Consider the following 57671-nt stretch of genomic DNA (forward strand, 5'->3'; position numbering starts at 1 on the left):
GCATCTGGGGGACCGACTTGGTCGTCGTGGCCAGGGTGCGGGCGGCGGCCCGTCCGAGGCTCAGCGGGGCCTGGTCGGAGTCCACCGGGTCGGTGACAGTCACAGCGAGAACCACCCAATCATTCGTGAGCCGGGAATGCCCGAGGCTGGCAACGAAGAATCAACATAGCAACGGCGCCCGCGCGCACAATGACACGATCGAGTCGACGAGCAGATCACCTGGTTGGTTTCCGGCCATTCCGGGCACCATCTCCCGTCGTGTGCCGGCCGGTCATCACCCACTGTTCCCGGGCATCACCCGGTCGGGAAAATCGCGGCCCGTAAGGGGAATTCGTCGTCGCGGTGGGGCACGGCGCAGGCCACCCCGGCGGCGGTGAACTGCGCCGAACCGGCTATGGTCGCGGCCTGGGTGAGGCCACTCGGATGAATCGAACAATTCCCGGTTGTCGGCCTGGAAATGGGTGGCTAACTTGAGCGATCCGGCGGTGAATCCGCTCGGTGGGAAAGGACGTGGATGAACATCTTCGTGGCCGGCGGTCTCTGGGTGGCCGGCGCGGCCCTCGTCGGGGGCGTGATCGCGTACCTGGTCCGCCGCTTCGGCTGGGACGAGGGGCGACCGGACAACAACGACGCGGCGGGCCAGGTGTTCACCATCGTCGGCGGGCTGCACGCGGTGCTCGTCGCGTTCGTGCTCATCTCGCTGTTCGACGCGGTCGGCGGCGCGAGCCAGGACGCGCAGACCGAGGCCGACAGCCTGGTCGCGGCGACCTGGGCGGCCGACGCGTTGCCCGCCGAGACGAAGGATCGCGTGCACCAGCTCGCCGTCGCGTACGCGCAGACCGTCGAACAGCAGGAGTGGCCGAAGCTGAGCGGCGGCGGCGAAATCCCCACCACGGGCTGGACGCAGCTGGACCAGATGCGCCAGGCCGTCGCGGCGGCCGACGTCGACGGTGACTGGCAGATCGACCGCAAGACCGAGGCGAGCAACCAGCTTTGGGCGGTCTACCAGGCCCGCACGCAGCGGCTGAACAACGCGGGCGGCGGCGGGGTCGGGGCGGTCGTCTGGTTCGCGCTGATCCTCGGCAGCCTGATCACCGCGATCCTGCTGCCCAACCTCTTCGGCGGCACGCGGCTGGCCGCGCACATCATCATCGTCTCCACCCTGGCCGGCACGATCACGTTGCTGCTGTTCGCGATCTACCAGCTGCAGAACCCGTTCAGCGGGGGTGCGAAGATCCCGGCGGAGGCGTTCACCGGCGCGCTGGAAAGGCTGGCTTGACCGGCAGGCGGGCCCGCTGGGCGGCGATGCTCGGCGTGGCCGCTGCGGTGTCGGCCCTGCTGGCGGCGACGGGCTGGCTCGCGCCCGCGTCGTCCCACCGCCCGGCGGCCCAGGACCCGGCGGCCTGCACGGTCCTGCAGGCGGAGAACGAACGCGACGGCGCGCCGACGACGTTGCGGCTGCTGTCCCTGCCCGGCGGCGCGACGAAACGCCTGACGCAGGCGGGGTACTGGATCAACGCGATGGGGTACTCGGCCGCGCAGGGCGTGGTCTACGGCGTCGCCGACGGAACGCGGGGCGGCCGGTACGACCACGGTTCGCACGCGGTGCGGATCGACGCGTCGGGGGCGGTAACGGACCTCGGCGTGGTCGGCCGGGCGGGGGCGCAGCGTCCGGTGTGGAGCCAGGTCACCGGGGCGACGGCGGGCGCGATCGCCGGGAACCGCTGGTACGTCCGGCAGGACAGCGATCTGTACACAGTGGACATCGACCCGGCGTCGGCGGACTACGTGCGCGTGGTGCACCGGACGGCGTTGCGGCCGGTGTCGCTCGCGGTGGGGGTCGACGACTTCGCGTACGACGCTGCTTCCGGCCTGCTGTACGGGATCTCGACGACTTCGCGCGGGGACGGCGCGGTGGTGACGGTGGACCCGTCGACGGGCAAGGTAGTGGCGGCGCCGGAGCTGCGCTTCCCGCCGGGGGGTGCGTACGGGTCGGTGGTGCTCGGGCCGGACGCGATCTACGCGACGGCGAACCGGGACGGGCGCCGGAGCGTGACGTACCGGTTGCCGAGGGACGGTTCGGGCCCGGCGGTGGAGGTGTCGACCGGGCCGGCGCTGGTGAGCGGGGACGCGGCCGGGTGTTTCGCCGAGACTCCGCCGCCTACCACGACCACCTCGGAGTCCCCTTCGGTGCCGCCGAATTCGCCCCCTTCGATCCCGCCGAATTCGCCACCGACGGTGCCGCCGAACTCCCCGTCAACGCCAACGCCACCACCTTCGCTTCCTGCGCCGCCACCGGCGCCTGAGCTGCCGCCACCATCGCAGCCGCCTCCGGTGGAGCAGGCGGTGGCCCCGACCCCGGCACCCACCCCGGCCCCGGCTCCGGCGGCCACCCCGGTCGAGCTGACCCCGGCCCCGGCCGCACCCCCGTCGAAGCGGTACGTGCAGCCGACGCAGAAGCCGGAGCCGGTGGTCGACGGAACGGCGGTGAAGACAAAGGAGAAACGCCGCTGGGGCCTGACGGCCCTGATCCTGGTCCTGGGCGGCGGAGCAGCAGTGGCCCACGTCCGCCGCCACCGCTGACGCCGAGCCCGGCGAGAGGTCACCGCGCACCGGGTGCACGGCTGGCCTGCTGGCGGCGCGCCCGGCGTGAAGCTGCCGTGCACCCGCCGCAGGGCTGGCCTGCCGGCGGTGCCCTGCGAGAAGCTGCTGCGCACCCGCCGCAGGGCTGGCCTGCTGGCGGCGCCCGGCGGAAGCTGCCACAGCCGGTGCGCGGCAGGCCCGCTGGCAGGTGCCCGGCGAGACGTCGCCGTGCACTCGGCGCACGGCCGTTTGCGGCAGGTCCGCTGGCGGCGCCCGGCGCGAAGCTGCCGCGCACCCGCCGCGCGGGTTGGCCTGCTGGCGGCGTGCCCGGCGGAAGCTGCCATGCACCCGCCGCAAGGCTGACCTGCTGGCGGCGCCCGGCGTGAAGTCGCCGCGCACGGCCGTGCGCCGAGGCGTCGGGCCTCCCTGCCGCAGCGCCGATCCGTCCCGGAGGAGGCGACCACCACACCCTCCGGCCCCACCGTTAACGCCCCGGCCTCCTCGAAGCCAACCGCCGTCCACTTCGGCCACGAAGACTCCTCCTCCGGCGCTAGTCCACGCGCCGGAGGAGGAGAAACGGGATGAAGCGGGTAACACTGGCCCTGGTCGCCGGGGTGCTGGCACTGCCGCTGGCCGCCGGGGCGGCGGAAGCGCACGACCACGGGCCGCGGGCGAAGGATGATCACCTCCGCACCCACGCCGGGCGGACTCTCACCGCCGAGCTGCTCGGCAACGACCGCGGCACCGCCGTCGTCCGGCACACCGCCGCCGCGCACGGGAGCGTCGACCTCGCCGCCGACGGCACCCTTCGGTACACCCCCGCGCCCGGCTTCACCGGCCGGGATTCCTTCACCTACACCGTTTCCGACGCCGTCAAGCTCTACCCGACCGCCCTGAAACCGCTCGCCACCATCGGCGGCGTCCAGATCAAGGGCGGCGCGTACGGCTCCGCGCTCACCCCCGTGCCCGGCGAGAAGAACGAGTTCTACGGCCTCACCGATCGCGGCCCGAACGTCGACGCGCCCGACGGCGGCAAGATCGAGCCGCTGCCGTCCTTCACCCCCGCCATCGGGAAGTTCCGCCTCCGCGACGGCAAGGCCGTGCTCGAGAAGACCATCCCGTTGCGCGCCCACGACGGCACCCCCTACAACGGCCAGGTCAGCCCGCTCGCCGACACCGGCGAGAAGATCGTCGACCTGAACGGGAACGTCCTGCCGCAGTCGGCGAACGGCTACGACTCCGAAGGCCTCGTCGCGCAGCGGGACGGCACCTTCTGGGTCTCCGACGAGTACGGCCCCTTCATCACCCACTTCGGCCGCGACGGCCGCGCGCTCGAGCGGCTCTCGCCCTTCGACGGCTCGCTGCCCGCCGAGATCGAGTACCGCGTGCCGAACAAGGGCATGGAAGGCCTCGCGCTGACCCCGGACGGCCGGACGCTCGTCGGCGTCATGCAGTCGGCGCTGCAGCAGCCGGACCTGACGAAGAAGCCGGGCAACGTCACCACGCTGCGGATCGTCACCGTCGACCTGCGCACCCGCGCCACGCACGAGTACCTCTACCTGCTCGACGACCCGGACACCACCGGCACCGCGGTCAGCGAGATCACCGCTCTCTCGGCGACGCGCTTCCTGGTGGACGAGCGCGACGGCAAGCCCGAGCCGGGCGCCTTCAAGAAGCTCTACGAGATCGACCTGACCGGCGCCACCGACGTCGGCCCGCGGGCCGCGGGGTACGACGCCGTCAAGGGCGGCCTGCTCGTCGGCGGGAAGAGCATCGACGCCTACGTCGGCAAGGACACCACGGCCCAGGCGACGAAGGACCTCGCCGCCGCCGGGATCACGCCGGTGAGCAAGAAGCTGTACCTCGACCTGGGTGCCCTCGTCACCGGCCTCGACCCGAGCGGCGGCTTCTTCGGGCACGACAAGGTCGAGGGCGTCGCGACCACCGACGGCGGCCGGACCGTCGTGATCAGCAACGACAACGACTTCGGCATCGACGGCGTGACGAACGCGGCCCCGCCGTACGCGCTGCACCCGAAGACGCTGCCGGACGGCCGCCAGGACGACGGCGAGTACCTCGCGGTCGACACGACGAAGCTCCCCGCGGTGACGAGCAACGCGACGGTCACGATCGACGTGCGGTAGCCGTCAGTACTTGAACTGGTCGACGTTGTCGGCGGTGATGAGCAGCGGATCGCCCAGCAGGACGGTCTTCGCCGCGACGTCGTACCTCACCGCCGGCAACTCCAGGTTCACCTTGTTGACCGGCAGCAGCGGTTTGCCGTCGGCGACCTGCTTCGCCGTCCACGCGGTCAGCCAGCCCAGCGACTCGACGTTCCACAGCACCGACTCGGAGCACGAGCCGTCGAGCAGGTACGGCTTGATCGACTGCGGCGTCCCGACGCCGACGGTGAACACCTGCCCGATCTTCTGCTGCTCGCGGACCGCCTTCGCGACCCCGGGCGCGGACGTCGTGCACTCGCCGACCAGGCCGGTGAGGTCCGGGTGGCGGGCCATCAGCTCCTTGGCCAGGTTCGTCGCGTTGTCCTGGTCTTCGCCCGCGTACACGGTCTCGACGACCTGAGCCTCCGGGTAGTGCTTGGCCGTGTACTCCTTCTGGACCGCGATCCACGTGTTGAGGTTCGCGGCGGCCGGGCCGCACGAGACGATCGCGTACTTGCCGGTGCCGCCGGTCCGCTTCATCAGCGCGTCGGTGAGCGCGGCGCCGATGCCTTCGGCGCTGGCCTGGTTGACGAACACCTCGCGCTGCGTGCCCGGCGCGTCGGTGTCCGAGGTGAGCACGTGGATGCCCTTCGCCCGGGCCTCGGCGATGGCCGGCGCGAGCGCGGCCGGGTCGTTCGGCGCGACGACGATGACGTCGAACTTCTGCGCGACGAGCCGGCGCACGATGGTGACCTGCTCGGCGGGGTCGACGGTCTTCGGGCCGACGGTGGACCACTGCACGCCCAGCTGCTTCGCCGCTTCGAGGCCGCCGGTGTTCATCGCCTGGAAGTACGGGATGTCGGCGACCTTGGGCACGAACGCGATCCGCGTCGGCGTCGGCGCGGGGGCGCTGCCCAGCTGGTCCGAGCAGCCCCCGAGCGCGAGCGCCGCACCCAGGAGCACCGTCGCGACCAGCCGGGACGTCTTCGTCGGCCCTCGCATCCCCACCCATTCCTCCGGACTTTCGAACGGTCTGCGCGCGGTGGAGACCAAGGGGGAAGGTAGGGCCCCGCGTAACGGTGGTCAACGGGGTGTGCGCAAAGGGTTACGGAAGCGAGTTCTCCTTCGTGGCCCGTGACGGAATTTCGCCTGGTCGGCGGTGTCGGCTACGCTGGGCGACGATGACTCGCCGTTCCGTACCCGCCCGCTGGCTGCTGCTGTGCGCGCTGGCGCTCGCCGTGGTGGCGATGCACCACGTGCCCGCGGACCACGGGCCGGTCGTTGCGGCTTCGGCCTCGATGTCGGGTGAGCTCCACGCCGGGCTGCCGATGCCGGGCCACGACGGCGGGCATTCCCCGCTCCACGACTGCCTCGCGGTGCTCACGGCGGCCGTCGCCCTCCTGCTCGCGGTGGTCCTGCTGTGCTGCCGGGCAACGGGTGCCGTGGTCGTCCGGCAGGTGCCGGGCAGGCGCCGGGGCGCGCGCCCGCCGCCGCCGCGGAGCGGTCGTCTCCTGCTCGCCGCCCACTGCGTTCTGCGGATCTGATCGGCGCGGTTCCGCCGTGCCCATCCGCAAGAACTCCAGTGAGGAAGAGAAATGTCCAGGAAGTTCCTGGCGGGCTTCGTGCTGTCCGCCGCGCTCGCGCTGACCGGGTGTGCCACCCCGGCCGACCACAACGACGCCGACGTCGCCTTCGCCCGGCAGATGGTCCCGCACCACCAGCAGGCCGTCGAGATGGCGACGCCGGTGCCGCAGCACACGAAGAACCCGCAGGTCGTCGCGCTGGCGAACGGGATCGCCCAGGCGCAGCAGCCGGAGATCGACCAGCTCACGGCGTGGCTGAAGCAGTGGGGCGCCCCGGCGATGACCGACCACGGCTCGATGCCGGGCATGGTCGACCCCGGTGACCTCGACACCCTGCGCGACGCCGCTTACGACCGGAAGTGGCTGACGCTGATGCTCGACCACCACCGCGGGGCGATCGACATGGCCCGCACCGAGGTGGCCCAGGGGAGCAACGCCGAGGCCAAGGCGATGGCCCAGCGGATCGCCGACACCCAGCAGGCCGAGGTCGACCGGATGACCGGGCTCCTCGCCGCCTGATCCCGGCGTGGTCCCCGGCAGTCCCGCCGGGGACCACGCTGTGGCGCGCGAGACACGCGCGTTGATACCCCTTGGGGGTATAGTCCCAGGCATGAGCGAACAGCACGGAGCTTCGTGGGCGACGGCGATCCAGGCGACTCTGCACTGCCTGACCGGCTGTGCGATCGGCGAGGTGCTCGGCATGGTCCTCGGCACGGCGTTCGGCCTGCACAACGCGGCGACCGTCGTCCTGTCGATCGTCCTCGCGTTCGTCTTCGGCTACGGCCTCACCATGCGGGGCGTGCTGAAGTCGGGGCTGCCCGCCGCGGCGGCGTTCAAGGTCGCGCTGGCCGCGGACACCGTGTCGATCGCCGTCATGGAGCTGATCGACAACACGGTCGTCGTGGCGATCCCCGGGGCGATGGACGCCGGCCTCGCCAGTTTCCTCTTCTGGCTGGCGCTGGTGCTTTCACTGGCCATCGCGTTCGTGGTCACGGTGCCGGTGAACAAGTGGATGATCGCGCGCGGGCTCGGCCACGCGAAGGTGCACGCCCACCACCAGCACTGACGGGGAGGTGGCGGCCTCCCCGGCGGGTCAGACGCTGGAGAGGTCGACGGCGCGGTCGACCTTCCGCCGGTCGAGCACCCGCAGGATGCCTTCCAGCAGGTAGTAGTCGGCGTAGGGGAGCGACACCTCGATGCCGTCCTCGGCCGGCCGGTTGCGGGTGCAGCGCGCGACGCTCGCCTCGGCCCGGGTGGACTTCGTCGTCAGGCACGTCTGCGAGACGGCCTCGAGGATCCGCAGTGCGCTGTCCCGGTACTGCGTGCGGTGCGTGATCTCGGCGAGGTCGAGCAGGCCGCAGGCCATGATCACGCCGGCGGAGGCGTCCTTGACGTCGTTCGGTGCCTGCGGCGCGAGGTAGTCCCACACCGGCACGTGGTCGGCTGTCAGATGCGACAGCGCGAAGTCGGCCAGTCGCCGCGCGGTGGTCAGGAACTCCTGGTCACCGGTGCGGCGGTGGATCGTCGTGAACCCGTAGACGCCCCACGCCTGCCCGCGCGACCAGCACGACGTCGGGCTGTAGCCCTGCACCGTGTTGGGCCCGATCGGCGCGCCGGTGACGGGGTCGAAGTCGAAGACGTGCGGGGTCGACCCGTCCGGGCGGACGAAGTTCTTCTGCGCGGTCTTCGCGTGCGCCACGGCGATTTCGAGGTACTGCGGGTCCCCGGTCTGCTTGCTCGCGAAGGCCAGCAGATCGAGGTTCATCATCGTGTCCATGATGACGCGGCCGGCGTCCTTCGGGTCGGACAGCGCACCCCAGGCGCGGATGAACTTCCCGGCCGGGTTGTACCGCTTGATCAGCGACGCCGCGGCCTGCACCGCGCCCGCCTTCCACCTGTCGTCCCCGGTGAGCCGCCACGCGGTCACCCACGACGGGTAGAAGAGGAAACCGAGGTCGTGCGTGCCGGTGTCGTTCTGGCGCGGCGCGAGTTTCTCCGCGGACGCCAGCGCGAGGGTCTTGAATTGTTCGTCGCCGCTGTGCAGGTACGCCAGCCACAACTGGCCGGGCCAGAATCCGCCGACCCAGTCGCCATTCTGCGAATAGGTCCACTTTTCGAACTTCGTGCCGACCGGAAACGCGGTGACGCCGGGCGCCACCGCGCGCAGCTTGGCTACCGCGTAGTCGGCCGCTTGGCGGAGCGTCCGGGTGGCGGATGCCTGGTCAAAAGTGGTCGAAGTGCTCGCGGCCGCGGCCGCGGAGGTGCTGGCGCTCACCGCCACCGCGGCACCGGCCGCGGTGGTCAGCAGGGTTCTCCGGGTAACGCTCACAGGTGCCCGCCATTCCGTGTGGGGAAATGTTCCAGGTGCTCGGGAGTTTTCCACAATCGTCACGACGTTGTACAGCGGGCGGGCATTCGTTCAGGAGTGTGAATGATGGACCGGTGAGCGGAATACCCCGGAAAAGGGCGAAGGCCCGGCGGGGGACACCGGGCCTTCGCTTTTCTCGCGGGGGTGAGGGCAGTCAACCACGCGAAACTCGGGGTTCGATCGAGCCGCCGTTCAGCACAGGGGAGCGACCGGTTCGTCGGAGCCCGTCTGCAGGTAGGTGTCCGACACGTAGTTGTTCGGGCCGATCCGGTCCCAGATCGTGCTGGTGCCGAACGTGCCGGTGACGCTGTCGCCCAGGACGTAGCACTCGATGTTGACCTTGGCGTAGTTCGCCGCGAGGCCCTTGACCGCCGCCGACGTGCTCGCGCTCGCCCGGACGTTCATCGGGTCGCCCGCGGTCTTCACGGTGCCGGTCGGGCCGGTGCCCGTCCACAGGTACGTGACGTTCAGGTTCCCGTTGTCCGACATGCCGAGCCCGTCGTAGAAGACGCCGTCGGCGAGGTCGATGCCGGCCGGGTTGCCGACCTTGTAGCCGAGGTCGTCCTTGCCGCCGTTGTAGCCGTTGTGGTAGGCGGCGTACGCCTCGGGCTGCCCCTGCGGGAGGTCCTTGTACTCGTACCGCACGGAAGCCGGGTTCCAGTAGTCGTCCTTGGTGTTCCACGGGCCCACATCCCACACCGGCGCGTACTCGCAGCGGCTGTTGTCCGTCTTGCAGACGCGGACGCTGTAGGAGCCGGAGGCCTTGGGCGAGAGCCCGCGCCCGGACGGCAGGGCGACGAAGTGGTCGCGGCTGGTGATCACGTGGCCGTTGGCGGTCGTGTGGCCCGTGAGGCCTTCGCGGGTGCCGAAGATCTTGTAGGTCAGCGCGGCCGTGGCGGCCAGCGCGTTCACCTGCGGGACGCGGTCCGCGCTGAACGCGACGCCGCGCACCGACGGGCGGACGCCGTCGGTGTCGCTGTGCAGGCTGATCCGCGCCTGCACGGCGCTGACGGCGGTCTTGAACGCGGTGCCGGCGGGCGTCCACTCGGTCCAGTCGTCCGCGCCGGTGCGGCCGCGGACCTCGACGTCGACCGCCGTGCCCTGGGGGGTGTCGGCGGACAGCTGCGCGCTGACGCGGTTCGCCGGCGAGCCCAGCGCGTGCTCGGCGGTGATGAGGCTGCCTTCACTGCCGGCGAAGACCTGCGCGGTTCTGTGCCAGGCGGCGTCGGCCAGGGTCAGGGATCCACCCGCCCCGGTCACGTTGACGTCGTCGTAGTCCACAGTGGACACGTCGGCGGTCCAGGTGGCGTTGGTGGCGGCCTCGGCGGGGGCTCCGGCCAGCGCCGTCACCGCCCCGGCGGCCAGAACCGCCGCGGTCACGCGGCCGGCTTTCTTGATCCGGATCATCCCCGGTTCTCCTCTCGCACTCGTTCACTCGAACGTGGCGAAAGACTGACGGGGTGGCGTACATGATCCGTACAAGCATCAGGCGGAAGCGATGTGCGGCGGCTCCGCCACCGAGGTCACGGGCTCCGGTGGCCGCGACGAGAGCTCCCGCCAGATCGCCAGCGCGCGCTCCGAATAGTCCCGGGACCGCTCCGGCTGCGACAACGCCCGGTGCAGCTCGCCGAGCAGCTGCGACACCTCGGCCTCCGACCGCCGGTCGCCGTTGCGGCGGTGCACCGAAAGCGAGTTCACCAGCAACAGCTGCGCGTGCGCGAAGTCCCCGCTGTGCAGGCACAGCTCGCCGAGGTTCTGGTTCGCGTACCCGACGCAGTGGTCGTCGCCGAGTTCGGTGAAGATCGCGATCGCCTGGTCGACGTGCTCGCGGGCCGCCGCCAGGTTGCCCTGGTGCTGGAAGAGCAACCCCAGCCGCTTGTACGCGTGCGCCTCGCGGTGGCGGTCGCCGATCGCCGCCGACAGCTCCAGCGCGTCGGTGAACCAGCGCTTCGCCGCCGCGTAGCAGCCGCGCGACATCCACACCGCGCCCGCGCCGAGGCGCGCCACCGCTTCGCCGTTCGGGTCGCCTTCCTCCGCGAACAGCTTCAGCGCTTCGTGGCAGTGGTCGAGCGCGAGGCCGTCCTCGCCGTCGATGCGCAGGATCGTGGCCAGGCCGGTCAGCGCGATCGCCACGCCCTGGGCGTCGCCGACCCGCTCGAACAGCGCCTTCGACTCCTCGAACGCCACCCGCGAACTCGCGTATTCGTCCTGGTAGAGCAGGTACTGGCCGAGGTTGCGCTGCACGACCGCCTCCGCGCGCAGCGAACCCGTCCGGCGGGCCGCCGCGAGGGCGATCGTGTGCGTGCTGTGCCAGTCGTCCTGGTGCCCGCGCAGGTCGAAGTACGGCGTCAGCGCCGACGCCAGCTGCCAGGCCAGGTCGTCGAAACCCTGCTCGGCGGCCAGCGAAACCGCCGCGACGCTCGTGTTCCGCTCGGCCGCGAACCACGCGGCGGGGTCGTCGGGCAGCACGTCCGCGGGCACCGCCGGCCGCGGCAGCTCCTCGTCGCAGTACATGCCGAAGAAGTGCAGCGGCATCCGGCGCGCGGCTTCCAAAGCCAGCGCCAGGTACCCCTCGAGAACCCGCCGAAGTCCCGCGCGCGTCTTCGCCGCGTCACTCTGCTCCGCCAGCTCGACCGCGTACACGCGCAACAGGTCGTGCAGCCGGTAGCGCGGCTGCCCGGCCGAATCCGATCCGACAAGCTCGACGAGGTGGCCGTCGACCAGCACGTCGAGGACGTCCTCGGCCTCGCGGCGGCCCAGCACGGCCGCGACCGCCCACGCCGGGAACTGCACCGGCCCGAGCAGGCCGAGCCCGCGGAACGCCGTGGCCGCCGACATCGGCAGCAGGTCGTAGGACAGCGTCACGCTCGCGCGGACGGCGAGGTCGCCGACGCGCAGCTCGTCGAGCCGGCGGTGTTCGTCGCGCAGGCGGTCGGCCAGCAGCCGCAGCGTCCAGCCGGGCCGGTTCGTCAGCTTCGCGCCGGCCACCCGGATCGCCAGCGGCAGGTGCCCGCACTGGCGCAGGATCGCCGCGGCGCTCTCCGGCTCGGCGGCCACCCGCTCGGTGCCCACGATGCCCTGCAGGAGCATCGCGCCTTCGTCCTCGGGCAGGAGGTCGACGTCGACCGGCGTGGCCCCGGGGAGCCCGGGCAGCCGGAGCCGGCTGGTCACCAGCACCGCGCACGCGCCGGCGCCGGGCAGCAGCGGGCGCACCTGGGCGGCGCTGCCGGCGTCGTCGAGCACGACGCACATCCGCCGTCCGGCCAGCCGCGAGCGCAGCAGCGCCGAGCGTTCGGCCGGTTCCCGCGGCAGGCCGGCGTCCGGGATGCCCAGCGCCCGCAGCAGTTCCGCGAGCACGCCCATCGGCGCCCGCGGCGACGACGACGTGCCGGCCAGGTCGACGTGCAGCTGGCCGTCGGGGAAGTCGTCGCGCACGGCGTGCGCGATCCGGATGGCGACCGCCGACTTCCCGACGCCGGGGGCGCCGGAGAGCACGACCACCGCGGGCGTGCCGGAGTCCGCGCGCTCGCGCAGCAGCCCGGCGACCTCGCGCAGCACGTCGTCGCGGCCGGTGAAGTCCGGCAGGTCGAGCGGCAGCTGGCAGACCGGTACGAAGTCCGCCGGACGCCCGGCGGGCACGCTTTCGACCACCAGCGTCGCGCGCAGCTCCCGCAGCTTCGCGCCCGGTTCGGCGCCGAGCTCCTCGCGCAGCACCCGCTCGGCCGATGCGTACGCCTCGACGGCGTCCGCGGTCCGGCCGGCGGCGCGCAGCGCGACGATCAGCTGCGCCCACAGCTCTTCCCGCAGCGGGTGCTCGGTGACGAGGCCGCGCAGCTCGGCGACGGCCTCGCCGCAGCGGCCGAGGTCGATCCGCGCGCGCAGGCGCTGTTCCTGCACCGACAGGCGGAGCTCGGCGAGCCGGGCGACGCTCGCGCCCCAGCTGTGGTCGTGCGGGAGTCCTTCGAGGACTTCGCCGCGCCACAGCGCTTCGGCCCGGTCGAGCAGTTTGAGAGCGCTCTCGGCATCGGCGCGATCGAGCGCTTCCTGCGCCTCGCCGGCCAAGGCCGTGAACGCGAGGTGGTCCAGTTCCTCCGGCGACGCGGTCAGCAGGTAGCCGGAGGCCCGGCTGCTGATCCGGTCGCCGAGGCCGGGGTCTAACTCGGCGAACCGCCTCCGGAGCGAATGGACGTACGTGCGGATGTTCGCCGCGGCCGAGCGCGGGGCCGATTCCGGCCACAGCACCTCGACCAGCACGTCGGCGGACACGACGACGTTCGGCTGCAGCGCCAGCGCGGCCAGCAGCAGCCGGGGCTTCGGCCCGCCGAGCGGGATCACCTGCCCGGAAGCGGTGACCTCCAGCGGACCGAGGACGCGGATGGTAAGCGAGGTGGCCTCAACCTGCCCGATGAGTTCCCCCATGAGCGGATGCTATGACCCGTTCGACGCCGGGGATAGATCCATTCGGAGTGTCCGTGGCCTTTGTACGAGTCGTGTACGGGCCGGGGTCACGCTCCCGCCATGAAGCGTTCGAATCTCCGGCGCACGGCCGGATTGGGACTCGTCCTCGCGACGGTCGGCGCGCTGGCGGTGGGCGGCGCGCTCGAAGCGTCGGCAGCAGCGAGCGGCACTGTCAAGACCGCGGGTGACCCGCTCAACGTCCGCCGGGCACCCACCGCGGGGGCCACGGCCGTCAAGACCGTCGCGAACGGCGCGTCGGTCGCCATCGACTGCCAGATCACCGGTTCGTCGGTGACCGGGACCTACGGCACGAGCACGCTGTGGGACTACGTGCCCGCGCTCGGCGGGTACATCTCGGACACCTACGTCTACACCGGTTCCGACCAGCGGATCGCGCCCGACTGCGGCGTCGGCTCGGGCAGCGGCCAGTGCGCCGACGCCTGCGCGGGCGAAGGGCAGTACCGCTCGTCCGACTCGCACTTCCTGGTCTACGACACCGATGCCGACGGTTACTCGGCCGTCGTCGCGTACTGGCTCAAGGGCGGCGCCGGGCCGTTCTACGTCTGGAACTCCGGTGGCGAGGGCACGAAGGTCGACAAGGCGGTGAGCGTCCCGCACGGCGGCTGGGTGTTCTACAAGGTCTGCGTCGCCAACTACACGACCGCCAAGCCCGACCTGAAGTCCTGCTCCGACGGCATCACCGACTTCGCGGCCTGACCGCGGCTCCCCTTCCCCGAAAGGCATTTCCGACATGGTTCAGGTCAACCGGCGCAAGGTCCTGCTCGGCGGGCTCGCCGCGGTCACCGCCACCGCGGCGTCGGCGGCGCTGCCGTCCTGGGCGAACGCCCGCACCACGGCGGCCGCGCCCGCCATCCACGACCCCTTCCAGCTCGGCGTCGCCTCCGGCGATCCGCTGCCCGACAGCGTGGTGCTCTGGACGAGACTCGCGCCGGCGCCGCTCAACGCCGACGGCTTCGGCGGCATGCCGGACGCCACCTACGCGGTCGACTGGGAGATCGCGAACGACCAGGCGTTCTCCTCGATCGTGCAGAGCGGCTCGGTGAACGCGGTCCGCGCGGCCGCGCACAGCGTCCACATCGAACCGGTGGGGCTGCAGCCGGCACGCGAGTACTTCTACCGGTTCAAGAGCTCCGGCTACCTCTCACCGGTCGGCCGCACGCGCACCGCGCCCGCCGCCGGCGCCGCGGTCAACCAGCTCAAGTACTGCTTCACCTCCTGCCAGCACTGGGAGGAGGGCTACTACCACGCGTACAAGGGCGTCGTGGCCGACGACCCGGACCTGGTGCTGTTCCTCGGCGACTACATCTACGAGAAGAAGTCGGGCCGCGCCGCGGCGGAGCGCAACCCGCGCAGCCTCGCCGTCCCCGACGACACGACCACGCTGGCGCTCTACCGCGCCCGCCACGGCCAGCACAAGACCGACGCCGACCTGCAGGCCGCGCACGCGATCGCGCCGTGGGTCGTCGTCTTCGACGACCACGAGGTGATGAACAACTGGAACGGCACCACTTCGCCCGCGTCCACCGCGCGCAAGGCCGCCGGGTTCCAGGCGTTCTACGAGCACACCCCGATCCGCTCGACGGCGAAGCCGAACGGCGCGTCGATCCAGCTGTACCGGCAGCTCCTGTGGGGCAACCTGGCGCGGTTCCACATGCTCGACACGCGGCAGTACCGCAACGCCCAGGTGGCTGACCCGTCCGGCTCGGCCGGCCCGGCCTGCACCGACATGCGCAACACCTCGCGCAGCATCCTGGGCAGCACCGAGGAGGCGTGGCTGCTCAAGCAGTTCGAGTCGCACCCGGCCACCTGGGACTTCCTCGGCCAGCAGGTCTTCTTCGCCACGCGCGACGGCGACGGCGACAAGGCCACCTGCGAGAGTCCCGACTCCTGGCAGGGGTACGAGGCCTCGCGCGACCGGATCGCGAAGGGCTGGGTCGACCGGAAGGTCGCCAACCCGGTCGTGCTCACCGGCGACGTCCACCGGCACTGGGCCGCCGACCTGCGGCTCGACTACTTCGACCACAGCGACCCGCTGATCGGCTCGGAGCTGGTCACGACGTCGGTGACGAGCAACAGCGACACCGCGACCCCGCCGAGCGCGGCCTGGCTGGCGAACAACCCGCACATCAAATATTGCAAGGGCGAGCGCGGCTACGTCCGCGTCACGACCACGCCGGGGCAGATGCGGGCCGACTTCATGACCACCTCCGACACCAGCGTCTACGACCCGGCGTCGGTCGTGATCAAGAACGACGTCAGCTACGTAGTGCAAGCAGGACGGCCTGGCCTGCAGAAGGTCTGACACCGGGGCGCTACGCTGAGTGACGTGAGCGAAGAACTGGGCCTGCGGGAGCGCAAGAAGCTCCGCACGCGGGCGGCGATCTCGACGGCGGCCATCGGGCTCTTCACCGAGCGCGGGTTCGACGCCGTCGGGGTCGCCGAGGTGGCGCGGGTGGCCGAGGTGTCCAAGCGGACCCTCTTCGCCTACTTCCCGACGAAGGAGGACCTGGTGCTGCACCGGTTCGCCGACCACGAGACCGACGCGGCGGACGTCGTCCGCGCCCGCCGGCCCGGGCAGGGTGCGCTGGCGGCCCTGCGGGAGGCGTTCCTGCGGGGGCTCGAAGAGCGTTCGCCGGTGACCGGCCTGTGCGACGAGCCCGCGGTGCTCGCCGTGTTCCAGCTGGTCACCGGCACGCCGGCGCTGGTGGCGCGGCTCGCGGAGTTCACGTCCGCGGGGGAGGCGGCATTGGCCGGGGCGCTCGCCGAGGCCGGCGTCCCGGCACCCGACGCCGGGCTGGCCGCCGCGCAGATCGCGGCCGTCCGGCGGACGCTGGCCACGGCGAACATGGACGCCGTCGCGGCCGGTGTTCCCGCGGCCCGGCGGCACCCGGAGGCCGTCGTGGCGGCCGAACGGGCGTTCCACCTGCTGACGTCCGGCGTAGGGTTCGCGTGAGCCGCCCGGATCATGCCGGATTCATGGTCCGGACCATGACGAATGCACGTTTTCGCCGGGCTCCGCGAAGGTAGACTGCGAAAATCCCGAAAGGACGCCGGAGTCCGCCCGGTGCCCCCATCGTCTTGTCGTCCACACGAACACCGGGGGGACCCGCGTCCCACTGGGGGTGGCGCGGGTCCCCCGGGTCTCCCGCGAACGGTCCTTTTCCGCTTTCCCGGTGATCTTGACACCGCGCTCGCGGCACTCGTAGGCTGAGTGCTCCGCCGTCATGCCGAGCATTTCTCGAATTCATGACAAGGCGGTTCACGGTGAAAAGATTCCTGCTGATCTCCTGCGCGGTCGTGGGACTGGTGGTGGCCGGTTCCGGCATCGCCACCTCCGCGCCCGGCGGCGTTTACGACGTCAAGGACTACGGCGCCAAGGGCAACGGGTCCACGAACGATTCCGGCGCCATCGACAAGGCGATCACGGCCGCCAACGCGGCGGGTGGCGGCACCGTCCGGTTCACCTCGGGGAACTACAAGTCGGCCGACACGGTCCACCTGAAGAGCAACGTCACGATCCAGCTCGACGCGGGCGCGACGATCACCGGCTCGAGCGCGGACAGTTACGACAAGCCCGAGTCGAACCAGTGGGACGACTACCAGGACTACGGCCACAGCCACTTCCACAACGCGATGTTCTACGGCGACAAGCTGACGAACATCGGGTTCACCGGCGCGGGCACGATCGACGGCGGCGGCAACCTCATCACCGGCAACCCGAAGTCCGGCGAGGCCGACAAGATCCTGTCGCTCACCCGCTGTGACGGGCTCACGCTGTCCGGGATCAAGCTGCGGCGCGGCGGCCACTTCGCGGCGCTGATCAACGGCTGCACGAACGTCGTCTCGGACAAGCTGACGATCGACACGTCGAGCGACCGCGACGGCTGGAACATCATCAGCACGACCAACGTCACGATCACGAATGTCACCATCGCGGCCAACGACGACGCACTCGTGTTCAAGAGCGACTACGCGCTCGGCGCGAAACTGCCGAACGGGAACGTCACGGTGAACAACGCGAAACTGTCGGCGGTCTGCTGCAACGCGCTGATGTTCGGTTCCGAGACGTGCGGTGACTTCACCGGTTACCAGATCTCGGACATCACGATCACCGGCGCGCACAAATCGGGGATCGGGATCGTTTCGATGGACGGCGCGAAGATTTCCGACGTCCACTACCGCAACATCACGATGTCCGGCACGTACTCGCCGATCATGATGAAGATCGGCACGCGCAAGCGGTGCGGGAACAAGCCGGGCGTCGGGTCGATCAGCGGCATCACGTTCGACAACATCACCGGCACGCACACGGGCACGAACTTCAGCCCGACGCTCTGGGGCGCGGACAGCACCCACCGCGTTTCCGACGTCACGTTCACCGGAGTCCACCTGAACGTCCCGGGCGGCAACGGCACGGCGGGCACGGGCGTCCCGAGCAACGACGCGACGGACTACAACCCGAAGAGCATCGGCACGCGCCCGTCGTACGGCTGGTACCTGCACTACGCGGCGGGGGTGAAGTTCGTGGACAGCTCGGTGGAGTTCGCGAAGGACGACGGCCGCCCGGCGAGCATCGTGAACAACAGCTCGGACATCACGTTCGACCACTTCACGGCGGAGAAGGGGTCGAAGAGCCCGTTCGACATCGGCTTCCAGACGGTGACGGGCTACTGCGTCAAGGACTCGGCGACGACGTCGGGCTCGGCCCTGCGGCTGAACGCGTCGGGCTCGACTTCGACCTGCTGACCCACCCCAAGGCTCCCTTCCCCGGCCTGGGGAAGGGAGCCTCGCGCCGTGATCGAGGGGGCATCACCCGTGATCAGAGGGGCGACACGCGTGATTGGAGGGGCGACACGGCGGGACCGGCCGGCGAGATCGTGTCGACCCTTCCATCACACGTGATGCCCTCCCAATCACACGTGATGCCCTCCCAATCACACGTGATGCCCTCCCGATCACGGGAGATGCCTCTTTCCGCACACACGAAAGGGCCCCGGCCGGTGAGCCGGGGCCCTTTCTGCGGCGCGCCTGGAGGTCAGTGCGAGAACTGCTCGTTCATGATGAGGAACGCGCCCAGGCCGTGGAAGTCGTTCGTCTTGCGGGCTCGGGCGTAGTAGTACGACAGGTCGCCCACGTTCGTTCCCTCGCAGATGTCCGTGATGTTCGTCAGGCCGTCCGACCCCACCGACACCTTCTTCAGCACGCCGGCGTACCCGCGATCCGCCACCGCCTGGTAGGACGCCGGCAGGTAGCCGCGCTGGACACCCCGGGCCATCGTGAACGTGTACATCGACGACGCCGACGTCTCCAGCCAGTTCTTCGAGTCGCCGCCGCGGTCGACGACCTGGTACCAGCGGCCGGTCGACGCGTCCTGGTAGCGCTGGTAGCCCGCCGCGAGGAAGTTCACGATGTCGATCAGCGCCGCCCGGCGCGGGTGGTTCGGCGGGAGCACCTCGAGGATGTCGATCGCGGCCATGCCGAACCAGCCGATCGCGCGTGCCCAGTGGTACTTCGAGTGGTGCCCGGTCCCGGACGCCCACGACTCGGAACCGTCCTCGTCGTACGCGTGGTACAGCAGGCCCTTCGCCGGTTCGCGCAGGTGGCTGAAGTAGACGACGAGGTTCTTCGCCGACTCTTCGAAGCAGTAGCCGCCGTCGTCGAACGCCGCGCCGTACAGCGCGAGGAACGGCTGGGCCATGTAGACGCCGTCGCCCCACAGCTGGCCGACCTTGCTGGTCGCGTGGAACATGCCGCCGTCCGACGTGCGCGGGTAGGCCGGGAACCGCTTGCGCAGCTGGTCGGCTGCCGTCTTGTACTTCTTGCGGCCCGTCTCGGCGAACAGCAGCGGCAGCATCTGGCAGGAGCGCATCGAGTCGAGGTTGGTGAAGCTGTTCGAGATCCCGCTGTCGGTGATGAAGCGGTCGTACCACGCGACGATGTAGTCGAGGTACTTCCGCTCGCCGGTGCGCTTGTAGAAGAGGTACTGGCCGTAGAGGTACAGCCCGAGCGTGTAGCCCCAGCCGCCGATCTTGTCGGGGGTGTAGCGCTTCATCGTCGAGTCGATCACGGCCCGGGACCAGTCCGCCGGTGGCGCCGCGCCGCCGATCGGGGGGAGCCGGTCCGCCGCGCGCGCGAGGGGCCCTGCCGCGGCGAGGGCGCCCAGCGCGCCCAAGGTGCCGGTCAGGACCGCGCGCCGGGTCGGGCGAAGGGGGTGCTCGGACATTCGTTGTCCTTTCGTGCACGGGCCCCGGTGGTGCGGGCAGTGCCGGGGCAGGGCACGGTCGGGGACTCGTGCCCCGCCCCGGAATGGGTGGCCGGGATGCCGATCCGCCGTCCGTCGGCATCCCGACCAGCTCTGGGGGGCGCGGCGTGCTGCCCGTGTCGCCGGAGCGGTGGGGGAGAGCGAAAGCGCTCTCAGGGGAAACATCTACTCGCCTCCGGGAGGCCGAGTCAAGAGAGATCAGATCTCTCGTGTCATATATCAGATATTTAACCCGAACGGCCGTAGTCACGGTGTACCGGCCGCTGGGACTGCGCGAAAAGGTCGGATCTCAGTATTGACCGTGCCCGGAACCCAGGAGTACACCACCGAGTGGACCAGACCACTTGGAGGTCACCGATGTCAGCCAAGTTCCTGCGGCGGGTGCTCGCCGCCTGCGCCTCGATGCTGGTGGTCGCCGGGCTCGTCGCCGCGCCCGCGTCGGCCGACTTGCAGAAGCCGTCCCAGCAGTGGCTGCGCGACAGCCAGGCGGGCCTGTTCCTGCACTGGGGCATGCGCACGTCACCCGGCTACACCAGTTGCAGCGCCTGGGAAAAGGCGATCACCGACGGCGGGTGGAGTCCCGGCTACTGGGTCACCGAAGCCGAGAAGCTGCACGCGTCGTACCTCGTGCTCGCGTCGTTCCACAGCCGGCTGGGCTACTCGCGCGCCTGGCCGTCGAAGATCCCCGGCAGCTGTACCACCAAGCGGGACTTCCTCGGCGAGCTGATCGCCGCGGCGAAAGCCCGAGGGCTCAAGGTCATCCTCTACATGACCAACGACGCCCAGTGGCACGACGAGGGCGGTCACGAGTGGCTCGACTCCGCCGGCTACTCGAAGTACAAGGGCAAGACCGTGAACCTCGACAGCCAGGACGGCTTCGGCCAGTTCAGCTACGACAACTTCTTCGAGGTCATGAAGAACTACCCGGACCTCGGCGGCTTCTGGATCGACAACGACAACGCCTACTGGGAGTCGCACGATCTGTACCAGCAGATCTACCAGCAGCGCCCGGACTACTTGCTGAGCAACAACAACGAAGACACGCCGATCATGGACACGATCAGCAACGAGCAGAAGACCGGCATGTCCCCGGCGTACGACTACCCGCAGGCGACCTACACGGCGATGCCGCGGCTGACGGAGGCGTGCTTCAAGCTGCCCGACACCGGCTCGTGGTGGTACGGCGGCTCGAACTCGGCGGTGAACAAGGCGCTGAACATCGGACGTCTGGTGACGAACTCGGGTTCGTCGATCAAGTCGCTGATGGCCGAGACGGCGATGGTGAACGGCAAGTTCCCGTCGAACCAGGAAGCGTTCAACAACTTCGCGGACAGCTACTTGAGCGCGATCTGGGATTCGCTCGGCGGTACCGAAGGCGCCGGGTACATGTACGGCGGCATGCAGCCGGGCTTCTGGAACGACGGCGCGCACGGCGTCATCACGATCAAGGGCGAGACGCAGTACGTGCACGTCCTGACGAAGCCGTCGGGCAGCATCCTGAAGATCCGCGACAACGGCTACCGCATCCGCGGCGTCACGAACCTCCGCACCGGGGCGGCGATCCCGTTCACCCAGGGCGGCGGCAGCCTGACGCTGACGGGCTTGTCCGGCTGGGACACCTACGACACGGTGTTCAAGGTCGAGACGGCCGGCCGCACCGGAACGTACGACCCGAAGACGGTGACGCTCAAGGCGAGCGCGTCGGCGAGCAGCCACAGTGGACAGTCAGCGAGCGACGGCGACTACCTGACGTACTTCGACAACAACAAGACGTTGCCGGTGAACCTGGACTACGACCTCGGATCGGCGAAGAAGGTCCAGTACGTCGGCGTCAACCAGCGTGAGGACTCGGTCAGCTACGCGCGATCGGACACCGAGCAGTCGGCGCGCATCAAGGCGTACAAGGTGTTCGTGTCGAGCGACGGCAAGAACTGGGGCAGCGCGGTGAAATCCGGGACACTCCCGAGCCACCGCGGCGTCCAGTTCGTCGACCTGTCGGCGGTGACGACGAGGTACGTCCGGCTGCAGGTGACGAGCACGTACGCGGCCTCGAGCGACAGCACGCGCTACAAGCGCTTGCGGATCGACGAGACGTGGCTGGGCTCGGACTACGCGACCGCGGCGGGCTGAGCCAGGAGGTCCAGGGTCAGCGCCGCGGTCCAGCCGAACGAGCGGGCGCCGTGGCCCGCACCCGTCAGCGGGTCCACGTACTCGGCGAAGTCCGTCCTCGCGGCCGTCGCGACGAGGTCGTCGCGCAGGCGCGACGCCAGTGCGTGCTCGCCGTGGCGCAGCAGGCCCTGGCGGACCAGCCAGCCGACGTTGGCCCACGACGGGCCGCGCCAGTAGCGGCCCGCGTCGAAGTCCGGTGCCGTCAGGTCGTGGCTCGGGACGCCGTGACCGCGCCCGAGCCGGAACCTCGGCCCGGTGGCCGTCGCCAGCAGGGCCGGGGCGACGGCCAGGTCCGGCAGCAGCAGGGGCAGCAGGCCCGCGCACGTGTGCGCGCCGGTCAGTGAGCCGGTCCGGACGTCGCGGGCGAAGAAAAAGCCGTTGTCCCACAGCGTTTCCTGCAGTGCCTTCTCGACGCGCGCCGCGGATTCGCGGTGGGTGGCGGCGGCCGCGGGCAGGCCCAGCACGTCGGCGATCTCGGCCAGCGCCAGTTCGGCGTCGGCCAGGATCGCGTTGAAGCCGGGATCTTCGACGACGAACTCGCCGAAGCCTGCGTAGCCGCGGTCCCGGTAGTCGGCCGCGAGCCGGACGTAGCGGCCGTAGTCCTCGTCGCTCGGCCGGTCGGCGGCGTCGCCGTGCTGCAGGTCGCGGCGGACGAACCCGCTCGTCGGCGTGACGCGGGAGAGCGGGTCGTCCCAGGCCGGGCTGTTGTCCATCCCGGACTCCCACGGGTGCACGATCGCCGCGAGCCCGCGCCCGCCGGCGTCCCGCGAAACCCGCAGGTACTCGTGCCAGGCCCGCAGCTTCGGGTACAGCGTGGCGAGGAACGTGCGATCGGGCTCGGCCTCGTGCACCGCCAGCACCGCCCGCGCGTGCACCGGCGGCTGGACCAGTCCGGACGTCCGCCGCGCGCGCCAGAAGTCCGGGCCCGGGAAGTACGCCTCGGGCGGGGTGTCGGGGTTGAAGAGGATGTGCGGGACGCGGCCGTCGCGCCACTGCGCGGAGAACAGCGTCAGCAGCTCGACCCGCGCTCGCGCCGGTGACAGGTGCCGCAGGCCGATGGCGATGAACGCCGAATCCCAGCTCCACTGGTGCGGGTAGAGCGAGCGCGACGGCACGGTCGACGAGCCGAGCCAGTTGCCGTCGAGGACAGCCGCGGCACGCCCCCATGTTACATCCATATGTCCAATCTATCTCCGACTTGTGTATTGTCAATGGACAAAAGTCCGAGGGAGGGCGATGACGACCAGCGCCGGCGAGCTGTTGCAGCTGGTCAGGACCGGGCAGGCGACCACGCGAAAAGCCCTGCTCACGCGCAGCGGACTGTCGCGCACGACCCTCACCGCGCGCCTGGACCGGCTGCTGGAGGCGGGCCTGCTGGCCGAAGGCGGCCACGAGGACTCCACCGGCGGCCGCCCGGCCCGGCAGCTGCGGTTCGACGACCGGCACGCCGTCGTCCTCGCCGCGAGCGTCGACACGATGCACGCCGAGGCCGCGCTCACCGATCTGACGGGACGCCGGCTGACCCGCCGCGCGGGCGACCTGCGCGTCGCCGACGGCCCGGAGCCGGTGCTCGGCCGGATCGCGGAGTGGTTCGAGGAGATGCTGGCCGGGGTGGACCGGCCGGTGTGCGGCGTGGGGATTTCCGTACCGGGCCCGGTCGAGGGCGGCCGCGTCCGGCAACCGCCGATCATGCCCGGCTGGGACGGCTACCCGATCGACGAGCACCTCGAGGCCCGATTCGGTGCCCCGGTGCTGGTCGACAACGACGCGAACCTGATGGCGCTGGGCGAGCACCGGGCCCGCTACCCGGAGTCGGCCGCGCTGGTGGTCGTCAAGGCGTCCACCGGGATCGGGGCCGGCCTGGTGATCGGCGGCGAGGTGTACCGCGGCATCGACGGCGGCGCGGGCGACATCGGCCACGTCCGGCTGCCCGGCCACGAGGACGCCCGCTGCCTGTGCGGCTCACTCGGCTGCCTGGCGGCGGTCGCCGGCGGCGGCGCACTGGCCGCCCGCCTGACGGAGCTGGGCCTGCCGACGACGTCGGGTTCGGGCGTCCGCGAGCGGATCCTGGCCGGCGAACCGGCGGCGGTGCGGCTCGCGGAGCAGGCCGGCCGCGAGGTGGGCGAGGTGCTCGCGACGCTGGTGTGCGTGGTCAACCCGGGCGTGCTGGTGATCGCCGGCGACCTGGCCGAGCCGCACTTCGTGGCCGGGGTCCGCGAAGTGCTGTACGCGCGGGCGCTGCCGCGTTCGACGAGGAACCTGAGCGTCGAAATCGGCGGCCGCGGGGAAGCGCTCGGCGGGGCGGTGGCGATGGTGGTCGAGGCGGAGTTCGCGCCGGACGCGGTGAACCGGCGCCTCGAAACGCGAGCCTGACGGCCGAACTACCGTCACCCCCGGACTGTCCCGAGTGGACGGAGCAACCGACTTTCGTAGGTGGTGGCCGCCCCGCCCGCTTGTTCCACAATACGGACACGAACCGGACTAACCTCCCATCCGGCATTATTCCTCGCGTAATTCGTGCGACAAATCGGATTTCCGTACCACGCGCGGGGACCCGTGAATTCGCGACCAGATAACGGTTCCGCAAGTACTTCCCTGCGACCGGAACACCGATCTAGTCTCGTCCGGTGTTCCAGGCCCATTTCCTGGGGGCCGCTTTCGAGAGGGAGATTTCTGTGCGAAGAAGCTCCACCCTGCTCCTTTCGCTCGCGGTGGTCGGTGGCCTGACCGGCGCCGTGCCCGCGACGGCCTCGGCGCAGGGGCGTTCCGACATTCCGCAGTCGCACCCGTTGTGGGCGAACGCGCAGGCGAAGGCCGCCGACACGGCGCCCGCGTCCAAGCTGAGCTTCCGGGTCTACCTGAACCAGCGCGACAACGCCGGCGCCGAGGCGCTGGCGCAGGCCGTGTCCGATCCGGACAGCAAGACCTACCGGCAGTACCTCAGCCCGGACCAGGTGCGCGACCGGTTCGCCGCCGGCGACGCGACGGTCAACGCCGTCAAGTCGTGGCTGACCGGCAGCGGGTTCAGCATCGGCGACATCCCGTCGAACCGCGCCTACGTCGAGGCCACCGGCACCGCCGACCAGACGCAGAACGCGTTCGCCGTCAAGCTGGGCAAGTACAAGGTCAAGGGCCAGACCCTCCGCGCCGCCGACAAGAACCTGTCGGTGCCCGCGAACCTGGCGAGCGACGTGCTCGGTGTCGTCGGCGTGGACCAGGCGACCAACCTGTTCAAGCCGGACCACGCCACCGGCTCCGGGACGCCGTCCGACGTCGCCCCCGGCCCCGGGTTCCGCAACGCGCGGCCGTGCAGTGCCTACTACGGCGAGAAGATCGACACCACCGATCCCGCCTACAACGGCAAGCACCTGCCGTACGCCCCGTGCGGCTACACCCCGGCGCAGCTGCGGTCGGCCTACGGCGTCGACAAGGTGGGCGCGGACGGCAAGGGCACGACGATCGCCATCGTCGACGCGTTCGCCTCGCCGACCATCTACGCCGACGCGAGCACCTACGCGAAGAAGAACGACCCGCAGCACCCGCTGAAGCAGAGCCAGTTCAAGCAGCACGTCTTCCCGGCGAACCCGGTCCTCGAGCCGCCGGACCAGTGCGACGCGGCGGGCTGGTACGGCGAGGAGACGCTCGACGTCGAGGCCGCCCACGGTCTCGCCCCGGGCGCGGACATCCTGTACGTCGGTGGCGAGTCCTGCGAGGACAACGCCCTCGACGTGGCGCTGAACTACGTGATCGCCGGCCACAAGGCCGACATCGTGTCGAACTCCTACGGCGACACCGGCGAAGACATCCCGGCCGACGAGGTCAAGGTCTTCAACCAGATTTCGCTGCAGGCGGTGCTCGAGGGCATCGGCGTCTACTTCTCCTCGGGCGACAACGGTGACGAGGTCGCGCGCCTCGGCACGCCGTCGCCGGACTTCTCCGCCTCGGCGCCGTGGATCACCGCGGTCGGCGGCACGTCCATCGCGATCGGCAAGGACGGCAAGCGGATCTTCGAGACCGGCTGGGAGACCAGCAAGTCCTCGCTGACCAACGGCGTCTACGGCCCGGCGGCCTACACCAGCGGTTCCGGTGGCGGCACGAGCCGGCTGTTCGCGCAGCCCTTCTACCAGAAGGGTGTCGTGCCGGACGCGCTGGCGAAGAAGAACCAGACGGGCAACGCCAAGGGCCGGGTCGTCCCGGACATCTCGGCGATCGGTGACCCGAACACCGGCTTCCTGGTCGGCCAGACGCAGACCTTCCCGGACGGCGCCTACTACGACCAGTACCGGATCGGCGGCACGAGCCTCGCGTCGCCGGTGTTCGCCGGCATCATGGCGGTGGCCGACAGCTTCGACCACTTCCACCACGGCTTCATCAACCCCGTGATCTACAAGCTGACCTCCCGCACCTCGGCGATCAGCGACGTGAAGCACGTGGACGCCGCGGTGGAGCGCGTGGACTACGCGAACTCGGTCGACGCTTCGGGCGGCCTGCTCACCTCGGTGCGCACGCTCGACTACCAGGGTCTGACGATCCACACGACCCCGGGCTACGACGACGTGACGGGTCTCGGCACGCCCAACGGGCTGCTGTTCCTGCTGCTCGTCTAGTTTCGCCTTGCTCGAAGGGCCCCCTCGCCGTCCCGGTGAGGGGGCCCTTCGTTATTCGCTGGGCCGCCGGGGGATCCGGGGTTATCTTGCGGAGCGCCACCCGCACGAGAGGAGAGCGTCATGTTCGCCGGACCCGACCAAGACCTTCCCGGTCAGCGCGAACCCGCCCGGCCCTCCTGAGCCGGCGGGGCTTCGCGCCGGCCATCGCTCCTCGAAAGGGAGTTCATGGCGCTCGAAGCCGAACGCAAGCAAGCCATCATGGAGGAGTACGCGACCTTCCCGGGTGACACCGGGTCCCCGGAGGTCCAGATCGCGCTCCTGACCCATCGGATCCGGGAGATCACCGAGCACCTCGAGATCCACCGGCTGGACCACCACAGCCGCCGTGGGCTGCACGTGCTCAACGGCCGCCGTCGCCGGTTGATCGCCTACCTGCGCCGGACCGACGTCCAGCGCTACCGGACGCTCATCGCGCGTCTCGGCCTGCGCAGGTGACCGGAGGGCTCGTGGGCGTCACCCGACGCTCACGAGCCCGCCAGCGGGATGACCGCGCGGACCGTCGTCCCGCCGTCGCCGCTCTCGACGTCCAGTGCGCCGCCCAGCCCCTCGACGCGGTCGCGCAGGCCTGCCAGCCCGGTACCGCCGTCGAGGGACGCGCCGCCGACACCCGGGTCGGTCACCTCGACCCGCAGCTGCGCCCCCTCGACCGCGATCCGCACGTCCGCGTGGTCGGTCTCCGCGTGTTTCAGCGCGTTCGTCAGTGCCTCCGACGCCACGAAGTACGCCGTCGCCTCGACGGCCGCGTCCAGCCGGGGCACCGTGCCGACCGTCAGGGCGACCGCCATCGGGATCCGGTCGGCCAGCGAACGCACCGCCGCGACCAGGCCCGCTTCGGTGAGGATCGCCGGGCGGATGCCGCGGGCCAGTTCGCGCAGCTCGGTGATCGCCGTCTGCAGCTCGTCGACTGTGCCGGACAGCAGCGCCCGGACTTCCGCCGGCAACGCACCGCCGTAGCGCCGGCCCGCCATCCGCAGCAGCAGCACCACGCTGACCAGCCGCTGCTGGGCGCCGTCGTGCAGGTCGCGCTCCAGGCGGCGGCGCTCCTCGTCGCCCGCCGCGACGAGCCGGGCCCGCGACGCCCGCACCTCGGCCAGCCGCTGCTCCAGCTCGGCTGTCAGCCGCTGGTTGTCCAGCACCAGCCCGGCCGCCGCGTTCAGCGCGTCGATCGACCGGCTGTCCTTCCACACCTCGTCGTCCTGCACGAGCGCGGCCAGCCCGGTGCCGTCGCGCTCCAGCAGCAGCCGGATCATCTCCGCATTGCCGACGCGGGCGCGCAGCACGCCGGTCAGGAACGCCAGCGGCCACAGGCAGAACAGGATCCGGTACGCCTGCAGCATCGGCGCCGACAGCGGGTGCCCGTCCCCGAGCGCCGTGCCGACCCCCGACGCGAACGCGCCCGACAGCGCGATGACGATCACCGGCGACAGCAGCCGCCGCTGCGGCAGCCGTCCGGTCAGCCACCGGTAGAGCAGCACGACGATCACCCCGGCGCTGATCGCCGTGGCGGCGAGCTCCAGCACCCGGTCGGCGACGACGCTGCCGTCGTGGCCGGCGGAGACCGCCACCAGGTCGCGCGGGTCGTCGTTGACGAGGAGCCCGAGCACGCCCAGGCCGAGCACCACCGAGTAGGCCGCCGCGACCAGCAGGCGTTCCCACCGCGAGCGGAGTTTCCCGTGGGGGAACGCGAGCACCAGGTGCGCGATCACCGGGCCGGACGCGGCGCGCAGCGGCACCGTGAGCGTGTACAGCACCGGATCCGGGGTGAACTGCAGGTCCTCGAGGAACAGCGCGACCCCGGCGAGCGCGATGAGCACGCCGATCGGGTTCGCCGGGCGCCGCACGTGCGCGACCCCGCCGGCCAGCAGGAACAGGAACCCCGTGACGGTGCTGAGGGCCGTGTCGAACGCGGAATGGCTGCCCGCGGCCGCCTTGAGGGCCGACGCGGTGACGCCGAGCGCGAACCCGGCGGCCAGCAGGAAGGTCATCGCCAGTGTCCGCGGATGCTGCACGACGCGACCCTCCCCGGGCATTCCTGGCGGCTGGGTGAAGCGGTCCGGCAACGGCTAACCGTGATTCGCCCGTTCGGGCCGTCGCGTTACACCACGCGGGCGCGCTTTAGGGTGATCGGGACAGGAGGCAGCACATGAACGGACTGGGTGCGGAGGTCTTCGGCGGGCGCATGCCCAGCGGAGGCCGTGACCTGGCGATCGAGACCCACGGCATCGCCCCGGTTCCGGAGGGCAACCGGTTCGGGCGGCCGTGGCGGCTGCTCAGCGTGTGGTTCGCGCCGAACCTGACCATGACGGCGGTGTTCACCGGCACGCTCGCGGCGTCGCTCGGCCTCGGGTTCTGGACGGGCCTGGCCGCGATGCTCGCCGGCACCGTGCTCGGGTCGCTGCCGGTGGCGTACCTGTCCACCTGGGGGCCGCGCACCGGCACCGGCCAGCTGCCGCTCGCCCGGCTGCCGTTCGGCGGCGGCGTCGTGCTGCCGGGGCTCGTCCAGTGGCTCGGCTCGATCGCCTGGGACGCGCTGGTCGGCCTGTTCGGCGGCGAGGCACTGGCCGAGCTGACCGGGCTGCCGTTCTGGGCCGCGGTGCTGATCGTGCTGGTGCTGCAGTGCGCGCTCGGCGTGTTCGGCTACGCCCTGATCCACCGCGTGCAGGCGGTGATGAGCGTGCTGCTGGTGCTCGCGTTCGCCGCGCTCGCCGTGAAAGTCCTTTCCGGGCACACGATCGCGACCGCCGACACGGCTTCGGGGGCCGACCTGGCGGGCGGCGTCGTGCTGTTCACGACGATCACGTTGTCGCTGGCGATCTCCTGGGCGCCCTACGCGTCGGACTTCAGCCGCTACCTGCCCGCTTCGACGTCCTCGCGCAGTGTCTTCCGGGCGACGCTGCTCGGCCTCGTCGTTTCCTACGCGATCGGCGAAAGCCTCGGGCTGGCCCTGGGTTCGTCGCTGGGCGACCAGACGGCGACCGGCGTCGCGGCGCTGCTCGGCGGCGGGTTCCTGGGGTCGCTGGCGCTGGCCGTGATCGCACTCGCGGCGGTGTCGTCGAACGCGATGAACGACTACAGCGGCTCGCTGGCCCTGCAGACCGTCGGTGTCCGGCTGCGGCGCCCGGTGTCGGCGGTGGTCGTCACGGTGCTGGCGTTCGCGCTGATCCTCTGGATGCACAGCGGCGACCTGTCGGCCAAGTTCCAGAACGTGCTGCTGTTCGTCAGCTACTGGATCCCGCCGTTCCTCGGCGTCGTCGTCCCGGACTGGCTCGCGCGGACCCGCGGTGGCCGCCGGGTGGACGTCCTGGCTTCGGTTTCCGTGCGCCCGTGGGCCGCGCTCGTGGCGTTCGTCGCCGGCTTCGGGGCGGCGGTGCCGTTCATGAACACGACCCTCTACACCGGACCGGTCGCGTCGGCGCTGCACGGCGCGGATCTCGCGTACTACGTCGGGCTCGTCGTTTCGCTGGCAGCGTACTTCCTGCTCCGGCGCCGCCTTGACCTCAAGTAATATAGAGGTTTGACGATGGTGTGGTACCCCTCGAAGGAGGAACCATGCCAACCGCACTCGTCACCGGTGCGTCCGCGGGTCTGGGCCGAGCCCTGGCCGCCGCCCTGGTGAGTCGCAAGTGGACGGTCGTCGGCGACGGCCGGGACGCGGCCGCCCTGGGTTCGGCCGCCCGGGAGATCGGCTTCACGGCCGTACCCGGCGACGTCGCCGACCCGGCCCACCGCGCCGCACTGGCCGACGCCTGTCCGGCCCTTGATCTGCTCGTCAACAACGCCAGCTCCCTGGGTGTCAGCCCGCTGCCGCCGTTGGGGAGCTATCCCTTGGCGGAACTGGAAAACGTCTACCGCGTGAACGTCTTCGCGCCGCTGGCGTTGACGCAGCTGCTGCTGCCGGTGCTTTCCCGCGGCGTGATCATCAACGTCAGCTCGGACGCCGCCGTCGAAGCGTACGAAGGCTGGGGCGGCTACGGCTCGGCGAAGGCCGCGCTCGACCAGGTCACGGCCGTGCTCGGCGCGGAGAACCCGGACCTGGCGGTGTACGCGGTCGACCCGGGCGACCTGCGCACGGCAATGCACCAGCGCGCGTTCCCGGGCGAGGACATCTCGGACCGGCCGCTGCCGTCGTCCGTGGTCCCGGCGTTCCTGAGGTTGCTCGACGAACGTCCGCCCAGTGGTCGTTACCGGGCCGCGGACCTGCTGGTGGGCGTATGAACATCCGGTTCGACCTGCCGGACGGCCTGTCGGCCTCGGCCCCACCGGAGGCGCGCGGCCTGGCGCGGGACGAGGTCCGGCTGCTGGTCGCTTCGCCATCGGGGGTCCACCACACGGTGTTCTCGTCCCTGGGTTCGCACCTGCGCCCCGGCGACCTGCTGGTGGTGAACACGTCGGGGACGCTGCCGGCGGCGGTCGACGCGGTGCGCGGGGGACGCCCGGTCATCGTCCATTTCTCGACGGCGCTGGACGACGGTGCGTGGGTCGTCGAACTGCGGGCGCCCGGCGGGCCGTTGCTCGACGGCCGGGCCGGGGAGAAGGTGGAGCTGCCTCTGGGCGCGTCGCTGACGTTGGTGGCGCCGGCCGCACCGGGCGACTCGCGGCTCTGGCGGGCGGAGGTGTCGGTCTCGCTACCGGAGTTCCTCGCGGCGGTGGGCCGCCCGATCCGCTACGGGTACGTGCCGCGGGCGTGGCCGTTGTCCGACTACCAGACGGTGTTCGCCCGCGAGCCGGGCAGCGCGGAGATGCCTTCGGCGGCCCGGCCGTTCTCATCGTCGCTGGTGACGCGCCTGGTCACGGACGGCGTGCTGTTCGCGCCGCTGGTGCTGCACACGGGGGTGTCCTCGCCGGAGGCAGGCGAGCCGCCCCAGGCGGAGCGGTTCCGGGTGCCCCCGACGACGGCGGCGCTGGTGTCGTGGGTGCGCTCGCAAGGCGGCCGCGTGATCGCGGTGGGCACCACGGCGGCCCGGGCACTGGAGTCCTGGTCGGACGGCGCGGCCGAGGGCTGGACGAACCTGGTCCTGGGCCCGGACCGCCCGGCGCGGGTGGTGGACGGGATCGTGACGGGCCTGCACGCACCGGAGGCGTCGCACTTGCTGCTGCTGGAGGCGGTGGCGGGCCACGACCTGGTCCAGCGCGCGTACGACGCGGCGGTGCAGCGACGGTACCTGTGGCACGAGTTCGGCGACGTGTCCTTGCTGCTGCGCCGCTGACCGAGCCCCCAAGGCAGGGCCCACCCTCCCTGGGGGACCGTCCCGCTTCCAGCGTATCGGTGCCCCCCGACGAAAAGCCGGGAAACCACAGCCCGGGCCCGGGCTGTCCACATCCGGCCCGGGCTGTGGGCAACTCAAGCCCGGACTTCTGGCGCCGACTGGGCAAGTCAAGCCGCGCGGTTCAAGCCGGGCTCCCTGCTGCGGGGCGGGCTGGGTAGGTCGGGTGGCTCGGCCAGGCCTTGCTGCGGGGGCGGGCTGGTCAAGCCGGGCAGCTCAAGCCGGACCCTGGCCGCAAGCCGTGGCAGCTCGAGCCGGACTCCCGGCGGCAAGCCGGGCCCAGCCGCCGGCCGCAAAAGCCGTGCACCTCAGCCGGGCCCAGCCGCGGGCAGCCCAAGTCAAGCTGGGCAAAGCCGGGCAGCTCAAGCCGGACCCAGCCGCAAGCCGTGCTCCCGGCGGTAAGCCGGTCAACTCAGGCCGTGCAGCTCAAGCCGGGCCGCAAGCCGGCCAAACCGGGCAACCCGAGCTAATGCCGCACCGGCTCCTCGCGCCGTCGTGACCGGAGCAGCCCGGCCACCGACACCACCGCGATCCCGAGCCCGACCCCCGTCACGATCGAAGCCACCAAGCTCGCCTCGCCCGTGACCAGGCCGAACGCCCCACCCAGGTAAACCGGGATGCTCACCGCCACCGGCAGCCAGTTCCGCAGCGAAAACGCCCGGTCCGACGCCAGCCACAGCACCAGCGTCACGGCCGCCCCGGTGAACACCGGGATCGCCCAGACCACCAGGCTCGTCAGCGCGTCCATCCCGAGTGACCTGAACCACTCGAACGTCGCCTGGCCCATTCCGATGAACAGCACGACCAGCGCCACGCGGACGCCGGTGGCTCCCTGGCCCCGTCGGCTCGTCATGTTCCCTCCCGAATCCGTCGTCACCTGTACCACGTCCGGGTGACGCGGCGGGTTGCCCAAACCGCCCAGGCGTTTCAGATGCCGGGAACATCTCGCGTTCACCGGGTCCGGCCCGCATGCTCTTCCGGCACTGAAAAGCACCGAAGAGCGAGCGTGAGCAGCCCCTAGGCGCACCGGTCATCGATGTCAAGGAATCTCACCGGGTTTCCCGAGATGCGGATGGCTATGCGCCCCAGTGGGTGACCGTGCGAACCTCGCCCCGACACCGACCCCCGAAAGGCGACGCCGACGTGCGCACCCACCACAGAACCCGCTTCCTGGCCTCGGCGCTGGCCGCCCTGACCGCCGTGGGCGTGCTCGCGGGCTGTTCCCGCGCCGCGGAACCCGCCGCGGCTCCGGCCGCGAACGCCGGTGCCGCCGCCGAGGTGCGGCTCGGGTTCTTCCCGAACGTCACCCACGCGCCCGCGCTGATCGGTGTCAAGAAGGACTTCTTCAAGCAGGAGCTGGGCTCGACCAAGCTCACCACCCAGACGTTCAACGCGGGCCCCGAAGAGGTCAACGCGCTGCTGGGCAACTCGCTCGACATCGCCTTCATCGGCTCCGGCCCGGCGATCAACGCCTTCACCAAGTCCAAGGGCACCATCCAGCTGGTCTCGGGCGCCGTCTCGGGCGGTGCGCAGCTGGTCGTCAAGCCGGACATCGCCGGCGTCGACCAGCTCAAGGGCAAGACGATCGCCACGCCGCAGCTGGCCAACACCCAGGACGTCGCGCTCAAGAAGTTCCTGGCCGGCAAGCAGCTGACCGACCAGGTCAAGATCACCAACCTGGACAACTCCAAGACGCTCGACGCCTTCAAGAAGGGCGAACTCGACGGCGGCTGGCTGCCCGAGCCGTGGTCGTCCCGGCTGGTGCTCGACGCCGGCGCGAAGGTCCTGGTCGACGAGAAGACCCTGTGGCCGGACGGCCGCTTCCCGACCACCGTCGTCATCGTGCGCAGCGAGTTCCTGCAGCAGCACCCGGACACCGTCAAGGCCGTCCTGAAGGGCCAGCTGGCCGCGATCGACTGGGCGAAGGCCAACCCGGCGGACGCGAAGACCGTCGTCAACGGCGCGCTCAAGGAGCTGGCCGGCAGCAGCCTGAGCCCGGCCGTCATCGACCGCGCGTTCTCGAACATCGAGCTGACCACCGACCCGATCCCGGCCGAGTTCCCGCAGCTCGCGCAGGATTCGGTCACGGCGGGCGTGGTCAAGTCGGCGGTAGCGTTGAAGGGCTTCGCCGACTTCGGCCCGCTGAACGAGGTCCTCAAGGAGAAGAACCAGCCTGCCGTGAACGCCCCCGAACTCGCCAAGTGATCTCCGAGAGGCAGCTTGCGATGACCACGACCCTCCCGACCGGCCGAAGCAGCTTCACGGGCGCGACCGCGGTCCGGCTCGACGGCGTCCGCAAGACGTTCGGCCCGGCCGGCCGGGCGGTCGTCGCGCTCGACGGCGTCGACCTCACCGTCGCGCCCGGCGAGTTCGTCTGCCTGCTCGGCGCGTCCGGCTGCGGCAAGAGCACGCTGCTGAACCTGGTCGCGGGGCTCGACGCGCCGTCGGCGGGGGAGATCACGCTGAACACGTCGCGGCCCGCGGTCATGTTCCAGGAGGCCGCGCTGATGCCGTGGCTGACCGCGGCTCGCAACGTCGAGCTGCCGCTGCGGCTGGCCGGGTTCGGCCGCGCCGAGCGCCGCGAAAAGGCGGCCGAGCTGCTGGACCTCGTCCGGCTGGCCGACGCGGGCGGCAAGCGGCCGCACGAGCTGTCCGGCGGGATGCGGCAGCGGGTCGCGCTGGCCCGCGCGCTCGCCGCGACCCTGCGCGTCGGCGGCGACCCCGAGCAGGCGCTGCTGCTGATGGACGAGCCGTTCGCCGCGCTCGACGCCATCACCCGCGACGTCCTGCAGGGCGAGCTGCTGCGCGTCTACCGCAGCACCGGCACGTCGGTGCTGTTCGTGACCCACGACGTGCGCGAGGCCGTCCGGCTCGGGCAGCGCGTCGTCCTGCTGTCGTCGCGCCCGGGCAAGGTCGTGCGCGAATGGGCGGACGTGCCGCTGGCCGACGCCGAGGAGCTCACCGAAGAAATCACCGGGCACCTGCGAGAGGTGATCAGCACCCATGCCGCGGCTTGAGTCCGCCGAGGAGGACCTCGACGCCGTCGGCGCCGGGCTGGACTCGCTGGACGCCCCGGTCGGCGACCGCCGCCCGAGCTTCTGGAAGCGCTTCGCCTGGGGCTTCCTGCCGCCCGTCGGCGCGCTCGTCCTGCTGATCGTCGTCTGGCAGGTCCTCTGGGCGGCGGCGTTCTGGTCGGAAGCGCAGCTGCCCGCGCCCCTCGCGGTGTGGGACGAGTTCTGGAGCCGCGTCGCCGACGGCCAGGTGTTCGGCTTCGTCTGGACGTCGGTCCACCGCGCCGCGCTCGGCTTCCTCGCCGGCGTGGTGATCGGCACGCCGCTGGGCCTGGTCGTGGCGAAGGTCCGCCTGGTCCGGGCGGCGATCGGGCCGCTGCTGACCGGGCTGCAGAGCCTGCCGTCGGTGGCGTGGGTGCCGGCCGCGATCCTGTGGTTCGGCATCAACGACGGCGCGATCTACTTCGTCGTCCTGCTCGGTTCGGTGCCCTCGATCGCCAACGGCCTGGTGTCGGGCATCGACCAGATCCCGCCGATCCTGCCGCGCGTCGGCCAGGTGATGGGCGCGAACCGGTTCTCGTCGGCTCGGCACATCCTGCTGCCCGCGGCGCTGCCGGGGTTCCTGGCCGGGCTCAAGCAGGGCTGGGCGTTCTCGTGGCGTTCGCTGATGGCCGCGGAGCTGATCGCGTTGTCGCCGCAGCTGGGTGTCGGGCTCGGCGCGTACCTGAACCAGGGGTCGTCGCTGAACAGCATCGAGACGGTGATCGCCGCGATCTTCCTGATCCTGCTGGTCGGCATCGGGATCGAGCTGCTGGTGTTCCGCCCGCTGGAACGCGCGGTGCTGCGGGCCCGCGGGCTGACCGCGTCGCTCTAGCTCACTCCACCGCGATCTCGAGCGAGAGCTGCTGGAGCAGCTGCAGGACGTCCGGCCCGGGGTTCTCCCGCTCGTAGGCCTCGACGACCTTGACGAACCCCATCAGCAGCCCGCGCATGATCGCCTCCTGGCGCTGGGCCAGCTCGTCGATGGTCGTCGTGGTGTATTCGAGCGCGCCTTCGAGCAGCTCGGGGTAGCCGCTCGTGCCCGTCTCGCCGCCGTCTTCGAGGTTCTGGCGAAGCCGGTAGACCGACGCCAGCAGGCCGATGCCGGTCTGCACCAGGTCCGTGTCTTCCATCACGAGAGCATGGCACGCGACCCGGGGACCCGCCCCCTGGTGGAGCTCCGGAGACGACGCGACCCCGGACCGTGGGGCCCGGGGTCGCGTCGTTCGTTCAAGGGACGGGGTCAGCGGCCCCGGCGTCCGCCCGCGCGGGTGCCGGACGAGAACGCCGCCGCGCCACCGCTCGAGCCGGAGCCCGACCGGCGGGCACCCGAAGCGGCCGGTGCACCCGAACGCCGTGCGCCACCGGAAGCAGCGGGAGCGCCGGAACGGCGAGCGCCGCCCGAAGCCGCCGGAGCACCGGACCGCCGCGAACCGCCCGAACCTTGACGGTCCGACCGCGGCTGCTGCGACTCCTCGCGCCGCGCCTGGCCGTTCGCCCGGGACCGCTGTCCGCCGCGGTTCTCCTTCGGCGTGGCGGGGGCGCCGCGCCGGCCGCGGCCCGAACCCGGCGCCTGGCCGGACGCGGTGACCTTCTTCGGCCGGTTGTCCACCGGCGGCCGCTTCGGCGACGCCGTGAACGAACGCTCGCCCGGGGCCAGCTCCGCCAGCAGCGGGTGACCCGGGCCGAGCTGGGTCGTCGTCGGCTTGATGCCGGCCTTGCGGGTCAGGTCGCGCACGTCGCGGACCTGCGCGTCCGTCATCAGCGTCACGACCGTGCCGGACGCGCCCGCGCGCGCCGTGCGGCCCGAGCGGTGCAGGTACGCCTTGTGCTCGACCGGCGGGTCCGCGTGGATGACCAGCCGGACGTCGTCGACGTGGATGCCCCGCGCCGCGATGTCGGTCGCGACCAGCGTCTTCGCCGCGCCCGAGGAGAACGCCTCGAGGTTGCGCGTGCGGGCGTTCTGGCCGAGGTTGCCGTGCAGCTCCACCGCCGGGACGCCGGACGCCACGAGCTTGCGCGTCAGCGCCTTCGCGCGGCTCTTCGTCCGCGTGAAGACCAGCGTGCGGCCCGGGGCCGCCGTCAGGTCGACCAGCACCTGCAGCCGGTGGGTCTCCTCGAGGTGCAGCACGTGGTGCTCCATCGTCGAGACCGGCGACTGCGCCGAGTCGACGCTGTGCGTGATGGGGTCGTTCATGAAGCGCTTGACCAGCACGTCGACGCCGTTGTCCAGGGTCGCGGAGAACAGCATCCGCTGCCCGCGCGAGGGCGTCGCGTCCATGATCCGGCGCACCTCGGGCAGGAAGCCCAGGTCGGCCATGTGGTCGGCCTCGTCGAGGACGGTGATCTCGATGGCGTCGAGCTTCACGTGCCCGGAGCGCATGTGGTCGGCGAGCCGGCCGGGGCAGGCGACGACGATGTCGACGCCGTCACGCAGCTTCGTGATCTGCGGGTTCGCGCTGACCCCGCCGAAGATGGTGGTCGTCTTGAGGCCCAGCGGCTTGGCCAGCGGCAGGATCGACGCTTCGATCTGCGTCGCGAGCTCGCGGGTCGGCGCCAGGATCAGCGCGCGCGGACGGCCCGGCTTGCGCCGCGTCGGGCCCGCCGAAAGGCGCGCCAGCAGGGGCAGCACGAAGCCGTAGGTCTTGCCGGAGCCGGTCCGGCCGCGGCCGAGCACGTCACGCCCGGCGAGGGTGTGCGGCAGGGTCGCCGCCTGGATGGGGAAGGGCTCGGTAACGCCCTGAGCGGCCAGCGAGTCCACGAGTGTGGCGGGCAGGCCGAGTTCAGCGAAGGTGCTCATAAGTGCATGCGGGCGCCTCGACGCCCTGGTCTCCATAACCTGAGAAGGGTTGTCCTGCCCGGCGCAGACCTGCGTTCGGCCGCGGCGCGTGGTAGTCGACAACAGCAGCGGGCCGAGGCAGAACTGAGCGGCCCGCATGATCAGTATAGCGGGAGAGGGTGACGTACCCCCAGTGAGATTGCCCGCACTCTGGGGGGCTTGCTAAGTTACCGGTCGGTAATCGAGGAGGCTCACCCATGTTGCTGAACCCGCACGAGTACGACCCGGCCCACTTCGACGCGGAAACGCGCAGGCTGCTCCGGGCCACCATCGACTGGTTCGAGCAGCGCGGCAAGGCCAAGCTCGCCGAGGACTACCACGCCCGCACCTTCTACGCGGACTTCCTCGAGTTCGCGGGCAAGGAAGGCCTGTTCTCGACCTTCCTGACCCCGGCCGCCGACGCCGAGGGCAACCCGGACAAGCGCTGGGACACCGCCCGCGTCGCCGCGCTGTCGGAAATCCTCGGCTTCTACGGCTTGAACTACTGGTACCCGTGGCAGGTCACGATCCTCGGCCTCGGCCCGGTGTGGCAGAGCGGCAACGACGTCGCCCGCAAGCGCGCGGCGGCCGCCCTCGACGCGGGTGGCGTCGGCGCGTTCGGACTGTCCGAAAAGGACCACGGCGCCGACATCTACTCCTCGGACCTGGTGCTCACGCGCGATGGTGACGGCTACCGCGCCACCGGCTCGAAGTACTACATCGGCAACGGCAACTGCGCGCGCACGGTGTCGGTCTTCGGCCGCATCGACGGCGTCGAGGGCCCGGACCAGTACGTCTTCTTCTACGCCGACTCCGAGCACCCGAACTACCACGTCGTGAAGAACGTGGTGCCGTCGCAGATGTACGTCGCCGAGTTCCGGCTCGAGGACTACCCGGTGCAGGCCGAGGACATCCTGCACGTCGGCGCCGAGGCCTTCAGCGCCGCGCTGAACACGGTCAACATCGGCAAGTTCAACCTCTGCTTCGGCGGCATCGGCATGGCGACGCACTCGCTGTACGAGGCCATCACGCACGCGCACAACCGCGTGCTCTACGGCAAGCCCGTCACGAACTTCCCGCACGTGCGCCGCGAGTTCGTCGAGGCCTACGCGCGGCTGACCGCGATGAAGCTGTTCTCCGACCGGGCCGTCGACTACTTCCGCAGCGCGAACGCCGAAGACCGCCGCTACCTGCTCTTCAACCCGATCACCAAGATGAAGGTGACGACCGAGGCGCAGAAGGTGATCGGCCTGGTCGCCGACGTCGTCGCGGCCAAGGGCTTCGAGGCGGACACGTACCTCGCGATGGCCAAGAACGACATCGACGGCCTGCCCAAGCTCGAAGGCACGGTGGCGGTGAACCTCGCGCTGATCGCGAAGTTCATGCCCGCGTACCTCTTCGCGCCGCAGGAGTACGCGCCGGTCGGCACCCGCACCGACGCCGCGGACGACGAGTTCCTCTTCCGCCAGGGCCCGGCGCGCGGCCTGTCGAAGGTCCGCTTCCACGACTGGAAGACCGCCTACGCCGAAGCCGCGCACATCCCGAACGTCGCGCTGTTCACCGAGCAGGCCGGCTACCTGGTCAAGCTGCTGACGGAGGCCGCGCCGGACGAGGCCCAGCAGGCCGACCTCGACTTCGGGCTCGCGCTCACCGAGCTGTTCACGCTCATCGTGTACGGCCAGCTGATCCTGGAGCAGGCCCGGATCACCGGCCTGGACGCGGAGGTCGTCGACCAGATCTTCGCGGTGCTGGTGCAGGACTTCAGCACCGCCTCGGTCGACCTCAACGGCAAGGCGAGCTCGACCGAGGCCCAGCAGGCGATCGCCCTGGCGGCGCTGCGCAAGCCGGTGGTGGACGCCGACCGTTTCGAGAACGTCTGGGCGCGGGTCCGCGAGCTTTCCGGGGCCTACGCGATGAACCCGTAAGCCGATCGACACCCGGTCTTCCGGTTGGCAAGATCGGGAACGTGAACCGAGAGCGGGCGGCGGAACTCATCTGGGACGCGTGGCGGACCGGGAAACGCCTCGAGGGGCTGCCGGACGACGCCCGCCCGCGCGCCGCCGCCGAGGGCATGGCCGCGCAGGCGGCGCTCGCCGAGCTGGCCGGTCCGGTGTCGGGCTGGAAGATCGCCGCGACCACCGCGTACGCCCGGCAGTACCTCGACGTCCCCGGCCCGCTGCCGGGCGTGATGTTCGAGCGGTTCCGCCACGCCGAGGGCGAGCCGGTGCCGGCCGACACGATGACCATGGGTGTCGCCGAACCCGAGTTCGCCTTCCGGCTCAAGGCCGATCCGGGCTCGTCGCCGTCGCTGACCGCGGTGCTCGACGCCGTCGACACGATGTTCCTCGCCCTCGAGATGCCGGACAGCCGCTACACCGACCACCAGCACGCCGGCGGGCCGCAGCTGCTGGCCGACGTCGCGTGCGCGGGCCGGTTCGTCGAGGGGCGGGCGGTGCCGGGCTGGCGCGACCTCGAGCTGCCCCGGCAGGCGGTCGTCCTGCACTCCGACGGCGAGGAGTTCTCGCGCGGCAGCGGCAGCCTGGTGCTCGGCGACCCGCGGCTGGCACTGCACTGGCTGGCGATGGAACTGGCCCGCCACGGCCGTTCCCTGCGCCCGGGCGACGTCGTCACGACCGGCACGGCGACCCCGCCGTGCCCGATCCGCGCCGGCGGGCACGTGGTCGCCGACTTCGGCGCGCTGGGCAGCGTCGAGGTGCGGTTCGCCGGGGGAGGGTAATTCGGCGGTTCCGGGGCTATCGTCGGCCCGTGGGCGAGCGCGGCAGGCCACGGCACCCCGACCGGCTGACCCCCGCCGAGTGGCGGGTGGTCGACGCGGTCCGCCACGGCCTGAGCAACGGCGAGATCGCCCGGCGGCGCGGCACCAGCCGGGACGCCGTCAAGTTCCACGTCGGCAACGCCGTCCGCAAGCTCGGCCTGACCGGGCGGGCCGAGCTGCGCGCGTGGCGCGGCGCCCCGGCGGACAGCGCGCTCGCGGGCCGGACGGGTGAGGAGGCGGCGGTGCTGGGACCGATCGGGCAGGTTTCGCGGACCGTGGCGGACCTCGGCCGGGCCAAGGCGTTCTACGGCGGCGTGCTCGGGCTGGAGCACCTCTACACGTTCGGCGACCTGGCGTTCTTCGACTGCGCCGGCGTCCGGCTGTTCCTGACCGCCGGCGAGCCGAAGGGCACGGAGTCGGTGCTGTACTTCAGGGTCCCGGACATCGACGCGGCGTACGACGAGCTGAGGGGTCGCGACGTCGAGTTCCTCGGCGCACCGCACCTGATCTTCCGGCACGAGTCCGGGGTGGAGGAGTGGATGGCGTTCTTCGCCGACCCCGACGGTCACACGACCGCGATCATGAGCCAGGTCCCGCCTGGCTAGGGTGATCGGGTGCTGACGTTCCGTGCCGGGTTCCTGGTGCTCGCCGCGGTCGTGGTGGTGCTCGACGCGGGGTTCTGGTGGTTCGCGCACGCCCAGCACCAGACGACCGCGCGGATCGGCTTCCTGGTGGCGTTCGTGCTGCTCCTGGCGCTGCTCGCGGTGGCGGCGGGACTGGTCCGGTGGGAGATCGCGGCCCCGCTGGGCGCGGCGTCGACGTCGGGCCTGTTCTTCGTCGGCGCGGCGGCGATCTTCAGCGTGGGTTTCGGGTTCCTGCTGGCGGCGGTCGTCGAGGCGGCCCTGGTGCGCCGGCTGGTCCTCGATGCGTCCCCGACGGGGTGGCGAGGCGGCGCCGGGCTGATCAGCTCGGCGGCCGCGGTGGTGCCGGCGGTGCTGTTCGCGGTGGGGCTGGCCGCGCTGCGCTGAGCCGTTTTGTCGGTGCCCCCTGCCACGATGTGGCCGTGACGTCCTGGAGAGATCGACTCAGCGCCCTCGCCCGCGAACAGCTGCCCGCCGAGGTCGCGGCGAAGTGGGCCGAGCTGTTCCGGCCGGGCATCCGGCTGGTGCCTGCCGGTTCGGGGCCGTGCGTGGGACGGATCGGCGGCGCTCCGGCCCTGCCCGAAGGGCTGGCGTGGCCCGAGTGGCCCGGGCGGGGACCGCTCGACTTCCTGGCCGCGGTGGACTGCGCGGCGCTGCCCCGTGAATTCCTGAGCATCCCGCTGCCCGAGGCGGGCACGCTGCTGTTCTTCTACTTCGACGGGTTCCGCCGGGGCTCCGACGACTCGCCGCTGCTCGAAGACGTCGAGGGCAGCCGGGTGGTCTTCGTGCCGGCGGGGGTGCCGGTCGTCGAACGGGAGACACCCGGAGGCCTCGAGCCCTATCCGGCCCGGGACCTGTTCGGCGAGGTCGTGGCCACGGCTCCGGAACGGGAGCACATCCTGCTCGACCAGACCAGGATTGCGAGCGGGGAGTCCCTCGCCGAGGCGGCGGACGGCCCGCCGGACTTCCCGGGCACGGACGTGTTCGGCGAACTGGTCGCGACGGCCCGCGGGCGAGGCCGGGAGCATCAGCTCGGCGGGTTCGCCGCACCGGTGCAGGGCGCGGTGGAGAACGAGATCGCCGCGGAGGTGCTGGGGGACTACCGGGACCCGCGGCGGGTCGAGGAGGCGGCGCGCTGGGTGCTGCTCGCCCAGATCGACACCGACGACGAAGCCGACATGATCTGGGGCGACGCCGGAATGCTGTACTGGATGATCCGGGCCGACGACCTCGAGGCGAGGCGCTTCGACCGCGCGCGCTGCACGCTGCAGTGCGGATAACCGCAGAGAGTCCTTTGCAAAGGAGCCTCTGCGGTCTAGTCTGGTCGGCATGACCAGGGATCGCCCGATCGACGCGCGGATGCTCCGGGCGCTGGCCCACCCGCTGCGGATGCGCATGATCGAACTGCTGCAGGCGGACGGCCCCGCCACCGCGACCGGGCTGGGGAAGCGCGTCGGCGAAAGCTCCGGGACCACCAGCTGGCACCTGCGCCTGCTGGCCGAGGCCGGCCTGGTGGAGGAGGACACCGAACGCGGGAACAAGCGCGAACGCTGGTGGCGCTCCGTGCGGAAGACGACCCGGATGCGGGCCGCCGACTTCATCGGCGACCCGGACCTCGCCGCGCCTCTGGACAGCTACCTGCGGTCCTTGGTCGAGCACCGCTACCAGGCGGAGTCGCGGTTCATCAGCGAGCTGCCGAGGTGGCTGGAGCAGTGGCACGACAAGGCCGTGTTCAACGACGTGAGGCTGTCCCTCACGCCCGAGGAGGCGGCCGCGATGAGTGCCGACGTCGAGGCGGTGGTCGACCGCTACCGCCGGGAAGCGCGCCCGGGCGACCACAACGTGATGGCGCACTGGTCGGCGTTCCCGTGGCAGGCACAACCCGAGGAACCCGGCACATCGAAGTCCGACTGAGGGGGACGAACGTGGTGCATTTCTTGATGGCGGAAGCCGTGGTCCGCGAACGCGAGAGCGAGTTGAGACGGGCGTCGGCCCGAGTCAGCCGCCCTCAGCGAGAGGGAACGCGACGGCAGCGCTTGGGCTGGCTCCTGGTCGAAGCGGGCTTGAGACTGGCGGCGACCCGAGACCGGCCGCGCCCCTGTCGCGCCGCCTGAACGACGAAAGGCCGCCTCCAAAGAGGCGGCCTTTCGCGTTGGCCTACTTGCCGAACCCGGCCCGCCGCAAGGCATCTGCCATCGAACCGCTGCCGCCCGAGCCGGAACCCGAGCTGCCACCCCGGCCACCACCGGAGCCGCCGCGCTGACCGCCGCCGGAACCACCCCGGCGCTGACCGCCACCGCCGCCCTGCGCACCCCGGTCACGACCGCCGCCACCGCCGCCTCGGGAAGACGAAGCAGCACCCGGCTCGTCGTCCAATCGCAGCGTCAGCGAAATCCGCTTCCGCGGCACATCGACGTCCAGCACCTTCACCTTCACGATGTCCCCGGGCTTCACGACCTCCCGCGGATCCTTCACGAAGTTCTTCGACAGAGCCGAAACGTGCGCGAGCCCGTCCTGGTGCACACCCACATCGATGAACGCCCCGAACGCCGCCACGTTCGTGACCACGCCCTCCAGGCGCATCCCCGGCTTCAAGTCGCCGATCTTGTCCACGCCCTCCGCGAACGTCGCCGTCTTGAAGGCCGGGCGGGGGTCGCGGCCCGGCTTGTCCAGCTCGGCCAGGATGTCCGTCACCGTCGGGAGACCGAACGTCTCGTCCACGAACTCCGCCGGCCGCAGCGAAGACAGCGTCCGCGTGTTGCCGATCAGCGACCGCAGGTCCGTGCCCGTCTTCGTCAGGATCCGCCGGACCACCGGGTACGCCTCCGGGTGCACCGACGACGAGTCGAGCGGGTCGTCGCCGTCCGGGATGCGCAGGAAGCCCGCGCACTGCTCGAACGCCTTGGGCCCGAGCCGCGCGACCTCCTTCAGCGCCGTCCGGGAGCGGAACGGCCCGTTCGTGTCGCGGTGGGAGACGATGTTCTCCGCCAGCCCCGTCGTGATGCCCGAGACGCGGGTCAGCAGCGGTGCGGACGCCGTGTTGACGTCGACGCCGACCGCGTTCACGCAGTCCTCGACCACCGCGTCGAGCGAGCGCGACAGCGAAACCTCGGACAGGTCGTGCTGGTACTGCCCGACACCGATCGACTTCGGGTCGATCTTCACCAGCTCGGCCAGCGGGTCCTGCAGCCGCCGCGCGATCGAGACCGCGCCGCGCAGCGAGACGTCCATGCCCGGCAGCTCGGCCGAAGCGAACGCCGACGCCGAGTACACCGACGCGCCGGCCTCCGACACGACCGCCTTCGTCAGCTTCAGCTCGGGGTGCTTCTTGATCAGCTCCTGGGCGAGCTTGTCCGTCTCGCGCGACGCCGTGCCGTTGCCGATCGAGATCAGGTCGACCTGGTGCCGCGCCGACAGCGCCGCCAGCTCGGCGATCGACTGGTCCCACTTGTTCGCGGGCTGGTGCGGGTAGATGACGTGGGTGTCGACGACCTTGCCGGTCGCGTCCACGACCGCCACCTTGACGCCGGTGCGGAAGCCCGGGTCGAGGCCCATCGTGGCGCGGGTGCCGGCCGGCGCGGCCAGCAGCAGGTCGCGCAGGTTGGCCGCGAAGACGCGCACGGCGTCGTCCTCGGCGGCCTGGCGCAGCCGCATCCGCAGGTCGATGCCCAGGTGCAGGAGGATCTTGGTGCGCCACGCCCAGCGCACGGTGTCACCGAGCCACTTGTCGCCCGGCCGGCCCTGCTGCGTGATGCCGAACTTCGCGGCGATGCGCGACTCGTAGTCGGTCGGGCCGACCTGCGGCTCGTCGGTGGGCTCGTCCGGCGACATCGTGAGGTCGAGGACCTCCTCCTTCTCGCCGCGCAGCATCGCGAGGATCCGGTGCGAGGGGAGCTTGGTGTAGGGCTCGGAGAAGTCGAAGTAGTCGGAGAACTTCGCCCCTTCGTCCTCCTTGCCCGAGCGGACCTTGGCGACCAGGTGGCCCTGGCCCCACATCTTCTCGCGCAGGTCACCGATGAGGTCGGCGTCCTCGGCGAAGCGCTCGACGAGGATCGAACGGGCGCCGTCGAGCGCCGCCTGCGCGTCCGCGACGCCCTTGTCCGCGTCGACGAACACCGCCGCCGCGGCTTGCGGGTCCGTGTTCGGGTCGTTGAGCAGGCCGTCGGCCAGCGGCTCGAGCCCCGCTTCACGCGCGATCATGGCCTTCGTGCGGCGCTTCGGCTTGTAGGGGAGGTAGATGTCCTCCAGCCGCGACTTCGTGTCCGCGGCGAGGATCGACGCCTCGAGGGCTTCGTCGAGCTTGCCCTGGCTGCGGATGGATTCGAGCACCGCGAGCCGCCGCTCGTCGAGTTCCCGCAGGTAGCGCAGCCGCTCTTCGAGCGTGCGCAGCTGCGCGTCGTCGAGCATGCCGGTGACTTCCTTGCGGTACCGCGCGATGAACGGGACGGTCGAACCGCCGTCGAGCAGCTCGACGGTGGCCTTGACCTGTCCTTCGCGCACGCCCAGTTCTTCGGCGATCCTCTGCTCGACCGACACGCTCACTGCAACACGCTCCTGCTTCGCCTGGTTCCGATCGTCTCATTCTGCCGTTTCCGCCACCCCGACTTTCGGATGGGGCTCCTTGACAATCAGATTGGTCTAGTCCATTTTGTGGTGACCTGCCTCACGACCAGTGGAGGTCGCCCCGTGGTCCCCAAAGCCCGTCTGGCCCTGCTATCGTTACTTTCCGCGGTCGCGCTGTGTCTCGGCGTGACATTCGTCCTCGCCGGGAGCGCCTCGGCGGCCAACATCCTCGCCAACCCCGGCTTCGAAGCCGGCACCTCGGGCTGGACGTGCACGTCCACGCCGACCGCGGTGAGCACCCCGGTCCACAGCGGCAGCCGCGCGCTGAACGTGACGCCGACGTCGTCGGACAACGCGCAGTGCTCGCAGACCCTCACCGTCTCGGCGAACACGGCGTACAAGCTCTCGGCCTGGGTCCAGGGCAGCTACGTCTACCTGGGCGTTTCCGGTTCGGCGACGACCAGCACGTGGACGCCGGGCACCAGCGGCTACTCGCAGCTTTCGCTGAGCTTCACGACCGGTTCGAGCACGTCGCTGACGGTGTACCTGCACGGCTGGTACGGCCAGCCGACGTACTACGCCGACGACGTCAGCCTCGACGGCCCGGGCACCCCGCCGCCGACGACGCCGACCACCCCCACCACGCCGACGACGCCGCCCACCACGACCACCCCGCCGACGACGACCACGCCGCCGCCGACCCAGGGTGACCTGCCGAAGCACGTCCTGACCGGCTACTGGCAGAACTTCTACAACGGCGCCAAGGCGCTGAAGCTGGCCGACGTCCCGACGAAGTACAACATCATCGCGGTGTCGTTCGCGGACGCGACGGGCACGCCGGGCGCGGTGAGCTTCACGCTCGACTCGGGCCTGTCCTCGCAGCTCGGCGGCTACACGGACGCGCAGTTCAAGGCGGACATCAAGACGGTCCAGGCGCGCGGCCAGCGGGTCATCATCTCGGTCGGCGGCCAGAACGGCACGATCAGCGTGAGCGACTCGTCGTCGGCGAACAACTTCGCGAACAGCATCAAGTCGCTGATCTCGAACTACGGCTTCGACGGCGTCGACATCGACCTCGAGAACGGCATCAACGCGACGTACATGGGCCAAGCGCTGCGCAGCATCTACAACGGCGGCGGCAAGGTCATCACGATGGCGCCGCAGACGATCGACATGCAGTCCACCCAGGGTGGCTACTTCCAGCTGGCGCTGGGCATCAAGGACATCCTGACGGTCGTCAACATGCAGTACTACAACTCCGGCACGATGCTGGGCTGCAACGGCAGCGTGTACGCCCAGGGCACGGTCGACTTCCTGACGGCGCTGGCCTGCATCCAGCTCCAGGGCGGCCTGCGGGCGGACCAGGTGGGCCTGGGCCTCCCGGCGTCGTCCCAGGCGGCAGGCGGCGGCTACCAGGCCCCGGCTAACACGGTGTCGGCGCTGAACTGCCTGGCTCGCGGTACGTCGTGCGGCTCGTTCAAGCCGTCGACGACGTACCCGACGATCCGCGGCGCGATGACGTGGTCGATCAACTGGGACGCGTCGAACGGGTACGCGTTCGCCAACACGGTGTCGGCCGGGCTCGCGGGCCTGCCGTAACCGTCCGCTGAAAGGCCCCTCCCTGGCGCGCGGTCCGGGAGGGGCCTTTCAGGTCAGGGGAGCGGCGTGATCGGCAACCGCAGGGCTCCCGGTGCGTCGGCCGGTACCACCGGGCGAACCGGCGCCACCGCCGCCACCCGCTGGTACGGCGAGCCCAGCTCGGGCCGCGGGTCCGCCTCGCCCCGGTTCGGCCAGAACGCCATCGCTCGCTCCGCCTGCGCCGTGATCGTCAGCGACGGGTTCACCCCCAGGTTCGCCGAGATCGCCGACCCGTCCACCACGTGCAGTCCCGGGTACCCGTACACCCGCTGATACGGATCCACGACCCCGGTGGAAGCCGAGTCGCCGATTGCGCAGCCGCCGATGAAGTGGCCCGTGATCGGGATGTTCGCCATGTCCGTCCACGCGCCCTGGGGCAACCCGCCGATCTTCGCGGCCACCCGGCGCGTCACCTCGTGGCCCGCCGGGATCCACGACGGCGACGGCTGTCCCGCTCCCTGGCGCGTCGTCATCCGGCGGCCGAACAGCCCCCGCTTCGTGTACGTCGTCACCGAATTGTCGAGCGTTTGCATCACCAGCAGCCCGATCATCCGCTCCGACCAGTGCCGCGGGTTGTGGATCCGCGCCAGCTGCCGACGCTGACGCCACAGCTCCCGCAGCCCCAGCACCCAGCGCCGGCGGCCCGTCTCCCCGTCCACCAGCACCGTCGCCAGCAGGCCCATCACGTTGCTGCCGCGCCCGTACCGCACCGGCTCCACGTGCGTCACCTCGTCCGGGTGGATCGACGACGTGATCGCGACACCGCGCGTGTAGTCCGTGTCCGGGCGCAGCGACCGCGCCGCCAGTACGGCTTCGGAGTTCGTGCGGGCCAGCAGCCCCAGCCGGGGTGACAGCGACGGCAGCGTCCCGGTGTCGCGCATCCGGTGCAGCAACCGTTGCGTTCCCAAGGCGGCCGCGGAGAACACCACCTGTGACGCCGTGAACGTCCGGCGGGAACGGCGGCCGGTCCGGCGCGTCTCGACCGCGTAGCCGCCGGAAATCGGGCGCACCGAAACCGCCGTCGTCAGGGGGTGCACGACCGCACCCGCCTTCTCCGCCAGGTACAGGTAGTTCTTCACGGTCGTGTTCTTCGCCCCGACCCGGCAGCCGGTCATGCACTCGCCGCACAAGGTGCACGAGGAGCGCGTGGGTCCCGCGCCGCCGAAGAACGGGTCTGCCCCGGACTGTCCGAAGTAGACACCGACCGGCGTGCGGCGGTACGTGTGGCCGATGCCCATGTCCTCGGCCACGTCCTTCAAAACGCGGTCCGCGGCCGTCGTCGCCGGGTTCTCGACCACGCCCAGCATCCGCTTCGCCTGGTCGTAGTACGGCGCCAGCTCGTCCTTCCAGTCCGTGATGTGCGCCCACTGGGGATCGGCGTAGAACTTGTCCGGCGGCTCGTACAGCGTGTTCGCGTACACCAGCGAACCGCCGCCGACGCCGGAGCCGCTCATCACGAACGTGTTCTTCAGCAGCGTCAGCCGCTGGATGCCGAAACAGCCCAGCGCGGGCGCCCACAGGTACTTCCGCAGCCGCCACGACGTCTTCGCGAACTCGTCGTCGGCGAACCGGCGGCCGGTCTCCAGCACGCCGACGCGGTAGCCCTTCTCGGTCAGCCGCAACGCCGTGACGCTCCCGCCGAAGCCCGAACCGATCACCAGGACGTCGTAGTCCATCACGCCACCACCCGGAAGTCGCCCGCGTCGAGCCGCCGTGTCCGGCGGTCGTACTCGGTGACCAGGCCCGGCCAGTTGGTCGTCACGCGGCCGTCGGCCTGGCGGTACCAGCTCGTGCACGCGCTCCACACGCTGGCGCCCAGCCGCTTCTGCACCTCCCGGTCGTAGCGCTCTTCGACGTCGGCCCGCACGTCCACATAGGACACGCCGGGTCGCGCGAGCTGTTCGACCGCCTGGCGGATGTAGCGCGCCTGCCGCTCGATCATGTAGATGATGGACCCGGCGCCGAGGTTCGTGTTGGGGCCGTAGACGCAGAACATGTTCGGGAACCCGGGCACGGCCATGCCCAGGTAGGCCCGCGCGCCGCCGGCCCATGCGTCCCGCAGCGACCGGCCCCCGAGGCCGGTCACGGTCATCCGGCCGAGAAACTCCGTCGCGGCGAACCCGGTGCCGTAGACCAGGACGTCCGCTTCGACCTCGGTGCCGTCCTCGAGCCGCACGCCCTTCGCCGTGATCTCGGAAATCCGCCGCGTTTCGACGTCGACGTCCGGCTGCGCCAGCGCGGGCAGGTACTCGTTGGTGAACAGGATCCGCTTGCAGCCCAGGGGATAGGCCGGCTTGAGCTTCGCGCGCAGCTCGGGGTCCTTGATGTGCCGGCGCCGCAGCTGGGCGGTCCGCAGCTCGAACATCTTCGCCAGCACGGGGTGCTTGGTCATCGCGTACGTCGCGTACTCCGCCAGCAGGAAGATCCGCAGCCGGCCGAGCAGCTGCGTGGGCGGCAGGTGCTCGAACAGCCAGTGCTGCCAGCGCCGGTAGCTCGGGTCGGACTTCGCCATGACGTACGGCGGCGTGCGCTGGAAGACCGTGACGTGCTGCGCGTGCTTGCGCAGCTCGGGCACGAACTGCACCGCGCTGGCCCCGGTCCCGATGACGGCGACGCGCCTGCCGGCCAGCTCGACGTCGTGGTCCCAGCGCGCCGAGTGGAACGCGTCGCCGGCGAAGCTCTCGCGGCCCGGGATGTCCGGTAGCACCGGCCGCGACAGCTGGCCGACGGCGGGGACGAAAACGTTTGCCTCGTACGTCTCGCCGCTGTTCGTCTCGACGCGCCAGACGCCGCGCTCCTCGTCGAACGCGGCCGCGGTGACCTCGGTCCGGTACCGGATGTGCGGCTCGAGCCCGTACTTGGTGATGACGCGCCGCAGGTAGGCCAGGATGTCCGGCTGGTAGGAGAACCGCTTCGACCAGCGCGGGTTCGGCTCGAACGAGTACGAGTAGAGCGGCGACGGGATGTCGCAGGCGGCGCCGGGGTAGGTGTTGTCCCGCCAGACGCCGCCGGGCTCGGCCGCGCTCTCCAGGATCGTGAAGTCGGTGAACCCGGCGCGCTTCAGCTCGATCGCCGTTCCGATGCCGCCGAAGCCGGTGCCCACGATCAGCACCGACGGCCCCTTCGCCGAACTACTCATGGGAAAAAGCTACGCAGCGGACGCCTGTGACAACAGGTCACGAACGGTCACTCGATCGAGAATTCCGGCCAGCTCGTCACGCCGGCGGGCGGATGCGCACCTCCCTCGTCTCCGCGTCGGGTTCCGCCCAGGTCAGCAGGCGTCCGGCGGTGCTTTCCAACGTCGCGAGGTCGCGCTTCGTCAGCTTCTCGAACGGCGACAGCTCGACGACCGCCGCCTTCTTCGCCTTCGTGATCTCCCAGAAGCCGCGTACCTGCCCGCCGACCAGCAGCGTGCCCTTGACCAGGCCGTTCTGGGTGATGACGCGCTTGCGGTAGTCGTCCGAGATCACCCGGGTGCGGTCCGCGTACGACAGGATCGTCTGGTCGAAGGGGCCCAGCAGGCGAGGCGGCGCCGGGACGTCCTCGTCCGGCACGGTCAGTTCCGGCAGGTCCAGCAGCTCGCGCCCGTCCGGGTCGCGGTAGCGCCGCAGGTCCATCTCCGCCGCGACTTCGCCCAGCCGGGTGATGCCCGCCCAGGTCTGGACATCGGCCACCGTCGCCGGGCCGAACGCCCGCAAGTACCGCGCGATCAGCGAAGCCGGTGACGGCGGCGGCAACGGCGCGCCGACCCACTCGTCGAGGCACGCGTACGTCGTCTGGCCGGCCTTGCCCCAGATCGCCCGCGGCGGCGTCTGGACCAGCGGCAACCGGCCGCGGGCCAGGTGCGTCAGCGATGCCGCGGGGACGTCCCAGTGCCTGGCCAGCTCGGCTCCCAGCGCCGTGCTGGAGAGCGCCGAAGCGGCCAGCAGCTCCCGCGCCGCCGTGGCGACTTCGGCGTGGTCGAGGCCGGCCAGCTCGCGGGCGTGCAACGTGTTCGTCTTCAGGTCGCGGTCGTACAGCACCTGCACCACCGGCCGCCACGCCAGTGCGTCCGCCGCCGTGACGAGGTGGACCGTGCCGCGCATCAGCGCGATCCGCACCACGCGCCGCTCCTCCAGCAGCGCGGCCAGCTCCTGCGGCTTGAACCCCTGCAGCCGCGACCACAGCGCGTAGTACGGCGGGAACGGCGCTTGCGCCTGGAGGCCCGCGAGGTGCTCGACCGCGTCGAGGGCCGGCATCTTCGCGCGGCGAAGCAGCAGCTGGCGCTCCAGCGTCGCCCGGTTGAGGGCCTGTCGGCTCACCGTCGTGGTCACCGCGCCACCCTAGCGAGCGGCACCGACAGTTCCGGGTCCATAATCCCGCCATGGCCGAGCTCGCCGCGCCCGCCGTCGGGGACTGGGACTTCCCGCGCGGCACCGCCAGCATCGAGCTGATGACCCGGTTCGCCGCCGACCGCGGCCTGCCCGCGGAGAAGCTGCTGGCCGCGACCACGCTCTCGCCGGAGCTCCTCGCCGACCCGTCGGTGCAGGTCGACGCGCGTCAGGAGCTGGCCGTCGTCCGCGCCCTGGCCGACCTGGACGGCTCGGACGCGGCGGCACTGGACCTCGGGCGCCGCTACCGCGTCACCACCTTCGGCATCTTCGGGTTCGCCTGCATCAGCAGCCCGACCCTGCGGGACGCGATGCTGTTCTCCCTGCGCTACTTCGACCTCAGCTTCGCCTTCTGCATCCCGCACGTAGAGCTGGAGGCCGGCCGCCTGACGCTGGAGCTCGACGACAGCCGCGTGCCCGCCGACGTCGCCCGCTTCCTCGTGCTGCGCGACCTGGCCGCGATCTTCTCGGTCATGCGCGACCTGCTGCCGGAGATCGTGCTGGACGACCTGGGCTTCCGGCACGAATCGTCCACAGTGGACGCCTATCGGGCCGCGTTCGGCCTGGTGCCGCGGTTCGGCGCGGACGCCTGCCGCGCGACGCTGGACTCGGCGCTGCTGGCGTTGCCGCTGCCGCAGGCCAACGAACAGACGGTGGCGCTGTGCGCCGCGCAGTGCGAAGCGCTGGTCGCGCGCAAACGCCGGCGGTCGGGCATCTCGCAGCAGGTCAGGGAACGCCTGGTCCGGCTCGGTGGCGTCGACGCCGGGATGGACGAGATCGCCCGCCAGCTGACGCTCAGCACGCGCACGCTGCGGCGGCGCCTCACCGAGTCCGGCACCAGCTACCGCGCGCTCGTCGACGAGGTCCGCCAGGCGCTGGCCGAGGAGCTGCTCGACACCGGCGTCCTGTCGGTCGAGGACGTCGCGTACCGGCTCGGGTACGCCGAGGCGTCGAGCTTCATCTACGCGTTCAAGCGCTGGACCGGGATGACGCCGGCGGCGTTCGCGCGGCGCTTCCGGGCCGCTCGGCAAGCACCGCCGGGTAGGTGAGCTTGAGCAGGTTGAGGATCGAATCGGTGAGGAAGGTGCGCAGCGCCGCGCGGTCGAGCGTGCCGCGGATCAGCCATTCGCGCGAGGCGGCCCGCAGCATCCCGCCGAACGACCGGATCATCGCGCGCAGCTGCTCGCGGCCGTCGGTGACGTCGGTCATCAGCGCGGCTTCCAGCACCCGGTCGGCGGCGATCTCGTCGGCCTCCAGCATGATCCGCTCGATCTCGGGGTCGCGGCCGGCGGACTCGGGGCCGATCACGGTCAGCCAGGCGTCGCGGTTGCGGTCCACGACGTCGATCCAGCGCTCGACGCCGATCGCGAGCCGCTCCTCCATCGTCGTGTCCGGCAGCGCTTCGGTGACCGGCGCCGGCACGATCATCAGCTGCCGCACGACTTCCAGGTAGAGCTCGCGCTTGCCGCCGAAGTAGTGGTTGATGAGCGGGCGCGCGACCCCGGCCGCCTCGGCGATGTCCGAAGTGGACACCGACGCGTAGCTGCCCGCGCCGAACAGGTGCCGGGCGGCGGCGAGGATCTCCGCGCGCCGTTCGGCCGGTTCGAGGCGGCGGCGCCGCGGCCGGGTCCCACTGGTCATCCGCTCAGCCTCGCGGGGGAGCGGCACGCTGTCAACAAGTAGTTGACCCATCGTCAAAAGAGTGACTCCGGTGGCGGGCAACGGGTGTTTCGCGCCAACCTTTGTCGTTACGCAACCGGAACAACCCACCGGTAACTTCCCGGCGCCCGGATGCGACGAGACGGCAGGGACCCGCGACCGGGCAGGGAGCAGATGAGCGAAGAAGACGCGCCGATCCGGCAGGCCGGACGCTGGGTGAGCGTTCGCCTGCAGCATCGTCACGTCAGCTTCGACGAGGGCTTCGAAGCGGACGAGCCCCTCCCCGACGGCGACTGCGCGGACGAAGAGTCGTTGTCCTACTCGGGAATCGTGATCACGGGCTACGACGAGGGGTCGAAGGTTTCCGAGCACTGGATCCCCCTGGGCGTCGACCCGTCCGAAGCGGACGACGAGCGGTTGATCGAGCAGCTGCGCGAAGCCCTTCTCTGGCAAGCGGGGCGACCGCCCCAGAATGCCGACGATTGATGCGGAGCCGGCGAGGTCAACGCCCTGAACAGACGTACCCCGTGCTCTCGAGCCGGGCCATAACGCTCTTCGTGATCGGGCTGATCGTCCTCGGTATCGGGCTGGCTGTGATCCTGCTGCTCCTCTTCGGCGACGGCAAGCACACCGACCAGCTCGACGCGGTCAAGACGGCGGGAACAATCGTCCTCGGCACCGGTGGTGCGGCCGCGCTCTGGCTTGCTGCCCGTCGGCAGCGGACCGGCGAGATCGCTCTGAACCAGAAGCACGCCGACCAGGAGGCCACGGACCGGGCGTTCGCGTTCCAGCAGCTCATCGCGGAACAGAACCGGCAGCACCTGGAACGCGTCGCCGCCGCCACCGAGCACGACGCGGCGGAACGTCGCTTGACCGACCTGTATGTGAAGGCGGTGGAGCAACTGGGTTCGGACAAGGCGGCGGTGAGGCAAGGCGGGATGTATGCGCTCGAGCGCGTGGCCCAGGACAACGTCGCGCAGCGCCAGACCATCGTCGAGGTGTTTTGCGCGTACCTCCGGGCACCTTTCGATGCTGCCCGCGTCGAGCTGGTGCGAGGGGTGCCCTCTCGTACGGCGAAACCGGGTGTTGCGCACCGGATGAGACCGAATCCGAGGGTGCAGCAGGCGGGAGCCGACGAGTTCCTGGTGGAGCTGGAGGTGCGGCTCACAGCACAACGACTGTTGACGAAGCACCTCAAGAAACCTGACGAGTCCGCTCCGGAGAATGCGGTGAGCGTGCGTTTCTGGCCGGACATGGACATCGACCTGCGGGGTGCCACGCTGATCGGGTTCGACTTCAGGGGCTGCCACATCGGAACCGCTGACTTCGAAGGGGCGAAGTTCGTCGACGCGGCTGTGTTCGACGACGCGGTGTTCAACGGGCAGTCCACGTTCGTGCAAGCGCGCTTCGATTTCGCTTCCTTCGACGGAGCGGCCTTTTTGGGGCGCACGTGGTTCTTCGAGTGGAGGTTTCGGGGCAATGCCTCTTTCGACAGCGTCAGGTTCCTGGGTGGCGCATCCTTCGCGCAGTGTCACTTCCAGGCCGGCACGAAATTCGCCCGCGCAGAATTCAAAGATCAGTCGTTTGTCAACGGCGCGCGAGTCCCTGAGTCGGCCGACTTCGGCGGGGTCGATCCGACCAACATCGAGGGTGCCGAAGCGTTCCTTCCGGGTACTTCACCGACCTGAACCAGTGCGCAGGCCTTCGAAAGCCACCTTGCACACCGCGTCCGCCACTTCGGCCGCCGACGAGCCGCGGCGCGGTTTGTACCACTCGATCAGCGAGTTCACCATGCCGAAGATCAGCCTCGCCGTCACCGCCGGGTCGACGTCCGGGCGGATGTCGCCCTCGGCCTCCGCCTGCTTCACCAAGTCCGTCACCAGCAGGTCGAACTCGCGCCGGCGGGCCAGGGCCGCCCGCTCCACCTTCGTGTTGCCGCGGACCCTCAGCAGCAGCGTCACGAACGGCAGCCGGTCGGCCAGCACCAGCACGCTGCCGCGCACCAGGTGCTCCAGCCGGTCGATCGCGCGGCCGTCGAGGCGGTCCGTGGAGGCCGCCACCTCGAACAGCCCGTCCAGCGCGCGGTCCACCGCCAGCCGCAGCAGTTCCTCCTTGCTGGGCACGTGATGGTAGATCGCCGACTTCGTGATGCCGAGCTTGCGGGAGAGGTCCTCCATGCTCGTGCCGTCGTAGCCGCGCTCGTTGAACAGCTTCACCGCCACCTGCAGCAGCGATTCGAGGTCGTAGCCCGGACGCCCGCGGCGCGGGGTGGTCACGGCTTGTCCCGCTGGTCGACGATCCGCCGCATCTTGCCCATGGACCGCTCCAGCGTGTCGGGGTCGACGACGTCCACCGACACCGTCACGCCGACGCCGTCCTTCACGCCCGAGATCAGCGAAGCAGCCGCCTGCTCACGCGAAGCCGCCGAAGCGTCGTGGCGCGCCTCGACCAGTACGGTCAGGTGGTCCAGCCGCCCGCGCGTGGACCGGACGAGCTGGAAGTGCGGGCTCAGTCCGGCCGTCCGCAGCACGATCTCCTCGATCTGCGTCGGGAAGACGTTGACCCCGCGCAGGATGATGAGGTCGTCCGTGCGGCCGGTGACCTTGTCCATCCGCCGGAACGCCGGGCGCGCGGTCCCCGGCGACAACGCCGTGAGGTCGCGGGTGCGGTAGCGGATGATCGGCAGCGCCTGCTTGGTCAGCGACGTGAACACCAGCTCACCGGTCTCGCCGCCGCCGAGCACGTGCTCGTCGAAGGGGTCGATCACCTCGGGGTAGAAGTGGTCCTCCCAGATGTGCAGGCCGTCCTTCGTCTCGACGCACTCCTGCGCGACGCCCGGGCCCATCACCTCGGACAGCCCGTAGATGTCGACGGCGTCGATCGCGAACCGCTCTTCGATCTCGGTGCGCATCTGCTCGGTCCACGGCTCGGCGCCGAAGATGCCGACCTTCAGAGACGAAGAACGCGGGTCGACGCCCTGGCGCTCGAACTCGTCGAGCAGCGTCAGCATGTACGACGGCGTCACCATGATGACCTCGGGCCGGAAGTCGGTGATCAGCTGCACCTGGCGCGCCGTCATGCCACCCGACGCGGGGATCACCGTGCAGCCCAGCTTCTCCGCGCCGTAGTGCGCGCCCAGGCCGCCGGTGAACAGGCCGTAGCCGTAGGCGACGTGCACCTTGTGCCCCGGACGGCCGCCGGCGGCGTGGATCGACCGGGCCATCACCGTCGCCCAGGTGTCGATGTCCTGCTCGGTGTACCCGACGACGGTGGCCTTGCCGGTGGTGCCGCTGGAGGCGTGGATGCGCCGCACCTGGTCCTGCGGCACGGCGAACATGCCGAACGGGTAGTTCTCCCGCAGGTCCTGCTTGGTCGTGAACGGGAACTTCGCCAGGTCGGAGAGTTCCTTGCAGTCGTCCGGGTGGACACCCGCTTCGTCGAACTTCTTCGTGTACGCGGGCACGTTCGCGTACGCGTGCCGGAGTGTCCACTGCAGACGTTCGAGCTGCAGGGCGGCCAGCTCGTCGGCGCCGATGTTCGCCTCGATCATGCATCGCCTCGTTTCCCGGAGATGACGCGGCTGCGGCCGCGGAATTCGGCGACGACCTCGGGCCCGCCGGGGGTCTCCCGGTGCACGGTGACGTCGTAGATGCCGTTGCGGCCGTAGCGGGTGCGCTCGGTGGCCGTGGCGACGAGGTGGTCCCCGAGCCGGCCGGCCGCGACGAAGGAGATTTCGGCGCCCGCGGCGACCGTCACCGGGCCGTGGGTGTTGCAGGCGCAGGCGAACGCGGTGTCGGCGAGCAGGAAGACGTACCCGCCGTGCGCGATGTCGTGGCCGTTGACCATCGCGCGCGTGATCGTCATGGTCGCGACGGCGCGGCCGTCACCCGCCTCGACCAGCTCGATGCCCAGCGCGCGCGACGCCTCGTCGGCGGCGAACATGGTGTGCGCGGCGTTGGTCATTCGTCCTCCGTGCCTGACTTACCGAATGGACGGTCACCTGGCGGTGTCGCTCAGTAAAGGCAGTGGCCACGCCGGTGTCAAGCGCCGCCCCTTCCGATCTCGAGGCCCGGCGGCTACCATGCAAATAACTGAACGTCCGGTAGGTAATTCGGTGGAGGTCGGGACCTGATGGCAGTGCTGCGCAGCTACGTCTCCGGGGAGTGGCACACGGCGACGGGCGAGGGCGTCCCGCTGCACGACGCCGCCACGGGCGAGGAGGTCGCCCGGATCTCGTCGGCGGGCGTCGACTTCGCGGGCGCGCTGGAGTACGGCCGCCGGGTCGGTGGCCCGGCGCTGCGCGAGCTGACGTTCCACCAGCGTGCGGCCCTGCTGAAGGCGCTGGCCTCGCACCTGCGCGAGCATCGCGAGGAGCTGTACGCACTCTCCGCGCGCACCGGCGCGACGCTGGGTGACTCGAAGTTCGACATCGACGGCGGCATCGGCGTCCTGTTCAGCTACGGCTCGAAGGGCAAGCGCGAGCTGCCGAACGACACCGTCTACGTCGAGGGCGCCGTCGAGCCGCTGAGCAAGGGCGGCACGTTCGTCGCGCAGCACATCGCGACCCCGCTGCGGGGCGTCGCGGTCCAGATCAACGCGTTCAACTTCCCGGTGTGGGG

The 57671-nt window shown here is 70.9% G+C and carries 49 protein-coding genes (1 of these 49 running past the window's edge); 31 read left to right on the forward strand and 18 right to left on the reverse strand.

Annotated elements, in window-relative coordinates; all coding sequences use genetic code 11:
- Window positions 1-514 precede the first annotated feature (514 nt).
- From QSK39_RS47065 to QSK39_RS47075, 3 genes are all read left to right on the forward strand, one after another.
- A complete protein-coding gene (locus tag QSK39_RS47065; protein WP_285484360.1) occupies window positions 515-1279 on the forward strand; it encodes a bestrophin-like domain in 765 nt (254 codons plus the stop codon).
- Window positions 1276-2583, forward strand: coding sequence for a DUF6923 family protein (locus QSK39_RS47070; protein ID WP_285484361.1), 1308 nt, complete (start codon window positions 1276-1278; stop codon window positions 2581-2583). The genes QSK39_RS47065 and QSK39_RS47070 overlap by 4 nt, the downstream gene beginning before the upstream one ends.
- Before the next feature lie 581 nt (window positions 2584-3164).
- Window positions 3165-4727: an esterase-like activity of phytase family protein gene (locus tag QSK39_RS47075; RefSeq protein ID WP_285484362.1), complete on the forward strand. Its 1563-nt coding sequence runs from the start codon at window positions 3165-3167 to the stop codon at window positions 4725-4727.
- Window positions 4728-4730: 3 nt separating this feature from the next.
- Here QSK39_RS47075 and QSK39_RS47080 read toward each other — a convergent pair whose 3' ends face one another.
- Window positions 4731-5747, reverse strand: coding sequence for an autoinducer 2 ABC transporter substrate-binding protein (locus QSK39_RS47080; protein WP_285484363.1), 1017 nt, complete (start codon window positions 5745-5747; stop codon window positions 4731-4733).
- A gap of 179 nt (window positions 5748-5926) precedes the next feature.
- Here QSK39_RS47080 and QSK39_RS47085 point away from each other — a divergent pair, with 179 nt between their 5' ends.
- The 3 genes from QSK39_RS47085 to QSK39_RS47095 all read left to right on the forward strand — a co-directional run bounded on the left by QSK39_RS47085 (window position 5927) and on the right by QSK39_RS47095 (window position 7394).
- Window positions 5927-6289 carry a hypothetical protein gene (locus QSK39_RS47085; RefSeq protein ID WP_285484364.1) on the forward strand — a complete coding sequence of 121 codons (363 nt, stop codon included), beginning with the start codon at window positions 5927-5929 and terminating at the stop codon, window positions 6287-6289.
- 51 nt (window positions 6290-6340) lie between these two features.
- Window positions 6341-6847: a DUF305 domain-containing protein gene (locus tag QSK39_RS47090; RefSeq protein WP_285484365.1), complete on the forward strand. Its 507-nt coding sequence runs from the start codon at window positions 6341-6343 to the stop codon at window positions 6845-6847.
- Window positions 6848-6938: 91 nt separating this feature from the next.
- Window positions 6939-7394, forward strand: coding sequence for a DUF4396 domain-containing protein (locus QSK39_RS47095; RefSeq protein WP_285484366.1), 456 nt, complete (start codon window positions 6939-6941; stop codon window positions 7392-7394).
- A 27-nt stretch (window positions 7395-7421) separates the two neighbouring features.
- On the opposite strand, the gene QSK39_RS47100 is transcribed toward QSK39_RS47095, so the two are convergent.
- From QSK39_RS47100 to QSK39_RS47110, 3 genes are all read right to left on the reverse strand, one after another.
- The gene (locus QSK39_RS47100; protein WP_285484367.1) at window positions 7422-8657 is read right to left on the reverse strand and encodes a glycoside hydrolase family protein; all 1236 of its coding nucleotides are present in this window, start codon (window positions 8655-8657) and stop codon (window positions 7422-7424) included.
- 231 nt (window positions 8658-8888) lie between these two features.
- The gene (locus QSK39_RS47105) at window positions 8889-10103 is read right to left on the reverse strand and encodes a DUF8814 domain-containing protein (protein ID WP_285484368.1); all 1215 of its coding nucleotides are present in this window, start codon (window positions 10101-10103) and stop codon (window positions 8889-8891) included.
- 78 nt (window positions 10104-10181) lie between these two features.
- Entirely contained in the window at window positions 10182-13115 is a 2934-nt protein-coding gene (locus tag QSK39_RS47110) for an AfsR/SARP family transcriptional regulator (protein WP_285484369.1), read from the reverse strand.
- A 99-nt stretch (window positions 13116-13214) separates the two neighbouring features.
- On the opposite strand from QSK39_RS47110, the gene QSK39_RS47115 reads away from it, so the two are divergent.
- The 4 genes from QSK39_RS47115 (at window position 13215) to QSK39_RS47130 (ending at window position 17921) form a co-directional block, all read left to right on the forward strand.
- Window positions 13215-13871 (forward strand): SH3 domain-containing protein, encoded by a 657-nt coding sequence (locus tag QSK39_RS47115; protein ID WP_285484370.1) that lies wholly within the window; start codon window positions 13215-13217, stop codon window positions 13869-13871.
- Between the two features lie 34 nt (window positions 13872-13905).
- Entirely contained in the window at window positions 13906-15477 is a 1572-nt protein-coding gene (locus tag QSK39_RS47120) for an alkaline phosphatase D family protein (protein ID WP_285484371.1), read from the forward strand.
- Window positions 15478-15501: 24 nt separating this feature from the next.
- A complete protein-coding gene (locus QSK39_RS47125; protein WP_284749652.1) occupies window positions 15502-16128 on the forward strand; it encodes a TetR family transcriptional regulator in 627 nt (208 codons plus the stop codon).
- A 311-nt stretch (window positions 16129-16439) separates the two neighbouring features.
- On the forward strand, window positions 16440-17921 hold the full coding sequence (locus QSK39_RS47130) for a glycoside hydrolase family 28 protein (protein WP_285484372.1): 1482 nt from the start codon (window positions 16440-16442) through the stop codon (window positions 17919-17921).
- Window positions 17922-18210: 289 nt separating this feature from the next.
- Here the strand turns inward: QSK39_RS47130 and QSK39_RS47135 are convergent, their stop codons facing one another.
- Window positions 18211-19398: a glycoside hydrolase family 88/105 protein gene (locus QSK39_RS47135; RefSeq protein ID WP_285484373.1), complete on the reverse strand. Its 1188-nt coding sequence runs from the start codon at window positions 19396-19398 to the stop codon at window positions 18211-18213.
- A 396-nt stretch (window positions 19399-19794) separates the two neighbouring features.
- Between QSK39_RS47135 and QSK39_RS47140 the strand changes: the two genes are divergently transcribed.
- Window positions 19795-21567: an alpha-L-fucosidase gene (locus QSK39_RS47140; protein ID WP_285484374.1), complete on the forward strand. Its 1773-nt coding sequence runs from the start codon at window positions 19795-19797 to the stop codon at window positions 21565-21567.
- On the opposite strand, the gene QSK39_RS47145 is transcribed toward QSK39_RS47140, so the two are convergent.
- Window positions 21546-22784 (reverse strand): amylo-alpha-1,6-glucosidase, encoded by a 1239-nt coding sequence (locus QSK39_RS47145; RefSeq protein ID WP_285484375.1) that lies wholly within the window; start codon window positions 22782-22784, stop codon window positions 21546-21548. The two genes, QSK39_RS47140 and QSK39_RS47145, sit on opposite strands and share 22 nt — an antisense overlap.
- 58 nt (window positions 22785-22842) lie before the next feature.
- Between QSK39_RS47145 and QSK39_RS47150 the strand changes: the two genes are divergently transcribed.
- The 3 genes from QSK39_RS47150 (at window position 22843) to rpsO (ending at window position 26708) form a co-directional block, all read left to right on the forward strand.
- Window positions 22843-23979, forward strand: a complete 1137-nt coding sequence (locus QSK39_RS47150) for an ROK family transcriptional regulator (protein ID WP_285484376.1) — start codon at window positions 22843-22845, stop codon at window positions 23977-23979.
- A 302-nt stretch (window positions 23980-24281) separates the two neighbouring features.
- Window positions 24282-26213 (forward strand): S53 family peptidase, encoded by a 1932-nt coding sequence (locus QSK39_RS47155; protein ID WP_285484377.1) that lies wholly within the window; start codon window positions 24282-24284, stop codon window positions 26211-26213.
- 225 nt (window positions 26214-26438) lie between these two features.
- On the forward strand, window positions 26439-26708 hold the full coding sequence (gene rpsO, locus QSK39_RS47160; RefSeq protein WP_285484378.1) for a 30S ribosomal protein S15: 270 nt from the start codon (window positions 26439-26441) through the stop codon (window positions 26706-26708).
- Between the two features lie 29 nt (window positions 26709-26737).
- Here rpsO and QSK39_RS47165 read toward each other — a convergent pair whose 3' ends face one another.
- Entirely contained in the window at window positions 26738-28282 is a 1545-nt protein-coding gene (locus QSK39_RS47165) for a sensor histidine kinase (RefSeq protein WP_285484379.1), read from the reverse strand.
- 134 nt (window positions 28283-28416) lie between these two features.
- Here QSK39_RS47165 and QSK39_RS47170 point away from each other — a divergent pair, with 134 nt between their 5' ends.
- The 3 genes from QSK39_RS47170 to QSK39_RS47180 are packed head-to-tail and all read left to right on the forward strand — an operon-like array spanning window position 28417 to window position 31480.
- A complete protein-coding gene (locus QSK39_RS47170) occupies window positions 28417-29778 on the forward strand; it encodes a purine-cytosine permease family protein (RefSeq protein WP_285484380.1) in 1362 nt (453 codons plus the stop codon).
- Window positions 29779-29822: 44 nt separating this feature from the next.
- Entirely contained in the window at window positions 29823-30488 is a 666-nt protein-coding gene (locus tag QSK39_RS47175; protein WP_285484381.1) for an SDR family NAD(P)-dependent oxidoreductase, read from the forward strand.
- Window positions 30485-31480, forward strand: a complete 996-nt coding sequence (locus QSK39_RS47180) for an S-adenosylmethionine:tRNA ribosyltransferase-isomerase (protein WP_285484382.1) — start codon at window positions 30485-30487, stop codon at window positions 31478-31480. The genes QSK39_RS47175 and QSK39_RS47180 overlap by 4 nt, the downstream gene beginning before the upstream one ends.
- Before the next feature lie 523 nt (window positions 31481-32003).
- Here QSK39_RS47180 and QSK39_RS47185 read toward each other — a convergent pair.
- Window positions 32004-32390 carry a hypothetical protein gene (locus tag QSK39_RS47185; RefSeq protein WP_285484383.1) on the reverse strand — a complete coding sequence of 129 codons (387 nt, stop codon included), beginning with the start codon at window positions 32388-32390 and terminating at the stop codon, window positions 32004-32006.
- Between the two features lie 290 nt (window positions 32391-32680).
- Between QSK39_RS47185 and QSK39_RS47190 the strand changes: the two genes are divergently transcribed.
- From QSK39_RS47190 to QSK39_RS47200, 3 genes are read left to right on the forward strand one after another with little or no spacing between them, the layout of a single operon-like run.
- Window positions 32681-33742 carry an ABC transporter substrate-binding protein gene (locus QSK39_RS47190; RefSeq protein WP_285484384.1) on the forward strand — a complete coding sequence of 354 codons (1062 nt, stop codon included), beginning with the start codon at window positions 32681-32683 and terminating at the stop codon, window positions 33740-33742.
- Window positions 33743-33762: 20 nt separating this feature from the next.
- Window positions 33763-34554, forward strand: a complete 792-nt coding sequence (locus QSK39_RS47195; RefSeq protein WP_285484385.1) for an ABC transporter ATP-binding protein — start codon at window positions 33763-33765, stop codon at window positions 34552-34554.
- A complete protein-coding gene (locus QSK39_RS47200; RefSeq protein WP_285484386.1) occupies window positions 34541-35422 on the forward strand; it encodes an ABC transporter permease in 882 nt (293 codons plus the stop codon). Before QSK39_RS47195 ends, QSK39_RS47200 begins: the two co-directional genes overlap by 14 nt.
- Before the next feature lies 1 nt (window position 35423).
- On the opposite strand, the gene QSK39_RS47205 is transcribed toward QSK39_RS47200, so the two are convergent.
- Both QSK39_RS47205 and QSK39_RS47210 read right to left on the reverse strand, forming a co-directional pair.
- A complete protein-coding gene (locus QSK39_RS47205) occupies window positions 35424-35720 on the reverse strand; it encodes a hypothetical protein (RefSeq protein WP_285484387.1) in 297 nt (98 codons plus the stop codon).
- Between the two features lie 110 nt (window positions 35721-35830).
- Window positions 35831-37387: a DEAD/DEAH box helicase gene (locus QSK39_RS47210; RefSeq protein ID WP_285484388.1), complete on the reverse strand. Its 1557-nt coding sequence runs from the start codon at window positions 37385-37387 to the stop codon at window positions 35831-35833.
- Window positions 37388-37623: 236 nt separating this feature from the next.
- Here QSK39_RS47210 and QSK39_RS47215 point away from each other — a divergent pair, with 236 nt between their 5' ends.
- From QSK39_RS47215 to QSK39_RS47240, 6 genes are read left to right on the forward strand one after another with little or no spacing between them, the layout of a single operon-like run.
- Entirely contained in the window at window positions 37624-39330 is a 1707-nt protein-coding gene (locus QSK39_RS47215) for an acyl-CoA dehydrogenase family protein (protein ID WP_285484389.1), read from the forward strand.
- A gap of 41 nt (window positions 39331-39371) precedes the next feature.
- Window positions 39372-40142, forward strand: coding sequence for a 2-keto-4-pentenoate hydratase (locus QSK39_RS47220; RefSeq protein ID WP_285484390.1), 771 nt, complete (start codon window positions 39372-39374; stop codon window positions 40140-40142).
- A 29-nt stretch (window positions 40143-40171) separates the two neighbouring features.
- Entirely contained in the window at window positions 40172-40786 is a 615-nt protein-coding gene (locus QSK39_RS47225) for a VOC family protein (protein ID WP_285484391.1), read from the forward strand.
- 9 nt (window positions 40787-40795) lie between these two features.
- Window positions 40796-41209: a hypothetical protein gene (locus QSK39_RS47230; protein WP_285484392.1), complete on the forward strand. Its 414-nt coding sequence runs from the start codon at window positions 40796-40798 to the stop codon at window positions 41207-41209.
- A 35-nt stretch (window positions 41210-41244) separates the two neighbouring features.
- Window positions 41245-42102, forward strand: coding sequence for a YwqG family protein (locus QSK39_RS47235; RefSeq protein ID WP_285484393.1), 858 nt, complete (start codon window positions 41245-41247; stop codon window positions 42100-42102).
- 49 nt (window positions 42103-42151) lie between these two features.
- Window positions 42152-42736: an ArsR/SmtB family transcription factor gene (locus QSK39_RS47240; RefSeq protein WP_285484394.1), complete on the forward strand. Its 585-nt coding sequence runs from the start codon at window positions 42152-42154 to the stop codon at window positions 42734-42736.
- Window positions 42737-42979: 243 nt separating this feature from the next.
- On the opposite strand, the gene QSK39_RS47245 is transcribed toward QSK39_RS47240, so the two are convergent.
- On the reverse strand, window positions 42980-45364 hold the full coding sequence (locus tag QSK39_RS47245) for a Tex family protein (protein WP_285484395.1): 2385 nt from the start codon (window positions 45362-45364) through the stop codon (window positions 42980-42982).
- Window positions 45365-45508: 144 nt separating this feature from the next.
- Here QSK39_RS47245 and QSK39_RS47250 point away from each other — a divergent pair, with 144 nt between their 5' ends.
- Entirely contained in the window at window positions 45509-46984 is a 1476-nt protein-coding gene (locus QSK39_RS47250) for a chitinase (protein WP_285484396.1), read from the forward strand.
- Between the two features lie 53 nt (window positions 46985-47037).
- Here QSK39_RS47250 and QSK39_RS47255 read toward each other — a convergent pair whose 3' ends face one another.
- The 3 genes from QSK39_RS47255 to QSK39_RS47265 all read right to left on the reverse strand — a co-directional run bounded on the left by QSK39_RS47255 (window position 47038) and on the right by QSK39_RS47265 (window position 51336).
- Complete coding sequence (locus QSK39_RS47255; protein ID WP_285484397.1) at window positions 47038-48699, reverse strand: GMC oxidoreductase; 1662 nt, start codon at window positions 48697-48699, stop codon at window positions 47038-47040.
- Window positions 48699-50162, reverse strand: coding sequence for a flavin-containing monooxygenase (locus QSK39_RS47260; protein ID WP_285484398.1), 1464 nt, complete (start codon window positions 50160-50162; stop codon window positions 48699-48701). Before QSK39_RS47260 ends, QSK39_RS47255 begins: the two co-directional genes overlap by 1 nt.
- A gap of 76 nt (window positions 50163-50238) precedes the next feature.
- Entirely contained in the window at window positions 50239-51336 is a 1098-nt protein-coding gene (locus tag QSK39_RS47265; protein WP_285484399.1) for a winged helix DNA-binding domain-containing protein, read from the reverse strand.
- 50 nt (window positions 51337-51386) lie between these two features.
- Between QSK39_RS47265 and QSK39_RS47270 the strand changes: the two genes are divergently transcribed.
- Window positions 51387-52442 carry an AraC family transcriptional regulator gene (locus tag QSK39_RS47270; protein ID WP_285484400.1) on the forward strand — a complete coding sequence of 352 codons (1056 nt, stop codon included), beginning with the start codon at window positions 51387-51389 and terminating at the stop codon, window positions 52440-52442.
- Here the strand turns inward: QSK39_RS47270 and QSK39_RS47275 are convergent.
- Window positions 52363-53034 carry a TetR/AcrR family transcriptional regulator gene (locus tag QSK39_RS47275; RefSeq protein WP_285484401.1) on the reverse strand — a complete coding sequence of 224 codons (672 nt, stop codon included), beginning with the start codon at window positions 53032-53034 and terminating at the stop codon, window positions 52363-52365. The genes QSK39_RS47270 and QSK39_RS47275 overlap by 80 nt on opposite strands.
- Window positions 53035-53226: 192 nt before the next feature.
- Here QSK39_RS47275 and QSK39_RS47280 point away from each other — a divergent pair, with 192 nt between their 5' ends.
- Both QSK39_RS47280 and QSK39_RS47285 read left to right on the forward strand, forming a co-directional pair.
- Window positions 53227-53538 (forward strand): hypothetical protein, encoded by a 312-nt coding sequence (locus tag QSK39_RS47280; RefSeq protein ID WP_284743095.1) that lies wholly within the window; start codon window positions 53227-53229, stop codon window positions 53536-53538.
- A 71-nt stretch (window positions 53539-53609) separates the two neighbouring features.
- Entirely contained in the window at window positions 53610-54740 is a 1131-nt protein-coding gene (locus QSK39_RS47285) for a pentapeptide repeat-containing protein (protein ID WP_285484402.1), read from the forward strand.
- Here QSK39_RS47285 and QSK39_RS47290 read toward each other — a convergent pair.
- The 3 genes from QSK39_RS47290 to paaI are packed head-to-tail and all read right to left on the reverse strand — an operon-like array spanning window position 54729 to window position 57015.
- Window positions 54729-55328 (reverse strand): TetR/AcrR family transcriptional regulator, encoded by a 600-nt coding sequence (locus QSK39_RS47290; protein ID WP_285484403.1) that lies wholly within the window; start codon window positions 55326-55328, stop codon window positions 54729-54731. The genes QSK39_RS47285 and QSK39_RS47290 overlap by 12 nt on opposite strands.
- Window positions 55325-56602 (reverse strand): phenylacetate--CoA ligase PaaK, encoded by a 1278-nt coding sequence (gene paaK / locus QSK39_RS47295; protein ID WP_285484404.1) that lies wholly within the window; start codon window positions 56600-56602, stop codon window positions 55325-55327. The genes QSK39_RS47290 and paaK overlap by 4 nt, the downstream gene beginning before the upstream one ends.
- Window positions 56599-57015, reverse strand: a complete 417-nt coding sequence (gene paaI, locus QSK39_RS47300; protein ID WP_285484405.1) for a hydroxyphenylacetyl-CoA thioesterase PaaI — start codon at window positions 57013-57015, stop codon at window positions 56599-56601. The genes paaK and paaI overlap by 4 nt, the downstream gene beginning before the upstream one ends.
- A gap of 168 nt (window positions 57016-57183) precedes the next feature.
- Here paaI and paaZ point away from each other — a divergent pair, with 168 nt between their 5' ends.
- Window positions 57184-57671: the beginning of a phenylacetic acid degradation bifunctional protein PaaZ gene (paaZ, locus tag QSK39_RS47305; RefSeq protein WP_285484406.1), read on the forward strand. The gene runs 1543 nt beyond the window's last position; only the first 488 of its 2031 coding nucleotides appear in the window; the start codon lies at window positions 57184-57186; its stop codon lies beyond the right edge, outside the window.

Origin of the sequence: Amycolatopsis sp. NBRC 101858 (assembly GCF_030269325.1) — a bacterium.
Lineage (GTDB): Bacteria > Actinomycetota > Actinomycetes > Mycobacteriales > Pseudonocardiaceae > Amycolatopsis > Amycolatopsis ponsaeliensis.

Coding starts and splice junctions, on each gene's coding strand:
- QSK39_RS47120 (WP_285484371.1), top strand. CDS start 13,906: ATGGTTCAGGTCAACCGGCGCAAGGTCCTGCTCGGCGGGCTCGCCGCG.
- QSK39_RS47110 (WP_285484369.1), bottom strand. CDS start 13,115: ATGGGGGAACTCATCGGGCAGGTTGAGGCCACCTCGCTTACCATCCGC.
- QSK39_RS47105 (WP_285484368.1), bottom strand. CDS start 10,103: ATGATCCGGATCAAGAAAGCCGGCCGCGTGACCGCGGCGGTTCTGGCC.
- QSK39_RS47255 (WP_285484397.1), bottom strand. CDS start 48,699: ATGGACTACGACGTCCTGGTGATCGGTTCGGGCTTCGGCGGGAGCGTC.
- QSK39_RS47065 (WP_285484360.1), top strand. CDS start 515: ATGAACATCTTCGTGGCCGGCGGTCTCTGGGTGGCCGGCGCGGCCCTC.
- QSK39_RS47115 (WP_285484370.1), top strand. CDS start 13,215: ATGAAGCGTTCGAATCTCCGGCGCACGGCCGGATTGGGACTCGTCCTC.
- QSK39_RS47200 (WP_285484386.1), top strand. CDS start 34,541: ATGCCGCGGCTTGAGTCCGCCGAGGAGGACCTCGACGCCGTCGGCGCC.
- QSK39_RS47140 (WP_285484374.1), top strand. CDS start 19,795: ATGTCAGCCAAGTTCCTGCGGCGGGTGCTCGCCGCCTGCGCCTCGATG.
- QSK39_RS47195 (WP_285484385.1), top strand. CDS start 33,763: ATGACCACGACCCTCCCGACCGGCCGAAGCAGCTTCACGGGCGCGACC.
- QSK39_RS47135 (WP_285484373.1), bottom strand. CDS start 19,398: ATGTCCGAGCACCCCCTTCGCCCGACCCGGCGCGCGGTCCTGACCGGC.
- QSK39_RS47150 (WP_285484376.1), top strand. CDS start 22,843: ATGACGACCAGCGCCGGCGAGCTGTTGCAGCTGGTCAGGACCGGGCAG.
- QSK39_RS47215 (WP_285484389.1), top strand. CDS start 37,624: ATGTTGCTGAACCCGCACGAGTACGACCCGGCCCACTTCGACGCGGAA.
- QSK39_RS47075 (WP_285484362.1), top strand. CDS start 3,165: ATGAAGCGGGTAACACTGGCCCTGGTCGCCGGGGTGCTGGCACTGCCG.
- QSK39_RS47275 (WP_285484401.1), bottom strand. CDS start 53,034: ATGACCAGTGGGACCCGGCCGCGGCGCCGCCGCCTCGAACCGGCCGAA.
- QSK39_RS47090 (WP_285484365.1), top strand. CDS start 6,341: ATGTCCAGGAAGTTCCTGGCGGGCTTCGTGCTGTCCGCCGCGCTCGCG.
- QSK39_RS47260 (WP_285484398.1), bottom strand. CDS start 50,162: ATGAGTAGTTCGGCGAAGGGGCCGTCGGTGCTGATCGTGGGCACCGGC.
- QSK39_RS47205 (WP_285484387.1), bottom strand. CDS start 35,720: ATGGAAGACACGGACCTGGTGCAGACCGGCATCGGCCTGCTGGCGTCG.
- QSK39_RS47270 (WP_285484400.1), top strand. CDS start 51,387: ATGGCCGAGCTCGCCGCGCCCGCCGTCGGGGACTGGGACTTCCCGCGC.
- QSK39_RS47170 (WP_285484380.1), top strand. CDS start 28,417: ATGAACGGACTGGGTGCGGAGGTCTTCGGCGGGCGCATGCCCAGCGGA.
- QSK39_RS47180 (WP_285484382.1), top strand. CDS start 30,485: ATGAACATCCGGTTCGACCTGCCGGACGGCCTGTCGGCCTCGGCCCCA.
- paaK (WP_285484404.1), bottom strand. CDS start 56,602: ATGATCGAGGCGAACATCGGCGCCGACGAGCTGGCCGCCCTGCAGCTC.
- QSK39_RS47080 (WP_285484363.1), bottom strand. CDS start 5,747: ATGCGAGGGCCGACGAAGACGTCCCGGCTGGTCGCGACGGTGCTCCTG.
- QSK39_RS47175 (WP_285484381.1), top strand. CDS start 29,823: ATGCCAACCGCACTCGTCACCGGTGCGTCCGCGGGTCTGGGCCGAGCC.
- QSK39_RS47240 (WP_285484394.1), top strand. CDS start 42,152: ATGACCAGGGATCGCCCGATCGACGCGCGGATGCTCCGGGCGCTGGCC.
- QSK39_RS47280 (WP_284743095.1), top strand. CDS start 53,227: ATGAGCGAAGAAGACGCGCCGATCCGGCAGGCCGGACGCTGGGTGAGC.
- QSK39_RS47185 (WP_285484383.1), bottom strand. CDS start 32,390: ATGACGAGCCGACGGGGCCAGGGAGCCACCGGCGTCCGCGTGGCGCTG.
- QSK39_RS47085 (WP_285484364.1), top strand. CDS start 5,927: ATGACTCGCCGTTCCGTACCCGCCCGCTGGCTGCTGCTGTGCGCGCTG.
- QSK39_RS47095 (WP_285484366.1), top strand. CDS start 6,939: ATGAGCGAACAGCACGGAGCTTCGTGGGCGACGGCGATCCAGGCGACT.
- paaI (WP_285484405.1), bottom strand. CDS start 57,015: ATGACCAACGCCGCGCACACCATGTTCGCCGCCGACGAGGCGTCGCGC.
- QSK39_RS47145 (WP_285484375.1), bottom strand. CDS start 22,784: ATGGATGTAACATGGGGGCGTGCCGCGGCTGTCCTCGACGGCAACTGG.
- rpsO (WP_285484378.1), top strand. CDS start 26,439: ATGGCGCTCGAAGCCGAACGCAAGCAAGCCATCATGGAGGAGTACGCG.
- QSK39_RS47210 (WP_285484388.1), bottom strand. CDS start 37,387: ATGAGCACCTTCGCTGAACTCGGCCTGCCCGCCACACTCGTGGACTCG.